The sequence below is a fragment of the Pseudomonas sp. NFACC46-3 genome (assembly GCF_900114515.1).
GTDB lineage: Bacteria > Pseudomonadota > Gammaproteobacteria > Pseudomonadales > Pseudomonadaceae > Aquipseudomonas > Aquipseudomonas fluorescens_Q.
Map to the genome: position 1 here is coordinate 363,792 of NZ_FOTH01000001.1, position 57,671 is coordinate 421,462.

At 59.4% G+C, this 57,671-nt stretch carries 46 protein-coding genes and 1 pseudogene (2 of these 47 cut by a window edge); 20 read left to right on the top strand and 27 right to left on the bottom strand.

The genetic code is table 11. The features are described from left to right. The 4 genes from BM300_RS01500 to BM300_RS01515 form a co-directional block, all read right to left on the bottom strand. Positions 1 to 985, bottom strand: partial view of an acyclic terpene utilization AtuA family protein gene (locus BM300_RS01500; RefSeq protein ID WP_092344647.1) — the 5' portion only. The gene continues 383 nt to the left of window position 1, outside the view; the window shows 985 of its 1,368 coding nt (coding positions 1-985); it begins with the start codon at positions 983 to 985; the stop codon falls past the left edge of the window. After that, positions 982 to 2,010 carry a phosphoglycerate dehydrogenase gene (locus tag BM300_RS01505; RefSeq protein ID WP_092344646.1) on the bottom strand — a complete coding sequence of 343 codons (1,029 nt, stop codon included), beginning with the start codon at positions 2,008 to 2,010 and terminating at the stop codon, positions 982 to 984. The genes BM300_RS01500 and BM300_RS01505 overlap by 4 nt, the downstream gene beginning before the upstream one ends. 28 nt (positions 2,011 to 2,038) lie before the next feature. Further along, a complete protein-coding gene (locus tag BM300_RS01510) occupies positions 2,039 to 3,436 on the bottom strand; it encodes an OprD family outer membrane porin (protein WP_092344645.1) in 1,398 nt (465 codons plus the stop codon). An 84-nt stretch (positions 3,437 to 3,520) separates the two neighbouring features. Then, positions 3,521 to 4,810, bottom strand: coding sequence for a CitMHS family transporter (locus tag BM300_RS01515; protein ID WP_170862010.1), 1,290 nt, complete (start codon positions 4,808 to 4,810; stop codon positions 3,521 to 3,523). A 259-nt stretch (positions 4,811 to 5,069) separates the two neighbouring features. Between BM300_RS01515 and BM300_RS01520 the strand changes: the two genes are divergently transcribed. Further along, entirely contained in the window at positions 5,070 to 6,275 is a 1,206-nt protein-coding gene (locus tag BM300_RS01520) for a citrate synthase (RefSeq protein ID WP_092344644.1), read from the top strand. Between the two features lie 46 nt (positions 6,276 to 6,321). Here BM300_RS01520 and BM300_RS01525 read toward each other — a convergent pair whose 3' ends face one another. The 3 genes from BM300_RS01525 to BM300_RS01535 form a co-directional block, all read right to left on the bottom strand. Further along, positions 6,322 to 7,695, bottom strand: a complete 1,374-nt coding sequence (locus BM300_RS01525) for an MmgE/PrpD family protein (RefSeq protein WP_170861995.1) — start codon at positions 7,693 to 7,695, stop codon at positions 6,322 to 6,324. Between the two features lie 79 nt (positions 7,696 to 7,774). Next, on the bottom strand, positions 7,775 to 8,083 hold the full coding sequence (locus BM300_RS01530; protein ID WP_092461789.1) for a DUF4387 domain-containing protein: 309 nt from the start codon (positions 8,081 to 8,083) through the stop codon (positions 7,775 to 7,777). Further along, complete coding sequence (locus tag BM300_RS01535) at positions 8,080 to 9,495, bottom strand: acyclic terpene utilization AtuA family protein (RefSeq protein WP_092461791.1); 1,416 nt, start codon at positions 9,493 to 9,495, stop codon at positions 8,080 to 8,082. Before BM300_RS01535 ends, BM300_RS01530 begins: the two co-directional genes overlap by 4 nt. 290 nt (positions 9,496 to 9,785) lie before the next feature. Between BM300_RS01535 and BM300_RS01540 the strand changes: the two genes are divergently transcribed. Further along, entirely contained in the window at positions 9,786 to 10,712 is a 927-nt protein-coding gene (locus BM300_RS01540; RefSeq protein WP_092461793.1) for a LysR substrate-binding domain-containing protein, read from the top strand. Between the two features lie 26 nt (positions 10,713 to 10,738). On the opposite strand, the gene leuD is transcribed toward BM300_RS01540, so the two are convergent. From leuD to BM300_RS01560, 4 genes are all read right to left on the bottom strand, one after another. Beyond that, a complete protein-coding gene (gene leuD, locus BM300_RS01545) occupies positions 10,739 to 11,347 on the bottom strand; it encodes a 3-isopropylmalate dehydratase small subunit (RefSeq protein ID WP_092344636.1) in 609 nt (202 codons plus the stop codon). A 3-nt stretch (positions 11,348 to 11,350) separates the two neighbouring features. After that, on the bottom strand, positions 11,351 to 12,772 hold the full coding sequence (gene leuC, locus BM300_RS01550) for a 3-isopropylmalate dehydratase large subunit (RefSeq protein ID WP_092461795.1): 1,422 nt from the start codon (positions 12,770 to 12,772) through the stop codon (positions 11,351 to 11,353). Between the two features lie 133 nt (positions 12,773 to 12,905). After that, complete coding sequence (locus BM300_RS01555; RefSeq protein WP_092461797.1) at positions 12,906 to 15,929, bottom strand: EAL domain-containing protein; 3,024 nt, start codon at positions 15,927 to 15,929, stop codon at positions 12,906 to 12,908. After that, the gene (locus BM300_RS01560; protein WP_092222151.1) at positions 15,917 to 16,936 is read right to left on the bottom strand and encodes a substrate-binding domain-containing protein; all 1,020 of its coding nucleotides are present in this window, start codon (positions 16,934 to 16,936) and stop codon (positions 15,917 to 15,919) included. Before BM300_RS01560 ends, BM300_RS01555 begins: the two co-directional genes overlap by 13 nt. A gap of 462 nt (positions 16,937 to 17,398) precedes the next feature. Here BM300_RS01560 and BM300_RS01565 point away from each other — a divergent pair, with 462 nt between their 5' ends. From BM300_RS01565 to BM300_RS01580, 3 genes are all read left to right on the top strand, one after another. Beyond that, on the top strand, positions 17,399 to 18,373 hold the full coding sequence (locus BM300_RS01565; protein WP_092461799.1) for a quinone oxidoreductase family protein: 975 nt from the start codon (positions 17,399 to 17,401) through the stop codon (positions 18,371 to 18,373). Positions 18,374 to 18,406: 33 nt separating this feature from the next. Beyond that, complete coding sequence (locus BM300_RS01570) at positions 18,407 to 19,330, top strand: LysR family transcriptional regulator (RefSeq protein WP_092221739.1); 924 nt, start codon at positions 18,407 to 18,409, stop codon at positions 19,328 to 19,330. A 415-nt stretch (positions 19,331 to 19,745) separates the two neighbouring features. Beyond that, positions 19,746 to 19,985 carry a hypothetical protein gene (locus BM300_RS01580; RefSeq protein WP_063321738.1) on the top strand — a complete coding sequence of 80 codons (240 nt, stop codon included), beginning with the start codon at positions 19,746 to 19,748 and terminating at the stop codon, positions 19,983 to 19,985. A 23-nt stretch (positions 19,986 to 20,008) separates the two neighbouring features. On the opposite strand, the pseudogene BM300_RS01585 reads toward BM300_RS01580, so the two are convergent. The 3 genes and pseudogenes from BM300_RS01585 to BM300_RS01595 form a co-directional block, all read right to left on the bottom strand. Beyond that, positions 20,009 to 21,754 (bottom strand): annotated as a pseudogene (locus tag BM300_RS01585) (OPT family oligopeptide transporter). A gap of 166 nt (positions 21,755 to 21,920) precedes the next feature. Beyond that, positions 21,921 to 22,328, bottom strand: coding sequence for a VOC family protein (locus BM300_RS01590; protein WP_063321740.1), 408 nt, complete (start codon positions 22,326 to 22,328; stop codon positions 21,921 to 21,923). Between the two features lie 23 nt (positions 22,329 to 22,351). Then, positions 22,352 to 22,777 carry a YciI family protein gene (locus tag BM300_RS01595; protein ID WP_063321741.1) on the bottom strand — a complete coding sequence of 142 codons (426 nt, stop codon included), beginning with the start codon at positions 22,775 to 22,777 and terminating at the stop codon, positions 22,352 to 22,354. A gap of 212 nt (positions 22,778 to 22,989) precedes the next feature. Between BM300_RS01595 and BM300_RS01600 the strand changes: the two genes are divergently transcribed. Next, positions 22,990 to 23,382, top strand: a complete 393-nt coding sequence (locus BM300_RS01600; RefSeq protein ID WP_092142208.1) for an ester cyclase — start codon at positions 22,990 to 22,992, stop codon at positions 23,380 to 23,382. Between the two features lie 179 nt (positions 23,383 to 23,561). Beyond that, positions 23,562 to 24,812 carry an MFS transporter gene (locus BM300_RS01605; RefSeq protein WP_092142211.1) on the top strand — a complete coding sequence of 417 codons (1,251 nt, stop codon included), beginning with the start codon at positions 23,562 to 23,564 and terminating at the stop codon, positions 24,810 to 24,812. A gap of 207 nt (positions 24,813 to 25,019) precedes the next feature. Here the strand turns inward: BM300_RS01605 and BM300_RS01610 are convergent, their stop codons facing one another. From BM300_RS01610 to BM300_RS01650, 9 genes are all read right to left on the bottom strand, one after another. Next, positions 25,020 to 26,438, bottom strand: coding sequence for an aldehyde dehydrogenase family protein (locus tag BM300_RS01610; protein WP_092461801.1), 1,419 nt, complete (start codon positions 26,436 to 26,438; stop codon positions 25,020 to 25,022). Positions 26,439 to 26,452: 14 nt separating this feature from the next. Then, positions 26,453 to 27,778 carry an omega-aminotransferase AptA gene (locus BM300_RS01615; RefSeq protein WP_092461803.1) on the bottom strand — a complete coding sequence of 442 codons (1,326 nt, stop codon included), beginning with the start codon at positions 27,776 to 27,778 and terminating at the stop codon, positions 26,453 to 26,455. Beyond that, positions 27,775 to 29,289 carry a serine hydrolase domain-containing protein gene (locus BM300_RS01620; RefSeq protein ID WP_092461805.1) on the bottom strand — a complete coding sequence of 505 codons (1,515 nt, stop codon included), beginning with the start codon at positions 29,287 to 29,289 and terminating at the stop codon, positions 27,775 to 27,777. The genes BM300_RS01615 and BM300_RS01620 overlap by 4 nt, the downstream gene beginning before the upstream one ends. A gap of 66 nt (positions 29,290 to 29,355) precedes the next feature. Then, entirely contained in the window at positions 29,356 to 30,636 is a 1,281-nt protein-coding gene (locus tag BM300_RS01625; protein ID WP_092461807.1) for an OprD family porin, read from the bottom strand. A 129-nt stretch (positions 30,637 to 30,765) separates the two neighbouring features. Continuing rightward, positions 30,766 to 32,397, bottom strand: a complete 1,632-nt coding sequence (locus tag BM300_RS01630) for an ABC transporter ATP-binding protein (RefSeq protein WP_092142226.1) — start codon at positions 32,395 to 32,397, stop codon at positions 30,766 to 30,768. Between the two features lie 2 nt (positions 32,398 to 32,399). Next, positions 32,400 to 33,269: an ABC transporter permease gene (locus tag BM300_RS01635; RefSeq protein WP_092221720.1), complete on the bottom strand. Its 870-nt coding sequence runs from the start codon at positions 33,267 to 33,269 to the stop codon at positions 32,400 to 32,402. Next, positions 33,266 to 34,207, bottom strand: coding sequence for an ABC transporter permease (locus BM300_RS01640; protein WP_092461809.1), 942 nt, complete (start codon positions 34,205 to 34,207; stop codon positions 33,266 to 33,268). Before BM300_RS01640 ends, BM300_RS01635 begins: the two co-directional genes overlap by 4 nt. A gap of 11 nt (positions 34,208 to 34,218) precedes the next feature. Beyond that, positions 34,219 to 35,787: an ABC transporter substrate-binding protein gene (locus BM300_RS01645; protein ID WP_092142235.1), complete on the bottom strand. Its 1,569-nt coding sequence runs from the start codon at positions 35,785 to 35,787 to the stop codon at positions 34,219 to 34,221. Between the two features lie 126 nt (positions 35,788 to 35,913). Further along, positions 35,914 to 36,780 carry an alpha/beta hydrolase family protein gene (locus tag BM300_RS01650; protein WP_092461811.1) on the bottom strand — a complete coding sequence of 289 codons (867 nt, stop codon included), beginning with the start codon at positions 36,778 to 36,780 and terminating at the stop codon, positions 35,914 to 35,916. Positions 36,781 to 36,913: 133 nt separating this feature from the next. On the opposite strand from BM300_RS01650, the gene BM300_RS01655 reads away from it, so the two are divergent. Continuing rightward, positions 36,914 to 37,792 (top strand): LysR family transcriptional regulator, encoded by an 879-nt coding sequence (locus BM300_RS01655; protein WP_092142241.1) that lies wholly within the window; start codon positions 36,914 to 36,916, stop codon positions 37,790 to 37,792. Between the two features lie 277 nt (positions 37,793 to 38,069). On the opposite strand, the gene BM300_RS01660 is transcribed toward BM300_RS01655, so the two are convergent. Beyond that, positions 38,070 to 39,236 carry an MFS transporter gene (locus BM300_RS01660; protein ID WP_092142245.1) on the bottom strand — a complete coding sequence of 389 codons (1,167 nt, stop codon included), beginning with the start codon at positions 39,234 to 39,236 and terminating at the stop codon, positions 38,070 to 38,072. A 94-nt stretch (positions 39,237 to 39,330) separates the two neighbouring features. Between BM300_RS01660 and BM300_RS01665 the strand changes: the two genes are divergently transcribed. Both BM300_RS01665 and BM300_RS01670 read left to right on the top strand, forming a co-directional pair. Beyond that, positions 39,331 to 40,224 carry a LysR family transcriptional regulator gene (locus BM300_RS01665; RefSeq protein WP_092461813.1) on the top strand — a complete coding sequence of 298 codons (894 nt, stop codon included), beginning with the start codon at positions 39,331 to 39,333 and terminating at the stop codon, positions 40,222 to 40,224. Between the two features lie 162 nt (positions 40,225 to 40,386). Then, complete coding sequence (locus BM300_RS01670) at positions 40,387 to 42,309, top strand: sigma-54-dependent Fis family transcriptional regulator (protein WP_092461815.1); 1,923 nt, start codon at positions 40,387 to 40,389, stop codon at positions 42,307 to 42,309. Between the two features lie 64 nt (positions 42,310 to 42,373). Here the strand turns inward: BM300_RS01670 and aldA are convergent, their stop codons facing one another. Then, positions 42,374 to 43,807, bottom strand: coding sequence for an aldehyde dehydrogenase (aldA, locus tag BM300_RS01675; protein WP_092461817.1), 1,434 nt, complete (start codon positions 43,805 to 43,807; stop codon positions 42,374 to 42,376). A 62-nt stretch (positions 43,808 to 43,869) separates the two neighbouring features. Beyond that, complete coding sequence (locus BM300_RS01680) at positions 43,870 to 46,050, bottom strand: PQQ-dependent dehydrogenase, methanol/ethanol family (protein WP_092142258.1); 2,181 nt, start codon at positions 46,048 to 46,050, stop codon at positions 43,870 to 43,872. Between the two features lie 284 nt (positions 46,051 to 46,334). Here BM300_RS01680 and BM300_RS01685 point away from each other — a divergent pair, with 284 nt between their 5' ends. The 6 genes from BM300_RS01685 to BM300_RS01710 all read left to right on the top strand — a co-directional run bounded on the left by BM300_RS01685 (position 46,335) and on the right by BM300_RS01710 (position 53,549). Beyond that, entirely contained in the window at positions 46,335 to 47,804 is a 1,470-nt protein-coding gene (locus tag BM300_RS01685) for an AAA family ATPase (RefSeq protein WP_092461819.1), read from the top strand. Continuing rightward, positions 47,804 to 48,781 carry a hypothetical protein gene (locus BM300_RS01690; protein ID WP_092142264.1) on the top strand — a complete coding sequence of 326 codons (978 nt, stop codon included), beginning with the start codon at positions 47,804 to 47,806 and terminating at the stop codon, positions 48,779 to 48,781. The genes BM300_RS01685 and BM300_RS01690 overlap by 1 nt, the downstream gene beginning before the upstream one ends. Positions 48,782 to 49,136: 355 nt before the next feature. Beyond that, positions 49,137 to 49,988, top strand: coding sequence for a sugar phosphate isomerase/epimerase family protein (locus BM300_RS01695; RefSeq protein ID WP_092142267.1), 852 nt, complete (start codon positions 49,137 to 49,139; stop codon positions 49,986 to 49,988). A 13-nt stretch (positions 49,989 to 50,001) separates the two neighbouring features. Continuing rightward, positions 50,002 to 51,054, top strand: a complete 1,053-nt coding sequence (locus BM300_RS01700) for an isopenicillin N synthase family dioxygenase (RefSeq protein ID WP_092221707.1) — start codon at positions 50,002 to 50,004, stop codon at positions 51,052 to 51,054. Positions 51,055 to 51,127: 73 nt separating this feature from the next. Then, positions 51,128 to 51,934 (top strand): ABC transporter substrate-binding protein, encoded by an 807-nt coding sequence (locus BM300_RS01705; protein WP_371914645.1) that lies wholly within the window; start codon positions 51,128 to 51,130, stop codon positions 51,932 to 51,934. 106 nt (positions 51,935 to 52,040) lie between these two features. Further along, a complete protein-coding gene (locus BM300_RS01710) occupies positions 52,041 to 53,549 on the top strand; it encodes an amino acid ABC transporter permease/ATP-binding protein (protein WP_092221705.1) in 1,509 nt (502 codons plus the stop codon). Positions 53,550 to 53,610: 61 nt separating this feature from the next. Here BM300_RS01710 and BM300_RS01715 read toward each other — a convergent pair whose 3' ends face one another. Further along, positions 53,611 to 54,066: a MarR family winged helix-turn-helix transcriptional regulator gene (locus BM300_RS01715; protein ID WP_060742910.1), complete on the bottom strand. Its 456-nt coding sequence runs from the start codon at positions 54,064 to 54,066 to the stop codon at positions 53,611 to 53,613. Positions 54,067 to 54,125: 59 nt separating this feature from the next. Here BM300_RS01715 and BM300_RS01720 point away from each other — a divergent pair, with 59 nt between their 5' ends. The 4 genes from BM300_RS01720 to BM300_RS01735 form a co-directional block, all read left to right on the top strand. After that, the gene (locus BM300_RS01720; RefSeq protein ID WP_092142276.1) at positions 54,126 to 54,686 is read left to right on the top strand and encodes a PaaI family thioesterase; all 561 of its coding nucleotides are present in this window, start codon (positions 54,126 to 54,128) and stop codon (positions 54,684 to 54,686) included. 102 nt (positions 54,687 to 54,788) lie between these two features. Continuing rightward, complete coding sequence (locus BM300_RS01725; RefSeq protein WP_092461821.1) at positions 54,789 to 55,793, top strand: aldo/keto reductase; 1,005 nt, start codon at positions 54,789 to 54,791, stop codon at positions 55,791 to 55,793. A gap of 282 nt (positions 55,794 to 56,075) precedes the next feature. Further along, positions 56,076 to 56,831 carry a molybdopterin cofactor-binding domain-containing protein gene (locus tag BM300_RS01730; RefSeq protein WP_092461823.1) on the top strand — a complete coding sequence of 252 codons (756 nt, stop codon included), beginning with the start codon at positions 56,076 to 56,078 and terminating at the stop codon, positions 56,829 to 56,831. Between the two features lie 135 nt (positions 56,832 to 56,966). After that, a protein-coding gene (locus BM300_RS01735) for a thiamine pyrophosphate-binding protein (RefSeq protein ID WP_092461825.1) crosses the window boundary here: on the top strand, positions 56,967 to 57,671 show its beginning. It continues 987 nt past the right edge of the window; only the first 705 of its 1,692 coding nucleotides appear in the window; the start codon lies at positions 56,967 to 56,969; its stop codon lies off the right edge, out of view.

The window sequence follows — 57,671 nt, forward strand, 5'->3', positions numbered from 1 at the left end:
GATAGGCAAGCCACTCATCGAAGCGCTCCACGTACTCCGGATCACGGACAATACTCATGACCACCGATTGAAAGCCGCACGGCGCCGCCCCCTCCAACTTGACGGTGTAGTCTTCGCTTGGCGTCCAGACCGAACCTTCGACCCGCACGGTCTGTTCGTCCAACGCGGTGTAGACCGCCCCCTCCACGTGCAGTACGCCACCGGGCTCGACGAGTACGTAGGGGTTGCTGTTTTCATACAGCATGTGGGCCATGACCGAACGTGGGGTAAGCCGGGCGTCCTCGCCGATGGCCTTGATGGTGAATCCCGTGTCGTCAATCGCGGCCATTACCACCGCGCTGGCGGGCGTCGTCGTGCAGGACGCGCCGCACTCCAGGATCTTTCCGGCATGCCACGCGGCGCCCTGATGGGCCCCGCGCAAGATCGGCAGCGAAGCCATCACCGCCGTGTCGGTGGAACGACCCGCCAGGATGATATCAGCGCCCTCTTCAAGCGCATGAATGAAAGGCTCCACACCCATCAGCGCGACAATTCGCGAGCAGCGTTCGACCAGGGCCTCGTCGATGTGATCCAGTTGCAAAGGCCTGATGCGCCCCTGCGCCAACGCTTGTTTCACGACGCTTGCCGGTTGTTCGCTGTAAAGGCTTGCGATGCGCACGGCCTGACCGAGTTCGACGGCGATTTCCTCGCACAGGCTGCGCATCAAGTCGACGCCTGCGTCGGAGCCACAGGTGCCGCAACTGCCGATGATCAGCGGGATGCCCAATTGCGCCCGCGCCTGCATGAACACGCGCAACTCGGCCCGCAGTATCGAGGCCGAAGCCTTGGTCGTGCCGGTGCCCAGGTAATGAGGACCGGAGTCGGTAGACCCCGCGTCCATCGCAATCACGTCCGGTCGTTCCAGCAGCGCCTGTTCAAACGCCGCCCGTGGGAAACCGGTGCCAATGGCGCCCGTTGGCGTCAGCACCTTAATCGGGGTATTCATGGATTCTCCTTCAAGCCTGTAGAGCGACGTCCGTCAGCGATGACGCAATGGCCAGGCGGGCTACGCCCCTCCAGAACGGCCACCGCACATAGAGCGGCAATCAGATTGGTACGATTGAGCCCCTCGACCGTGGAGGCGCCGACATGGGGCGTCACGATCACGTTGGGGAGTTGGATGAGTTGTTCGGTCACGACCGAAAGCACTGGATCCGACTCGCTTTCGAATACGTCGAGCCCTGCCCCGGCCAACTGATTTTCCCGCAGGGCCCACAGCAGATCCGCATCACGCACCAGCCCACCCCTCGCGGTATTGATCAGCACCGCGGAGGGTTTCATCCGCTTCAACGCACGGCTATCGATCAGCCCGTGAGTGTGGGGGTTGAGCGGTGCATGAAGGGTGATGAAATCGCTTTCCTCGAGCAGCGTTTCCAGATCGACAAAGCAACTTCGAGGGAGGCCGTCAACCTGTGCGCTGTCTGGATGAGGGGTGTAGATCAGCGGCTTCACTTCGAACCCGGACAAGCGCTGCAGCACGCCCCGGCCAATCCGGCCCAAGCCGACCACGCCAACGGTCTTGCGGTACAGATCGCCTCCCAAGGGAATCGACCAGTCATTGGCCGACAACCCCAACTGGCAGCGTTTGAGCTGGCGGCACACGGCGAGCATCAACGCAACGGTGTGGTCAGCGACGCTTGCATCGTTGCCGCCGATAGCGATGGTCGCCACCTTCCCCGCTGCAGCCACTGCTGCAGTATCGACCCGCTCGTAACCCACGCCACGACGGGCAATGACTTGCAGACGCGGGAGCGCGCTTAACAGGCTCGATGTGACATTCGCGTGCCCAACGATCCAACCGTCGGCGTCTGCCAGGAGATCGATCAACTGGCGTTCGCTCAGGTCTCCATCCGCTTGCCCCTGGGCCAGTTGCGCAATGACAACGTCGCAGCCATGGTTCTCTAGGAAGTGTACGGTTTCTGGATCGAAGAACCGCTGCGTAACCACTATGGTGTGGCGGGATTTAAACATCACTGGCCTCTCGATATATATCCGGCAATCAAAATGCGTAATCCAGGTACACCCGCGCTTCCGAGCCAGTCACGACGTTGTCGGGTTGAGCGGACACCAGGGCGACAAAGTCCTGGTCGATTCGGTAATCGATATAAATCAAACCCACGGAAAGGCCGGAATACTCCTTTTCGTCGAAACGATAATAGAGACGGTATTCGTTTTGCCGTTCGCGCACGTCAGTGCGTCGGCCACTGAAAGGGTCGGTAGCGTCAAACTCGCCTTGTTTGTAAATGGTCATGACTTTAAAACCGTCCAGCGAAGCCCCTAATAACGAATGCCCGCTCAAGTCATACTCGGCCCCTAGTTGCCAGGTTCGCTCGCCGTCGTTATTAAAATCGTTTCCAGAACGGGTCCAGGCATCCATCTTGCCATCGACGTTATCGCCATGATCGAAATAGGCGTATCCCAATTGCCCGTTGGTCAACTCGGCTTTTGTCTCGGAAAATGAAACGCCCAAGCGAAGTTTATCGAACAACAAACCCACATTGATGTTCAGCCACTTCGCGTCATCGTCATAAGCGGCTTGGCCGGCCTGCCAATCGCGCGTCCAGATTCGCCCGGCCTTTTCAAACTCATAATATTGAGCGTCCAATACAATGCCGGCTTTATCGCCGAGAGGTGCTTTCAGCGTCAGTCCATAACGGGTGTTCTCATTGAAGTCCCGCGATACACCATGGTCGTAACCCAGCTCGATGGCCTTCAAATCGTATTTGACGCCATAGGTGTACAGGTCCTTTATTTCCTCGCCAGACTGGCTCTGCAGGTGTTCGAAGTCTTCCCGGTCCCGAGGCGATGTGCGGTTGATGTAAGCGGTTTCAAACCCCAGCGTACCGGGAAGCGGGCCGATGCCCATCTCGGTAAAATTCAGGTGAGCCCGGCCTCCTTGATAGGATCCCGGAACGATCCGAGTGTCGAGGGTGACCAATGTCCCCGCATCGAACCGGCCCCGGCCTATTTGCGAGTCGGCGTTCCAGCCGTCGCCCTCGTAACGCAACTTGAAGTAACTCTGACCGACTTTTGCGAAGCCGCCGTTGCTACCGTCGGTGTCGTCAAACAGGTCCCGACCATTGTCTTTGGAGTCGATCATCGCCACGCCATACAACGAGGCATCGAACCCTGCGACACCGGCCCAATAACTGGAGTTATAGTCCAGGATCGCCCCCACCCCTGTCCCGCCCAACTCGGAGCCGTCCGGAAAACCACCGAAACGATCTTCGATCAAATCGTTGGATATCCGCGTATTGATATACATCGATCGAAGATAAGCATTCAACTTGCCTTCATGCTGAAACCTGTCCGGATTGCTGATGGTTGCCGAAAGACAAAGATCAGATACAAACAATGTCGACAGCAACGTCACCGCGACGGCGTTAATCGATTTCATCGACCACCTCATCTATTATTTTTATTTTGACGTGAGCAGACGCGACTTGGCGCCCGTGTAACTTCGGTGCAGTAAACTAATTGATCAGATAATTGCCCGTGTAATAACAGCCGTTACAATCAGGACAAGGCTGCTACCTATGGCCCAGAGCAGGCAGTATCGTTGCATATCACCCATATCGCGCTTGATGATCCCGCTAATGAGATAAACCGCGGCAACCAATGGGCTGAGTGCATGGACTGGCTGGCCCAGTACCGCCGCGCGGGCGATGTGCATGGGATCAATACCGTACTCGGCACCCGCCGCACCCAGCACCGGCAAGATGCCGAAGAAGAACGCGTCATTGGACAACAGGAAGTTCAGCGGCAAGGCCACCAGTGCGGTAATGATGCTGAAGTATTGTCCGCCACCGTCGGGAATCAGCTGGACAATTTTCCCTGACATGCCATCGATCATTCCGGTGCCTGACAAAATCCCTGTGAACGCACCTGACGCAAATATCAGAGCGATGACCATCAGCACACTTTCAGAGTGAGCCGCGACCCGCGCCTTCTGTTCCGACAAGCGCGGATAGTTGATCAGCAGGGCGAGGGAAAAACCCACCATCATCAGCATCGGCAAAGGTGCCAGCCCTGTCGCCATGGCGTACATAAGCCCAGCGGTGAGCGCCAGGTTGACCCAAAAAAGCTTCGGCCGCTGCGTTTCGGATTGTACGGTCGGCAAGGCGACCTCCTCCGGTGCAACGTCCCGGGTACCGGGCGTCCAGTCCAAGCGGCGCCGTTCCTTGCGGCCGATCCAGAACGCCACGACGAACGCATAGGCAAGCCCCGCGAACATGGCCGGTACCAGGCCCAGGAACATATCCGCCACATCAAGGTGAAGGGCACTGGCAGCGCGAGCGACCGGCCCTCCCCAGGGGATCAGGTTCACCACGGTATTGGTCAGCAGGAGCATCAACGCCAGAATGAGCGGGTTCATCCCGAGGCGCAGATAGAGCGGCAGGAACGCTGTCGTGACGATCAAGACCGTCGTCGCACCATCTCCGTCGAATGAGATAACAGTGGCCAACAGTGCGGTGCCCAGCACGACTCGAAGAGGATCATTGCCGACAAACCGCAGAATCCGCCGTACCGCAGGCTCAAAGAGCCCGGCGTCAAACATGATCGCGAAATACAGGATTGCAAACATCAACATCAGTGCGGTGGGCGCTACTTGCTTGACGCCGTCCATCACCATCCCACCCAGTTCCGGTCCCGCCCCATTGGCCAGCCCGAAAGCAACCGGAATGAGGATGAGTGCCGTCACAGCAGAAAGTCGTTTGCTTATGATCAGTGCCATAAACGTGACGACCATTGCGAAACCTAACCAAGCCATGCGTTTCACCTTTTCGTTTTTATTTTTATCGATGCCATCGAAAATCAATGTGAACAACTTTTGCGCAATCAAAATCTACATAGGGGGTGAAAGCCTGTAAATCTTGATTTTTTTTGTCAATATTCCCCCTCGACTGCGTCGGCCTGAACGAACAACTCAAAGCATAACTGGATGAAAATTTAATCCTTGTAGAGGTTGACGAAATTTCGGTATATCTAATAAACATGTACACATTCAAATCAACTTGACCGGAATTGTCATGCCAGAACAAGAAGACCTCTACCTTTCGGCAGAAGAGGCGGCAGCCCTACTCGGAATCAGCCTGCCGACGCTGTACGCCTACGTCAGCCGCAAAAATATCCGTTCCCTCAAGATCCCGGGTACGCCCAAACGCCGCTATTGGGCCGAAGACATCCAGCGATTGGTCAAGAGACCGACAGGTGAGAAACACGCGCCCAAGCGCTCGTCACCGTCGGACAGCGCGATTACGCTGATCACCGATGATGGCCTGTTTTATCGGGGCCATGACGTCGTCGAGCTTGCTGACCGCGCAACGGTCGAAGAAGTCGCCGAATTGATCTGGCAAGTGCCTGCGGCATTCGGCCCGTCACTGCCTCGTGCTCCGAAGGACAGCGTCAAGCTGCTGAAGATCTACGAGCACATGTCCGCCCAGGAAAAAGCCATCGCGCTTTTCCCCTTGGTGCAAAGAGAAAATCCCAAGGCCTTCGACCTTTCCACGACCAGCTACGCGCGCACCGGCGCCGATGTCGTGAGGTGGTTTGCCGCCTTGGTGGTGGGAGCGACCGAACCGAGTGCGCAACCCTTGCACGAGTTCATCACCCAGGCCTGCGGCGTCCGGCCTGAGCATGCGGACCTGATCCGCCGCCTGTTGATCCTCAGTATCGACCATGAGCTGGATCACACCACCCACAGCGTGCGCGTCGCCGCCACGACTGGCGCTACCCCCTATTACGCGGTCATCGCCGGACTTGCCGCGGCGCGGGGTCACAAAATTGCCTATGGAAGAAATGAAGCCGCCAGCAGGATGATCGAGGAAATCTGTACGGCCGCGGACCCTGCGCGACCTATTCTGCAGCGCTACAGCCAGGACGGACACATTGTCGGGTTCGGTCCCAATGTCCATTCCATCAACGATCCACGAGCCACTAATCTCATGGCGGCGTTGACCGCCGCGTTCGATGGCGATGCCGAATTTGCAAAACTGCAGAAAGCTTTTGCGGTGGCCTCGGAACTCGTTGCGTATCCGCCGGAATTCATCCTGCTGGTGAGTTTCATCGGTCAGAAGTTTGGGCTGCATGGACAGGAAATTTCATTGGCGGGCGTCGGTCGCCTGATTGGCTGGATAGCCCATGCCAGCGAGCAATACAACCAGCACCATGAAGCCCGCCCTCGCGCCCGTTACGTAGGGACCCTGCCTGCGGCAACCACGACCGGCCGCCGCTAAGCCCCGCTCACTCCTTTGGCGAAAACGCATTGGAGCGACAGACCTGCTATGGGATAGCCATCGCCGCAAACAGCGACTGGAACTCGGTTTGCTTCTCAAGGCCAGCAACGAACCCAAGCACTTTGGCCTGTGCCGATGCGTCGATATGCGGCATGGCCATGCGTCGGAATTTACGTTCAAAATCGTCATCGGTCATCGGCGTTTCGACTGACCCGGGCCCGGTGATCATCTCACTCACGACTTGCTCGCCGGACATCAGAGTCACGCTGACACGATTGGCAAGATGCCGTGGGAACAGTGCGGTCAGCGCCGGGTCCTCGACTACGTTGACCTTTTCCATCAAGGCAATCGCCGCAGGATCGGCAATCTTCTCAGGGCAATAGGAGCCCACCGTGATGTCGCCATCGAGCAAGGCCCGAGCCACGTTATAAGGCAGACTGTGGTCTGCCGTCTCCCTGGTTTTCGGCAACCATTTCTCGGGCGTATCCGCCAATACCCGACGGTTGAATTCAGACGTTTCGATCGTAATGGCGGCAATGTCTTCTACACCATCGATGCGTTTGCGAATATCAAGCGCGGCCCAGACAGCGCTATGCAGCTCACCATTGGTGGGGAATGTCTTGGTTAGGGAGCGCTGTATGGCGTAATCACCATTGTCGGGCGTACCAAAACGCTCCGTATCCAGATCGAACGGCCCGGAAACCAGCTTGAAGAACCCCATGTCACCTTCAAATACCGGCGACGGCCCCGTCATGCCATGGCGCGCCAACTGAGCGGCGAAAATGGCGTTGCGCGCGGCGTTGGCCGCAGAGCAGCCCTTCCAGTCGGACAACGTTCCACTGCGCACCTGGCGCATGGCCAAGTGACCACTCACGGCAATGTTGATCGCCTGCTCCGTCTGCGCCATGTCCAGCTTCATCAGGTTGGAAGCCGCTGCAGCCATCGCGACGTTGACGTAATTGACGTGATCCCAGCCACGCTTGTTCAAGCATGCCGCATCCTGCAAGCGCATCTGGATTTCATAGGCCAGGACGATGGCCGAAATCAGTTCAGCCCCAGTTGCATTTTCGGCTTGCGCCACGGCGAGACAGGCTGGAATGTTGTCACTCGGATGGCCCGGCTCCAGGCCCATATATCCGTCGTTATAGTCCAGGAAACGAACCATCAGGCCATTGGTGAAGGCGGCAATTTCAGGCGTCGTTTGCAGGTGTGTACCAAATACGCTGGATGATTTCGCGGTGTTGGCGGCAGCGTAACACACCGCTGCCTTTACCGGATCAGCCCCATAGGCGCCCAGCACGCACGCCAGGCTGTCGATAAAGCGCTGGCGTACAAGGTGGATGATCGCTTCGGGCAGGTGCTGTTTTCTGAATGCGTGGGCATAGCGTGCAAGCCGCACCGCAACGGTCGAGTCCGTCATAACTACCTCGGATTGAATAGGTGGGTCAGTCCTCGTCCATGAGGCGAACAGATCAAGGCGCGACTTGGCGCCCGTCGTCTCAGTCGATGACCACGTCAAGCAAGCGGACGTATTGCTGGCCGGCATGCATGTCACGCTCGACCATGCCGCCTTGTGGCGTTGCACGGGGATAAGAAATCTTGACCATCTCCAGGTCCGGCACCGCAATGCGCTTGACCCGTTCGGGATCGGTGCCGTAGAGCCTGGCGAATTGCGCCGGAGACAGAGCGGCACAATCGCAATAGCGCTCGAAGCTCTCGCGTCCGTTGAAAAAAATATCAAACGTAATCCAGAACGGCCCCGCTTGTTTCGATCGGACATGCCGACAAACATCACGCAACTTAATCATTGTGCAAGCTCCTTCATCGCCATCGACGTATCCGACAAATCAATCCATTTAAGACGTACCAACTCCATGGGATTCTCAAGTTGCACCACATGATTCAACTTGAACTCATAAATTTGGCCTCGGGGTATATCCGCAGGTGTAAAGGCGAATCCGTACGAAGGTAATTCCTTGCCCATGACACTGGGATAATGAAAGAAGTAGGGATTACAAGCATGGGCAATTGTATTGGCCATGTCCTGAGTGGCGGCAGTGGCCACAAACAACATGCCTATTTCAGTGGGTGGCGATGTTCCGACAGGCGGCTTTACCCCGGTGACACCATTCCACCCATACATCCGCAGGGAAATATGAAACTCGCCCAATTCTTCGGCTGGAATGGACTGGCGTGTTCTGGTGTAAAGCGCTTCCAGCAAACGATCGTGAAACCCATCGACATCATTGAGCACATCCGGGTCCTGAATGCCCACCAACATGATTGTTTGATATAAACCGGCGGCGGCCCCCTCCAACTTCATCGTGTAGGGCATCGTCTCCCAGCGCGAGCCTTCTACCCGAACAGCACGTCCATTCAAATCGGCATAACGCGCCTGGGCAACATTCAAGATGCCGCCAGGCTCTACCAACCGGAACGGGTCGCTGTTTTCATACAGCATATGGGCCGAGACGCTATGGGGCGTGCACTGGTTGTCCTGGCTCAAAGGCTCGACTTCGAAGCCGTTCGCATCAACACTCAGCAAAATGCCCGATCCAAGCGTAGGGTTGACGGCACACTGCACGCCGCATTCGCCCGTCTTGCCGGCATGCCAGGACGGCCCCCACGGTGCGCCTTTCCAGATGGGATAGCAGGCGATGACGGCGGTATCGGTCGCGCGGCCGGCCAATATGATATCGGCACCGCCGTCCAGGGCAGCGATAAAAGGTTCCACCCCCAGTGCCGCGACAATGTGCTCGCAACTCTCCACCGTCGCGTCTTCCAACTCGCCATGAGGCGGGAGCGGCTTGATACGACCTTCTGCATTCAGCTTCTTGATGGTGTCCTTGTCTTGCTCGCAATAGATGAGCGCAATCTTCGGCGACACGCCCAACTCCTTGGCGATTTCCAGGGCAATATCGCGCGTCCACTCCAGATTGATATCGCCACCCGCCTGCCCTGCTGTGCCAACAATTATCGGCACACCGGATCGCGCCTGCGCTTTCATCAATATCGTCAGGTCACGCTTTACCGCGCCTCGGTTGTTCTTGGACTTGCCAAGTGCAAGATACGCCGCACCACTGTCCGTTGAACCTGCGTCCGTGGCGATTACTTGCGCCCCTGCTGCCAGTCCATAAGCAATTTCTTCTTCTCGAACACCCGCCCCCAAAGAACCACAGGGCACGATCACTTTTACGCAACCGTCAAATAACTGCGCCATAACAACCTCTTCTAGACCACTCAGTACACCAATAATAATGACTGCAACTGCGCTTACAAGTGGACAGAATTTATCCATATATCATTAACAAACAAACGACGAGCCGGGCATTACAGGAATAACCCGATTAATATCGCACCAGGGCTTCTAAGCTATTTTTTATTTTCAGACAGGCGTGTTAAAAGCAGATATCAGGGGCGTGATCGATGGGCGCTTGCATTGCAATGCATGGACTTTTAGCGCATCCATTGCAAACTGACGCCGATAACATCATTGGAATAATCCGAGCCATGAGACGCAAGCCTGCACATCGAGAACAATCCTTGCTGCCGGAGGACCTGCGTGTGTTCCTCACCGTCATCCGGAAAAACGGCTTTGGCAATGCTGCCGAGGCGCTGGGATTTTCGCCGGCGTATGTCAGCAAGCGAATCTCCGTCCTTGAGGCAACGTTGGGCGCCAAGCTATTGCACCGGACAACCCGGCGTGTCGCATTGACCGATGACGGCGAACGTGTCCGCGTTTTCGCCACTCGACTCCTGGGCGATATGGATGACTTCATCAGCGAGTTGACCGACTCCCGCCAGCAATTGCAGGGGAGCCTGCAGATCTGCAGCTCTTTCGGCTTTGGCCGTAACCATGTCGCGCCCGCGGTCGCCGCGCTTTCGCAACTGTACCCTCGATTGGAGATTCGCCTGGACGTGTTTGATCGCATGGTCGATATCGTCAATGAAGGCTTCGATCTCGAAATCAGGGTGGGCTACGACCTCCCTCAACAACTTCTGGGAAAAAAACTCGTGAGTAACCGCAGGGTGCTCTGTGCAACCCCTGGGTACCTGGAGAAGCGCGGCTTGCCGACATCCCTGGATGATCTGGCCCGGCATGATTGCCTGGTGCTCAAGGAGCGGAACAACGCCTTTGGCATCTGGAACCTGACGAAGAACAGCGTTGAAGAGTCCATTCGCGTCAACGGCCCGTTGTCATCGAACAATGGCGAGATTGTGTTGCGCTGGGCCTTGAGTGGCGCAGGCATCATCCTGCGTTCCTTATGGGACGTGAAGCCCTTGCTTGAAAGCGGACAACTGGTCCACGTGCTTCCTGACTACGCCCAGAGTGCCGATGTCTGGGCCATCTACCCGACACGTGCCAGCCAGTCTGCCAAGCTTAGGGCTTGTATCGAGTTCTTCGAGGAACATTTCAAGGCGCTCGCCCTCGTTTGAGCGTTTGGCGAGCGCGCCAGGGGGGCTCAGTTCAGCCACGGATTTTCTGCGTAGTGACGCGCTTCGAAATCACGAATCTGCGCCGCCCGCTGCAAGGTAGCGCCGATAGTGTCCAACCCCGACAACAACGATTGCTTGCGCAACGCATCGATTGTGAACTCGATGACCGACCCCTCGCTTAGCCAAATCTTCTGGTTCGGCAGATCGACGCTGATCGTCGCGGTAGCCCCAGTGTTCACGACGCGAACCAATCTCTGTAGCTGCGCTTCGCAAAGCTGTATCGCAAGCACGCCGTTACGCTGACAATTGTCATAGAAGATGCCGGCAAAGCTGGTCCCGATCAGCGCACGAATCCCCAGCTGCTTGAGCCCCCATACCGCATGCTCGCGACTGGAACCACAGCCAAAGTTGGGCCCGGTCACCAGGAAACTGGCCCCGCTCCAGGCCGGTTGATTGAGGATGAAGTCTGGATTTGTCTCACCGGATTCAAGGAAGCGCAGGTCGAAGAACACCCCTTTATCCAAACCGCTTCGGTCGATCCCCTTCAAGAACTGCTTGGGCATGATGACGTCGGTATCGATGTTGGACGCGAGCAAAGGTGCGGCTTTCCCGGTCACGATCTCAAAAGGTTGCATGGCTCAAGCCTCCTCGGCCAACAGGCGAACATCCGTCAGGCGACCACGGATGGCCGCGGCGGCAACCATCGCCGGGCTCATGAGGTGGGTCCGTGCGCCCGCCCCCTGGCGACCTTCAAAATTTCGGTTGGTGCTGGACGCACAACGATCGCCCGGAGCAAGTACGTCATCATTCATGGCCAGGCACATCGAACATCCAGACTGGCGCCATTCAAAACCCGCTTCGAGGAAGATCCTGGCCAAGCCCTCCTCCTCCGCCTGGGCACGCACCTGCGTCGATCCAGGAACGATCATGGCCCGCACTGTCGGAGAAACTTTCCTACCGTTCACCACACGGGCAACATCACGCAAGTCTTCGATACGCGCATTGGTACACGAGCCGATAAACGCATGGCTGATCTGCACATCGCGCAACAACATGCCCGCCTCCAGGCCCATGTAGGTCAAGGCGCGCTGCATGCCTTGGCGCAAGATCGGATCGGTGACGGTCGCCGGGTCAGGAACACTGCCACCAACAGGCAATGCCTGGTCCGGGCTGGTTCCCCAGGTCACCATCGGCTCCAGAGCTTCCACGTCCAACAGGATTTCCCGGTCGAACACTGCGCCTTCGTCGGTGAACAGTTCGCGCCAGTTTTCTTCGGCGACACGCCAATGTTCGCCTTGAGGGGCTAGGGGCTTGGATTTGACGTAGGCAAACACCTTTTCATCAGGCGCCATGAATGCTCCCCGTGCGCCGGCCTCCACAGCCATGTTGCAAATGGTCATCCGCGCCTCAACGCTCAATGCGTTGATGACAGGACCGGCGAACTCAATGGCGTAACCGGTCGCTCCCGACGCACCGATCTTTTCGATCAAGGCCATGATGATGTCCTTTGAGGTCACGCCCATGCCCAGCTTGCCAGTGACCATGACACGCATGGTTTTCAGGCGCTTGTAGACCAACGTCTGCGTCGCCAGCAGATGCTCGATTTCTGAGGTGCCAATACCAAAACCAAACGCCCCCAGCGCCCCGTAGGTCGTGGTATGGCTGTCGCCAGCTGCCACCACCATACCGGGCAAGATAAACCCCTGCTCCGGCGCAACCACGTGCTCTATCCCCTGACGCTTGTCCAGCACATCGAAAAGCTCGATGCCGAAGTCCCGACAGTTCTCTTCGAAATACGCGACCTGCAAGGCGCCACCAGCATCGGGCATGGCCGCGATACGGCTTGGACTGGTCGGGTTGACATGGTCGACGACCGCCAGCGTTGCGCGAGGACGCCATACGCCACGCTTGGCCTCGCGAAGCCCGCTGAAGGCCTGGGGGCTGGTGTATTCGTTGGCCACCTGGCGGTCGATGTAGAGCAACACGTGCCCTTGATCGTCCAGGGTAGCGACAGTGTGGCTGTCGATGTGCTTCTGATAGAGGGTACGAGGGTTGTTCATTGCGATGCGCTCTGTTGTGCCGGGTCACGGATGACCAAGAATATTCGCAATGAAAAACCCATCAATAGCCTTCAGGTGATGGTGTGGAACACAATTCGTGAACAATCCAGGCATCAGCGATGGAAGTGAGTCATCAATGCCCAGACACTGGACCGCTCGGGCGTTTTACATCACGTTTGTTTTGCCTGGGCGTACCAGGGCTCGCAATACGGCTCGCGTGAGGCAGGCGGGGCATACGCAACAACAGACCGATCTCCTGCGCGCTGACCGCCTTGCTGAAAAAATACCCCTGGATTTCATCGCAGCCGTTATCACGCAAGAAGGTTTGCTGCTCCTCGGTTTCGACCCCTTCGGCAATGACCTTGAGATTCAGCTTGTGCCCCAACGAAATCACGGCGGTGGCGATGGCTTTGTCGTTCTCGTTGTCGGGCAGATCACGCACGAAAGACTGATCGATCTTGAGCCTCGCGATCGGGAAGCTTTTCAATGCGGCGAGGCTGGAGTAGCCGGTGCCGAAGTCGTCGATCGAAAGGCTGATCCCCATGGCTTGCAGGGCCTTCATTTTGCTGATGGCTTGCTGAAGGTCTTGCATGATCAGGCTTTCGGTCAGCTCCAGCTCAAGGTACATCGGGTCCAGTCCGGATTCCTGCAAGGCATGCATCACCCGGTCGATCAGGTCCCTTTCGATGAACTGGCGAGCCGAGATGTTCACCGACATGGTGATCGGCGGCCAGCCGGCATCCTGCCACGCCTTGTTCTGTCTGCAGGCGCTATGAATCACCCAGTCGCCGATGGGCACGATCAGCCCGGTCTCTTCGGCCTGGGGAATGAATTTGATGGGAGAGACCATGCCGAGCTCGGGATGCTGCCAGCGGATCAATGCCTCCACGCCGATGATCTGGCCTGACTGCAAATCCACTTGTGGCTGGTACAACAGCAGGAACTCATCATTGTTGAGTGCGCTTCGCAGCCCGTCTTGCATGGCGAGCTTGCCCTGGACCTTGTTATTCATCTCGCTCGTATAGAACTGGAAGCTGTTGCGCCCCAGCTCCTTGGCACGGTACATGGCGGCGTCCGCATTGCTGAGCAACGTGTCGGTGTCTGTGCCATCGGTAGGGTACGTGGCCAACCCCATGCTGCAGGTGACGTGGAGCGTATGGCCGCTGAGTTGAATCGGCCGCAGGATGGCTTCCTGGATCTTGTGCAGGACGGGCGTCACGCCGTCCAGGTCCGAGGGCTGGTCGAACAGGATGATCACAAACTCGTCGCCACCCAGTCGCACCACGGTGTCGGTACGCCGTACACATCCCAGCATGCGCTGGGCGACGGTTTTCAGCAGTTCGTCCCCGGCACTGTGCCCAAGGCTGTCATTCACCAGTTTGAATTTGTCCAGGTCGAGAAACACCACTGTCACCAGCCGGTTGTAGCGCTGGGCATATAGCATCGCCTGCTTGAGGCGGTCTTCGAGCAGCGTGCGATTCGGCAGCCCGGTCAGGGCGTCATGGTCGCCCATAAAGCGAATGCGCTTTTCGGTCAGTTGGCGTTCTATCGCAATGCCGGCAAGCGGTGTGGCCATGTCGATCAGTTGCGTCTCGGCCGCGCTGGGGCTGCGCACGGTGTTGGCATACAAGGCAAAGGTACCCAAGACCTTTCGCTCATGGGACAGGATCGGCGTCGACCAGCAGGCGCGAAACCCATAGGGCGCCACCAGTGAACGGTACGCTTCCCACAGTGGATCCTGCTCGATGTCCGTGACAATGACCGGCTCTCGTCGATACGCCGAGGTACCACATGAACCGACGTCCGGACCGATTTCAATTCCGTCGATGAGCTCGCTATAGGCTTTCGGCAAACTGGGTGCAGTCCCGTGCATCAAATGTTTGCCCTCCTCATCCAGCAGCAGGATGGAGACCTTCATGCCCTCCAGTTGGGACTCGACCAGGTGCGCCAGGCTATCGAGCACTTCTGTAAGCTCGGTGCTCCTGGCGATCAGTTCCAGGACATGACCTTGTCCGGCACGAACGATGGCCTCCTGCTCCAATCGATCGTTTTGCACGGCGAGCCGTTCTGTGGCGATACTCAGTTGGGCCGTTCTTTTCTCCAGTTGAAGTCGGTCTTCGAGAAATTGATTCACCGCCCGCGCCATGTTGCCGATCTCGTCCCTCCCATGGTCGGCCATCATCAAATGCGTTTTGTCCGTGTGTTCCTGACGCAATTGCCGGCTTATTTCATTCAGGCGCACGAGCACATGACGGCCCATGAAAACCCGGGTCACGAACCAGGCGAATACCAGGCTGGCGCCCAACATGATCAGCACCCATCGCTGGCTGCGATTCGAGGCCTCAACCAGACGCTGTACCGCTTCGCGATAGTCTTGGGTGTAGGCATTCGATTGCGTACGGGCCACCGCGACCAGGACCCCGGCCTCATTCTTGAGTTGCTCGTTGAAACGCTGCAGGACGTTGTGTTGATTGATGAGCGTCTGGCGCAGGGAGAAGAGATCCGGAATCTGCACCTCAGCGTCGGATAACGCGCCGACGGTGCGTGGCAGGCGCTCATATCGGGCCCGCAGCCGTTGCACGGCCTCACTGTCAACGGCCTGCGGCAGATCGAAAAGCAGCACCGCCAACTCCAGGCTGGCCCGGGTCTGGGCCGCCGTTAATCGAGCAGTGTGATCCGCCAGGGCCTGCTCGAAGGTGACCTCGGTTTGCAGCAGGCTTTCTCGCAGTTGCGCCACGATGTTGGCGGTATTGCGGAACATCTGACTCGACTGATGCATGTCGAGTATCGCCACGCCACTGTTTGCGGCAGTCAGTTGCTGCACCAGTTGATCGAGGGCTTCAAGCTGTTCGACGGTCGCTGCATAGCTTGAACGCAGGATGTCGGAGGAACGGGTTGTCAGAAGCTGGTCAGTCTGGCGTTCGATCAGCAAGGTGCGCTGCACCATGTCTTGGCCATTTTGCATGCGGACCAGTCGTTCATCCGTCAGTTGTCGAGTCGCGCTGTTCGAGGTGCGCAGCGCGTAGACCGCTGTAGCACCACCTGCCAGGATCAGCAGCGCCAGCGTCAGGAACGCCAGGGTGAATTGTGCGCGCAGCGATTGGGGCAATAGCTGGCGTCCAAGCCGGGAAGTCACGTCCAACATCAGGGATTCCATTGGTGGCGATAGATGTCTCGATAGCCATTGTCAGGATCGTACTGGAATTTTTTCCCGCCATCGAAGGCGATATTGTCGTTATTGACCAAGTGAATCGGCGCGACGAAGCCGCTCACTGGCTGACCTGCAAACAGCCGGTTCAACTCATCCATCACTTGCCAGCCATGCTGGTTGAGCGGCTCGGCCACCGTCACGGTCTGGTAGGTTTTTGCCTGTATGCGCAGGAAAGCCGAAGCGCTGCCGTCACCGGCAGACAACAGACTGATGCCGTCACTGGGTATGGCGGCGGCGGTCAGCGAGGCAATCGAATAGTCAAAATAGATGTCGTTGATAGCCAACGCATGGGTCCAGCGTTTGCCATAGTGCTGAAGCAATTCCTTGGTCACCGCCGGCATCCTCTCGCCACTTTCGGAGATCGCCACATCGCGCACCTCCAGCAACGTACATTCACGACAGGCCCGAATGACGTCTTCCATGGCCTTGGCTTTCGCCATGGCAATGCTGTACTTGGAGTCGGTCAGGATGACCACGCCGGCGCGTCCATTTGATTGCGCCACTGCCGCCATGGCCGTGAGACGCGCCACGTCAAGCGGGTCAGTCGTGACATTCATGGCCACCGGCGTGCCGTCAATCGGCCCCGGGCGTGCCCCGGCGTGCCAGCCAACCACCGGTATCTCCTTGTTGGCGAAGTGCAGCAGCGCGGCCTTGTTCTCAAGAGCGTCGGAGCCGCACAGGATAAGGCCGTCAGGCTTCGCGGCCAGGGCATCGGCAAAGGCTTTTGCGCGCCCGGCCGATGAGCCGGCACCATCGAATATCTTCAGCGTCCAGCCCAACGCATTGGCGGCCTCCCGGGCACCCTGCGCGACACCGACAATGCCTCCGTTACGCAAATCTTCTGCGACAAGCACGATGCTCTTGCCCCGCTGGGCTTGCGGGCCGGACACAGGGCCGCTCCAGCGCGCGGCGCCAAGGGTGGCCCTGGCAACGACCTCCTGCGCTTGCATCACCGTGACCGTGGTGTTTTCGAGCCCCGCTACGGTTGACAGGTCCTGGCTGTATGCGGAAGTTGCCGTGAAAAGGCAGGACACCGTCATTAAAGCCATCTGGAGTAACGAGGATCCTGGAAACCTGGGCCCAATCGAACAGGTTCGATCAACGCATGTGATGTCGTGTGTGGGGCCGGTGGTGCGATCGATGTCTGGCATGACGTCCCTTTTTGCCAAGAAGGCAGTGTTCCGAAAGAATAGTCGGTTCTGCTGCCACCAAGTCCTTTGTGGGTAAAAGTGCGATGCAGGTGATAAAAAACTACAGGAATCCAAGCAAAGACAGGGTCAGCCCAACCACGGATTCGAGCAAGCGGATTGCTGCATAAGGTGCAGCTATGCCATGCATATCCAAGGTATTGTCCATGCACTGATCTGCAATCATCCTCCAGTGACATCTATTTCAAACCCTGAGGAGTCGCTGAGATGGTCACTGTCGTTGGTTTTTCATCCACAGGTGGACCGGACGTTCTAGAGGTCCGACAAAACGATCATGCTGCGCCCGGCCTCGGTGAAGTGTGGGTCGAGCAGCATGCCATTGGTATCAACTACCTCGACGTCAGCCAGCGCAACGGCGCGGTTCCCGTCGCCCTGCCGTCGGGGTTGGGTCTGGAGGGGGCCGGGGTGGTCGCTGCCGTGGGGCCGGATGTCACTCAAGTCAAAGTGGGTGATCGCGTGGCTTATGCCACCGGCCCGTTGGGTGCCTACGCAAGTGGTCGATTGGTTCCGGCCGGGAAACTGGTGCCCCTTCCCGACTCGATCAGTTTCCAGGATGCCGCCGCCGTTCTGTTCAAGGGCATCACGGCCCAGTACCTGCTCAAGAGCACTTATCCGGTGGGGCCGGGAACGGTCATGGTGTTGTATGGCGTCGCCGGCGGTGTGGGCGCCATCATGGCCAAGTGGGCCAAGCACCTGGGCGCTTTCGTGATCGGTGTCGTCTCTCGTGCGCAAAGCGTCGAGAAGGCACGTGCACTGGGCTGCGATGATGTCCTGGTTTTCGATGCACAGACACTGGCGCAGGAGGTGGCTCGAATCACCGACGGCAAGAAGGCCGATGTGGTTTACGACCCGATTGGACGTCTCTCGTTCGCGGCATCGCTCGATTGCCTGCGCCCGCGCGGGCTGATGGTGTCTTTCGGCGCGTCGTCAGGCGCGCCACAAGCGGTCGAAGTGGGCCTGCTGAATGCCAAGGGTTCGCTGTTCCTCACCCGCCCTTCGATTGCCGCCCACACCAGCAGCGTCGAGGAGTATCAGGCGCGCGCCAATGACGTCCTGGCTGCACTCCAGGCCGGGATCATCGAACCCGCCGTCTGGAAAACCTACCCGCTGGAGAACGCCGCACAAGCCCACGCGGACCTGGAAAGCGGCCGCGCTTCAGGTACTCTCCTGCTCACTCCCTGAGATGTCCTTGAGAAGCCTGGAGGCCGTGGACACGTGATCACACTGGATAGCCGCCACACAGACGAATTTGCCGCGTTGCTCGCGCTCGAATCGCAAGGTTCATTTGTGGCGGCCGCTCGGCTTTTGCAGCGCCACCCCACGATCATTTCCAAGCGCCTCGCGGCGCTGGAAGCCCGGCTGGGGGTCAGGCTGCTAGAACGCAGCACCCGCCATATCCGCCTGACAGAGGCAGGAACCCTTCTGGTCAAGCGCCTGCGGTTGGCAACCGAGTTGATGGATGAAGCAGAACAAGAGGCAGCGTCAGGGGCTGCCGAGGTGCGCGGCAATCTGCGGCTGGCGGTGCCGGCCGCCCTGGGCAGGCTCTGGTTGGCGCCGATACTGCCGGAGTTCCTGGCGGCCCATCCACATTTGACGCTCACCGTGAACTACAGCGAGCGCTTGGTTGATGTGATCGCCGAAGGCTTCGATGTGGCGATACGCCTGGGGGAACTCAACGATAGCCGCCTGATTGCCAAGCGCCTCGGCGATCATCGGCGCATTCTTTGCGCGTCTCCTGGTTATATCGAACGATATGGCTGGCCAGCATCACCCACGGAGCTGACCCATCATAACTGCCTGGGGTTCACGGGGCTGGCGTCTTATCCTGAATGGAAGCTGATCAGTGCCAGTGAACAAGTGACCGTACGCCCTCAAGGCTCCCTGGTGTCCAACGACAGTGAAGCGCTTTTGAGCGCGGCCATTGCAGGTACCGGCATCCTGGGTGCGGGGGAGTGGCTGTTCAGCCGTGCGTTGGCAAACAAAGAACTGGTCAGGGTATTACCGGACTGGGAGTTGGGGGCCAAAGGAGGGATCTACCTTATCCGGCCCTCGGCGAAATTCGCCTCCTCCGCCACGCTGGCGCTGAAGGAATGGCTCGAGGCCAAGCTTGTCCAAACGGGCACTGCCAGGTCCTCATAAAACAGGCCGACGGCACAATACCAGCCAACCAAGAGAAAGCCTGTGGGAGCGAGCTCGCTCGCGAAAGCGGTGTGCCATTCAACATTGATGTTGGCTGACCCAATGCCTTCGCGAGCAAGCTCGCTCCCACAGGTTTTCGTTTCTCTGCGCCATTTCACCGCCCGGTGAAGGCCATCCCAAGCCACCTCAAGCACGTCCAATTCACCCCGGATGACGCCAACTTATTGGCACAAAATTCAACGAAATAAAAATAAATTAATACAGTGACGGTTTCCCGACGCACGGTACCCCTGTGCCATTGCTGGGGGTTCAAATCGAAGCTCATCATCCGCAGGCAACCCCCGCAAAACGTTTAGGCCACCGACCTGGACTACAGGAAGTAATTAATCGCATCTCTCAATGGAGCGACACCGAGATGATGACTGTTTATTTTGTTGTGATGACGATCTGCAGTGGCTTCGAAGGCTGTGTCGAGGAACGACAACCAGGGCCAACCTTTGCTTCCAAGGCAATGTGCATGGAGACGGCCAAAGTCATGGCGCCGCGCAAAGGGGTGAAGTTCAAGTGTCGCAAAGGACGTATGTTGGTCGTCGAGACGCCGCCAGCAGAAAACTACGGCAAAATTGTCTCCACCAAGACCGCAGGCCAGCCTTAGCCGTTGAAGTAGGCACGCCGCACCTACGAGCCGTTGGTAAGCATCTGCCACAACGACGCCCCCACCCCGGTAATGCTCTCCCCGGCAATCAACCCCGCCGCCGCGGTGATGGCGAAGCGTTCCGTGAGGCTCGGCCAGCGACAGCTCACCAGCCACGTCAGCACCGCACCAAGGGCCATCATCAGCGACACCGAGGCCGGCAAGACAAAGGCCAGGCCCAAGGCCGCCGTGCTTGGCAAGTAGCGGGCCCGATGCGCCGGCAGCAGGCTGTCGAGGATCCCCAACAACAAGCCGATCAGGCCGCCGATGAAAATCGCCCAGCGAATACTCGCTGACAACGAATCCAGACCCAGGGTCAGGGTTTGCGCCACGGCCTTCCAGGTGGCGACCGCCGGGGCCGGCCACTCTTCGGTGAGCAGCATGGTTAGCGGGTCCGGGATCAGGGCCAGGTAGGCCAACACCCCGACGATGCTACCGACGAAAATGCCGAGGGTCTGGGCGATCAGTTGTTTGCGCGGCGTGGCCCCGATCGCCCGGCCGACCTTGAAGTCGTTCATCAGGTCGGTGCACTGCCCGGCCGAACCACCGGCGGTGTTGGCGCTCATCAGATTGATCGGCACCTGCCCCGGGGCGACGATGCCGAAACTCAACTGGGACAATTGGCCGATGGCCCCGATCGGCGGAATGCCTGTGGCGCCCACCACCCGGGCGGCCACCGCCGCCAAGCAGATCGCCAAGGGGATGGTCAACAAGGCCATCCACGGATTGATGCCGAACAACAGCACTTGCAGGCTCACCACCAGGATGATCGACAGTATGAAACCGACGGCAGGCCCAGGCTTGGGTATCGTCCAGATCGCCCCGCCGCCCGCCTTGGTGGACCGGTGCAATGCCCACAAGCGAATCGCCAACGAGGCCAGGGTCGAGCAGACCATCAGGCTCACCCCCGGCCAGAGCAACCACTCCACCAGCGCCGCGAACTGCGGGCCACTGCTGCCATGCGGCAACCGCACCAGGCCCTGCCCCAGCAGCCACGGCGCCAACCCGCCCCACGCCAGCAAGGCACCGAGCAGCAGGGTCAGGCCCACGCGAATACCGATGATCCCGCCGAACCCCACTAACAACAGCGAAGGGTCGGCGGTAAACGTCAGGCGCTCCAGTTGGGCGCTCGGAGACCAGCGCGGGATGGCCCACATGAAGGTGTCGACCGCCTTGACCAACCCGGACAGTAACGCGGCGCTGAGCAGCACCTTCAAGCGCGTCGCGGCTTCGTGGCCGTGGTTATAGATATGCAGCAGGGTTTCCAGGGTCGCCATGCCCTCGGGAAATTTCAGCGCCTTGTCATTGAGCAGTGACGGGCGCAAGTACCAGGCAATCCAGATCCCCAGGAAGCTCACCGAAAAGACCCAGGCCACCATGGGGATGGCGTCCAACTGCTGGCCAGTCAGCAAGGTATAGGCCGGGATAGGAGCGACCAACCCACCGGAAATGATCGACGCAGCGGCAGAGGCCACGGTCTGGTTGATATTGCTTTCGTGCAGCGTCCAGGGCAGTCGCCCCACCGATCGACTCGCCAAGCCTTGCCAGATGCCATAGCCAACCAGCAAGGCGATGATCGACATATTGAACGACCAGCCGATCTTCAACCCGGCATAGACATTGGAAGGCGTCAGCAGGATACCGAGGACGATTCCCGTACTGACCGCACGCGGACTGAGTTAGCGTTCGACGGCAGTGATCAAGGGGAATGTGGATGAGGTTGGGTGCATGCGAAGTCCTTATCGGCACTGGAGGGCGGCCGCCAGATTCAGACTGGCCCCCTGTGGGAGCGAACTTGCTCGCTCCCACAGGACCACTTAAAACGGCACCTCAATAAGTGAACGCAGTATTGGCGCAAGGTTCACCCGAGTCGTCCATCCATGGGCTGCGCTCGACTTATTTTTCCCCCTCGCAATTGACCATCCAGGCAATCCCGAAACGGTCTTCGAACATGGCAAAGCGTTCCGCCCAAAAGGTCTTCTCCAAGGGCATGTACACGCTGCCACCTGCACTCAAGCCTTTAAACAGCCGCTCGGCCTCCTCCACACTGTCGACATTGAGGGAGACCGACACGCCTTGCGGCTTGCGAAACGGCTGGCCTGGCGGGCAATCGGAGGCCATCAGGCTGAAGGCGCCGACGGTCAGGCAAGCGTGCATGATCAGGTTGGGGTCCTTGGGCATCCCGGTTTCCTCGGGGGCCTCGGCAAAAGACATGGAAAACAGATCGCCGCCCAGTACCTCTTTATACAAAGCGAAGGCTTGCTTGCAGTTACCGTTGAAGGTCAGGTAAGGAATGATTCTCATGGTAGGGTCTCCTGTAGTCGGTTTCAGGATTGGCCAGACATCTGCACCCGCAAGCGTTCTTCCTGCTCGCGCAACTCAGGGGTTAAAGACTCGCCGAACTCCTCGAGCTCGAAGATCTGGCGGATCTCGATTTCACTGTCGCTGACCATCGGGTTGGGGCAGCGCTTGACCCAGTCGATGGCCTCCTGCAATGACTGGACCTTGAAGATCCAGAAACCGGCGATCAACTCCTTGGTTTCAGCAAAGGGCCCATCGATCACCGTCCGGTCCTTGCCGGAAAACTGCACGCGCACGCCCTCGGCACTGGGGTGCAGGCCTTCACCAGCGAGCATCACCCCGGCCTTGACCAGTTCTTCGTTGTAGGCACCCATGGCGGCCAGCAGTTCCTCGCTAGGCATTTCTCCGGCTTCCGATTCCGGACTGGCTTTGACGATCACCATAAATCGCATGCTCTGATCTCCTGAGAGTGAATGGATTAGGCCGTCCGTGTGGCGGCTCTATGGGTTAATCGAATGGCATTGGCCGAAATCGACAGATCGACGCCATTATTTTTCGATATGTCGCTGGCACACTCAATGGAGCTGCCGACGTCACGACGAGCAGGCCGAAGCTGCAGCATGACTATGCTTTTTGAACAAACACGTAGCGGAGATCGGTCCCCATGACCTCGAATCTTGCAGATATTTATAACGACTACATTGCCTGCCTGAATGCACAGGATTGGGAAAACCTGGGCCTTTTTGTGCACCAGGAGGTGGTTCACAACGCGAGACGATTAGGATTGCATGGCTATCAAAGCATGCTGGAAGCGAACTATCGGGACATTCCCGACTTGCGCTTTGAAGTCGAATTTCTGGTGATCGACCCACCCAAGCTGGCGGCTCGCCTGGCCTTCAATTGCACGCCGGTTGGGGAGTTCCTGGGGCTTGCTGTTAATGGAGCACGGATCGCCTTCACGGAAAACGTCTTCTACGCGTTCGAGGACGGCAGGATCCGTGAGGTCTGGTCGATTATCGACAAGGAAGCGATTGAAGCTCAGCTCCATTCAATGTAGCGGATGCTCCAGGGCTGTGAGTTGAACTGCCTGTGCATCGTACCCGCCGGCAGCAGCGTCCCGGAGTGACGCGAAAACCAAATCCAGGAAGCAATCGCTCGACATCCATAGTTCGACGCACCTCGAATTGAGGAACCTGTCGATCCCATAGTCTGTGAGCCACCCTGGAGGAGATGGCGATGACACACACCCGCTTTTTTGGCAAAACCGTACTGGCCTGCACGTTCATCCTGGCGATGATCGGTTGGGGGGTCGGCTTCTATGGCCCGCCGATTTATATGCAAGCGGTCATGGAGCGCACGGGTTGGCCGATCGCCCAGGTCTCGGCTGCCGTGACCTTGCACTTTCTCAGCGGCACGCTTGTCATCGCCAACCTGCCACGCCTTTACGCACGCTTCGGGATACCCGTCATCACCCTGCTGGGCAGTGTCCTCCTGGGCATCGGCGTGAACATCTGGGCTCACGCCAACCAATTATGGGTGCTGTATAGCGGCGCCCTCTGCTCGGGTATTGGCTGGGTGACATTGGGTGCCGCGGCCGTCAACACCCTGATCGCGCCGTGGTACGTCAAGGAAAGACCCAAGGCCCTGGGCAAGGCCTACAACGGCGCCAGCCTGGGTGGCGTGATCTTTTCGCCGCTGTGGGTGTTGCTGATCGAGCGTTTCGGCTTTGCCATGGCGGCGCTGGTGATCAGCATTGTCGCGGTGCTGCTCATAGGCGCCTTCGCTTTCCTGGTCTTCAACAAAAGCCCACAAAGCCTGGGGCAACATCCCGACAATGCAGACCAACCGGAACCCGTGCCGATCAGCGCCAGCGCCACGCCGTGGACCGCCAAGCAGACCCTCAGCTCGGCAAGTTTCCGCACCCTGGCAGCCGGCATGTCCTTGGGGCTGTTCGCCCAGATCGGCTTGATCGCGCACCTGTACTCGATCCTGGTGGGTCGCATGGGGGCGCATGAGGCCTCATTCGCCATGGGCCTGGCCACTGCCAGTGCGATGGGCGGGCGATACGTCGCCGCACGCTTGATGATCCAAGGCATGAACCGCCGACAACTGGCCTGCCTCGGTTATGCCATCCAGATGCTGGGCACGCTGATGCTTCTCGGCCTGGACCTTCACCCGACAGTGGCCTGGATAGCCGTGGTGTTGATCGGTTCGGGCATTGGCAATGCCACCTCCTTGCCGCCACTGATAGCCCAGACCGAGTTCAGCCGTGAACAAACCGCCAAGGTGATCGCCCTGATGGTCGCGATCAGTCAGGCCACCTACGCCTTCGCCCCGGCCTTTTTCGGCCTGGTACGCTCCGCCTTCACCGATCCGAATCACGCGATCGTCGCCGTCGTGACAGGCGCGGTCGTCGTGCAGGTGCTGGCCATTTTGTCGTTCTATCGGGGCGTATCCGCTCGCCCCTTCAAGAAAACCGTTTTCTGACTGCGGTTCTGACTCAATAAAGGGGAACGCACAACGTTCGCGTATTGCTCCAACAGCCAAGCCAAGTCTCGGTAACGGATCGCTAAATGATATGCCCCGAGCCTGGCCGGCGCTGATCGCCGGATGATGAGCATATCGAGCAATCCGCCGGCCCCCGCGCTATCTGCGCAATACCACGCTACGGCAATGACCCGGCAATCTGAAACGCTAATACCCGAACAGCGACTTGATCTCCAGGTACTCGTCAAACCCCAGCTCACCCCATTCACGTCCATTACCCGACTGCTTATAGCCACCAAACGGCGCGGCCTGGTCAGCCCGTGCGCCGTTGAGGTGGACCATGCCCGTGCGCAGTTGTCGGGCAACCTTGCGGCTGCGCTCCAGGCTTGCCGAGGTGACGTAACCCGACAAGCCGTAAGGGCTGTCGTTTGCGATGGCTATCGCCTCGGCCTCACTGTCATACGGCATGATCACCAGGACCGGGCCGAAGATTTCTTCGCGTGCCACCCACTTATCCGGCGTGATGTCGGCAAATATCGTCGGTTGCACATAGTAGCCGCGTTCAATCCCTTGTGGCCGTCCCAGCCCTCCGGCGATCAACCGCGAACCCTCGGCAATGGCCCGCGCGATCATGGCCTGTACCCGCTCGAACTGCTGGGCGTTCGCCACCGGACCGATCGCCGAGGTCGGGTTACTGTCGTCGAAGCACACCTGTGCCAGCACTTCTCTGGCGATATCGATCACCGCCTGTTGTTGCGCACGGGGCACCAGCAGGCGCGTCGGTGCATTACATGATTGGCCACTGTTGCGGATACAACCCAACACGCCGTGCCGCACCGCGTCAGGCAGGTAGGCGTCATCGAGCAGGATATTCGCGGATTTTCCGCCCAGTTCCTGGGACACACGCTTGACCGTATCGGCCGCTGCCTTGGCCACCGAGATACCGGCGCGAGTCGAGCCGGTGAAGGAAACCATATCCACATCAGCGTGACGTGCCAGTGCGGCGCCCACGCCAGGGCCGTCGCCGTTGACCAGGTTGAACACGCCTTTGGGTACTCCGGCCTCATGGAGTACCTGGGCGAGGATATGGGCTGACAACGGCGCGCGCTCGCTCGGCTTGAGTACCACGGTGCAGCCCACCGCCAAGGCGGGCGCCAGCTTGCAGGTGAGTTGATTGAGCGGCCAGTTCCAAGGCGTGATCAGGGCACTCACGCCGATGGGCTCACGCACCACCAGCGAATTGCCCAAGCGACGTTCGAAGCGGTACTCGCGCAGCACTTGCAGCGCCTGTACCAGATGGCCCAGGCCCGCCGGCACATGAGCATTGCGAGCCAGGGAAAGTGGTGCGCCCATCTCCAGGTGGACCGCTTCGATTAAAGCCTCGCTGTGGCGTTCGTAGGCCTCGATAATGCTGTGCAGCAGGTCGATACGCGACTCAAGCGAACTCGCGGCGAACGCGGGGAAAGCCTGGCGTGCCGCGCAGACGGCGCGGTCCACATCATGGGCGTCACCCAGGATGATGCGCGCAACCACCTGCTCGGTAGACGGGTCGACCACCGTTTCGAGGGTGTCGCCGTGCGGCTTGACCCAGTCGCCATCAATGTAGAACTCAAACAAATCAGACATGCGATCTACTCCCCTCAGGCAACCTGACTCAACGCACGCGCCAAGGTGTCGAACACCTGGGCGATCTCTTGCGGGCTGATGACCAACGGCGGCGAGATCACGATGGTGTCACCCGAGCCGCGCACCAGTACGCCATGCTCAAAGCACCACTGTGCGACTTCGCTGCCGCGCGCGCCGATGGCACCGGGACGCGGCTCCAGCTCCACGGCACAGAGCAAGCCGATGGCGCGAACGTCCAGCACCGGACCAACGCCCTGCAGCGTCAGCGCGGCAGACTGCCAGAGGCCGCTGACTGCATTGACGTGTTGGTTGATGCCCAATTCACGATGCACCTCGATGGTCGCCAACCCAGCCGCACACGCCAGCGGGTGCGCCGAATAGGTGTAGCCGTGCATCAGCTCGATGATGTTCGCCGGCCCGGCCATGAACGCGTCATACACCGCGCCACTGACCAACACACCGCCCATGGGCACGGCGCCGTTGGTCAGGCCTTTGGCGGTGGTGATCAGGTCCGGCGTCACGCCGAAGGCTTGGGCGGCAAAGCTGGCGCCGACGCGACCAAAGCCGGTAATCACTTCGTCGAATATCAGCAGCACGCCGTGCCGGGTGCAGATCTCGCGCAATCGTTGCAAATACCCCTGAGGCGGTGGATACACGCCGCCGGAGCCGGTTACCGGCTCGACGATGACCGCGGCCACGGTGCCCGGGTCCTGGATGTCCAGCAGTTGCGACAGTGCCTCGGCGTAAGCCACGCCCTGCTGCGGCTGCCCCACGCTGAAACGCATTCCCGCGTCGTACGGCAGCGGCAGGTGTGACACCTCTCCCAGCAATGGGCCAAAGTCACGTTTCTGCCGGCCGATACCCGACACCGAAAGGCCCCCGAACCCCATGCCGTGGTACCCCTTGGCCCGCCCGATAAACTTGGTGCGACGGCTGTCGCCCCGGGCCTGGTGATACGCCCGGGCGATCTTCAGCGCGGTGTCCACCGCCTCGGAACCCGAGTTGGTAAAGAACACCTGCTCCATGCCCGCCGGGCTGATGCCGATCAGGCGCTCGGCCATCTCCAGGGCCTGAGGGTGACTCATCTTGAACGACGAGACGAAATCCAGGCGCCCAGCCGCTTCGCGAATGGCCTCGACGATTCTGGGCTGGCCATGCCCGGCGTTGACGCACCACAACCCTGCCATTGCATCGAGTACACGCCGGCCATCGGTGGTGGTGTAGTACATACCGTCGGCGCTGGTGAACATCATCGGTTGCTGCAAGAACTGGCGCATCGGGGTAAACGGCGCCCAGAACGCGCCACGCGCGGAACCTGTCGGATGGGTAATATCGTTCATAGTGACTCCTGCAGAGCTTTACTCGGATGGCCGGTCAGCGTCGGGCGCTGCAACGGGCCTGCGTTGACATTGACGCTGCGGTCTACAGACAAGGTGCCGTGCTCAAGCCGGCAGATGACGCGATCACAAAACGCCGTTTCGACAAATTGCCAGGCCATGATCAACACCCCATCGATCCAGGCCGCCTGCGCCACGACTGGAGTGATGGGCGCCTGGTACTGGTGATGCAGGTAGTGGCCGGTCATGCTGGTGCGGCTTTCGATGGCGTCGGCGAATCCGGCGCGAATGCAGTGGGTCCCACGCGGATCCGTGAGGTAGAACTCACAGTAGCCGGCGCCGAACACCAGGCGCACCTGGCTGACCTGGTCTTCATTGGCCTCCATCTCGAACGTGCCGCTGAACTCGGCTTGGCGCGGCGAGGTCGACGCGCCAGCCAGGGGTGGCAGTTGCTGGCGCGCCAACAGTGCGGCAAGCCCTTCATCGGCCCCGCTGTCGGCCGACACGTCCAGGGCAGGAAACAGATGCTCCCACAGCAGGCCGTGCAAACGCCGCTCGCCCAAAGGCAGCCCAGCCGTAAACGCAATCACCGCCTTCTGCTTCGGCAGCACAATGCACTGCTGACCAAACACCCCGGAGGCGTAGTAGCCACCGTGCAGGGTCATCCACCATTGATAACCGTAACCCTCGCGGCGCGTGATGCCGGCGTCTCTTGATTCATCGCGCCCGAGGTAGCGCTTGCCGTCGAAGGTCCCCATCCATACATCCTCGACATGCCCGCGCGTGGCTTCGGCCACCCACTCGCTGGACAGCAATTGCTGCCCTTCCCAGCGGCCTTGCTGCAAGTGCAGCACACCGAGCTTGAGCAAATCCTCGGTGCAGCAACTCAAGCCATTACCGCCGGTGTTATAGCCCCCGGGCGCGAGGTCCCACTCGATGCGGCCCATGCCCATGGGTTGAAAGATACGTGCGTTGCACAGTTCAAAGGCTGTCTGGCCACTGACCACCGTGACAATCGCCGAGAGCATGAAACTCGACGCGCTGCTGTAGATGAAACGTTGTCCTGGCGGGTCTTCGACCGGCTCATCAAGGAACAATTTGACCCAGCTTTCACTGCGGCCGCGCCAGGCTCCCCCGGAGATGCCCTGCCGGTGACCGGTACGCATGGTCAGCAAATCGCGCACGGTCATGGCCGCCAGGTATTCGCTGATGTGAGCCGGGCAATCGGCGGCAAAAAAACCGACGACCTTGGCATCCAGCGACAGCACGCCATCGTCGACCAACAACCCGATGGCCATGGACACCCAGCTCTTGGTCGCCGAGTGCTGGACGTGGAGCCGGTCGGCACGGTAAGGCGCCCAGAATGCTTCGGCCACCACCGCGCCTTCGCGATACAGCATGAAACTGTGCAGCTCCAGGCCCGCGGCATTCACCGCATCGATGAAATCACTCACGCCACGCGCCGATACGCGTTGTTGACTGGGCGCTGCCCGCCGCAACGGCAAACTCGTCATCTGATCTATCCCCTCATTACACTGCTTGGACGCGCAACAGGCTCACCCTGCTGCGCGTCGTTACCGCTACCAGAGCGCCAGGGTGTAGCCCAGGATCACTCGGTTTTCATTGGTGTCGCGGGCGAAGTTGCTGGTGGCGTTGGCGTTCTGCCAACGCAGCGACACGTTCTTGAAAGTGCCGTTCTGCACCACATAGCCCAAGCTGAAATCACGCTCCCACTCACGCCCTTCCCCGTTGAAGCCGATGACCCTGGCGTTGTCCCCCCGGGCATAACGCGTCGAAAACAACAGCCCCGGCATGCCCAGCGTGGCGAAGTCATAGTCATAGCGGGCATGCCATACCCGTTCGCCGGTCTGGGAGAAGTTGGCCAGTTGGTATTCGGTGAACAGGTAAGTGTTGGTGCCGTCGACATAAGTGAACGGTGTCGAACCGTACTGCGCCTGGTACCCACCACTCAGGCTGTGGCCATAGAGGCCGTAGCCCACACGGGTACTCAATGCACGGTTATCGACTTTGCCGGCCAGCGCCGCGGCGTCTTCGTTGGCGTTGAAGTAACGGATGTCGGTCTTGAACGTACCAGGGCCCCACTTGAAGCTGTTTTTGAGCCCCAGGTAGTGCTGCTGGTACAGGCTCTCCAACTGCGCGAACTGGTAGGTGACCACGGTGCTGGGCGTCAGTTTGTACTCGCCGCCGACGTAGCGGAATTCATCGCTTTTGGCGCTGCTTTTGTAGGCACCGTACTGGCTGGTAAGTCCCATGTCCTCGTAGTGAGTCGAGTCACGTTGCTTGACTTGATCCAGTTGGCCCACGTTCAGCGTCAGGTTGTCGATGTCTTTGGAGACCAGCGCCGTACCACTGAAGCTCTGTGGAAAAAGACGGCTGAGGTTCGGTTGCAGGGTTGGCAAGTCCGGCACCATGTAGCCCACGCGCAGCTCGCTCTGCGCCAGGCGCGCCTTGCCGGTGATACCAAGCTTGGCGTAGTTGTCATGGGCGCGACGAGCATAGCTGGGGGAGCCCGGCTCGGCCACGCTTGAGCGTGCCAGCAACCCGGTGCCTGAGTTGTCCGGGCTGGAATCGAGTTTCACCCCCAACATGCCGACCATGTCGATACCCAAACCGACGGTACCTTCGGTGAAACCCGATTCAACGTTGAGGATAAACCCCTGTGCCCACTCCGCCCGCTTGTTCTGCCCGCTGGATTCGCGGTAGTCGCGGTTGAAGTAATAGTTTTTCAGTTCAAGCGCAGCTTTGCTGTCAGCGACGAAGTCAGCCTGGGCAAACAGGGGCATGAAACCGGCGCCCATGACACCAGCACTGATAACGACTTTGGTGATGCGGTTATTCATGTGTACGTTCCTGGCAGACAGGTTGAGTGGGTTTGTTTTTGTTTTCTTCGGCCATGGCTTCGCCGGCTCCGCAAATCACTGATTTACGAAGGGTCGGGGTTCAAACCGTGGCCTGGGGTACAGCAGTCGCTAAATCACGCTGGCACGGAGGCGATAACTGCCATCCGCACGTTTCTCCAAGGGGCTGGCCGCCGCGAGCAGCCGGCGGGTATAGGGGTGTTGTGGGGTGTCGAAGATCATGTCCCGCGAGCCCATCTCCACCACCTCGCCCTGATTCATCACCGCCACGCGATGGGCGATACGTTCCACCGCCGAGAGATCGTGGGAGATAAACAGGCAGGCAAACCCATATAGGCGTTGCAGACGCTCGAACAGTTCGAGGATCTGCTTCTGGATGGTCATATCCAATGCCGAGATCGGCTCGTCGGCGATCACCAGTTTGGGCCGCCTGACCAGCGCCCGACCAATCGCCACGCGCTGGCGTTGACCACCGGAGAGTTGATGAGCAAAGCGCTCGCGGAACTGTTCAGGCAGGCCCACGTCGACCAGGGTCTCGGTGACCCGTTGGCGTTTTTGCGCGGGTGTCAGCCCTGGCTCATGGCGCAACGGCTCGGCGATGATCTGGCCGACGGTCATGCGTGGGTCGAGGGACGAATACGGGTCCTGGAAAATCATCTGGCAGTGCAGGCGATGCGTGCGGTTGGCGGCCTTGAGTATGTCCACGCCTTGGAAGAGGATCGACCCGGCACATGGCGTGACCAATCCGACCACCGCACGGCCGAGGGTCGTCTTACCCGAGCCGCTACCACCGACCAGGGCCAGGGTCTCGCCGGGAGCGATGCTCAGGTTCACCGAGTGCACCACGCGCTTTGGCACGCTGCGCCCCCAAAAACTGCGCGGGCCGGGATGCTCGATGCACACATCCTGAACCTGCAACAGCGCGCGGTCGGCCGACGGCAATGGCACCAGCTCGCCACGGCGTGGCAGCGCTTCCAGCAACTGCCGGGTGTACTCGGCCTTTGGTGCGAACAGGATGTCTTCGATCCGGCCTTGCTCCACCGCCCTACCCGAGCGCATCACCACCACCTTGTGGGCATAACGCGCCACCAGGGACAGGTCGTGGCTGATAAACAAGATCGCAGTGCCTTGCTCACGCGTCAGTTCCAGCATCAGCTCGATCACGTCCAGTTGTGCCAGGCAATCCAGCGCGGTGGTCGGCTCATCGGCGATCAGCAGTGCCGGGCGCAGCAACATCACCGACGCGAGCATGATGCGTTGGCGCATGCCGCCGGAGAACTGGTGCGGGTAAGACGCCAGGCACTTCTCGGCGTCCTTGATGCCGATGCGCTGCAGCATGGCGATACAGCGCAGACGGATAGTCGCGGCGTCGAGCGCGGTGTGTAGCTTGAGTGCCTCACTCATCTGCCGGCCGATCGTCAAGGCCGGGTTGAGCGAAACCATCGGTTCCTGGAAGACCATGCCAATCCGTGCACCGCGCACGCTGCGCATTGCCTTGGCATTGCCGCTATCGAGTGGCTCACCCTGAAAGAGGATACGACCACCACACACCTGCATGGGCGCCGGCAGCAAGCCAATGGCAGCACGGGCGGCCATGGTCTTGCCGCTGCCCGACTCGCCCACCAACGCGACGATTTCACCGGGGGCCATGGTGAAACTGAAGTCATCGACGGCCAGCGGACCGTCCGCGCCGACACGAATCTGTAGATTTTCAACAGCCAGTAACGTAACCGGAGCGCTCATGCTCATTTCCTCATGCGCGGGTCGAGACGATCACGCAAGGCATCGCCGAACAGATTGATAGCCAACAACGTCAGGCTGATAAAGATGCCCGGGAAGATACCCAACCACGGCGCAGTCGAAATGTAGGTACGGCTGGCCGAAAGCATACTGCCCCAGGTGGCGGCGGGCGGTGGCACCCCAAGGCCAAGGAAGCTCAGCGCACTCTCCGAGAGCAAGGCCCAGCCGAACATGCTGGTGGCGAGCACGCACAGCGGCGCCAGACAGTTCGGGGTGATGTGCCGGAACATGGTGTACAACTCCGAGTTGCCAATCACTCGCGACGCCTCGATAAACTCCAGCTCCCGCAGCGACAACACGCTGCCCCGCACCACTCGCACCACCGAGGGGGTGTAAGCGATGCCCAGCGCGAGCACGATGCCGTACTGACTGGCGCCGACGATCGCCATGATGCCCAGCGCCATGAGAATGCCGGGGAACGCCAGCAGTGCATCGTTGAGCATCATCAGCACGCGATCGGTCCAACCACGCAGGTAACCGGCGAGCATGCCGATCACCGTGCCGCAGATAACCGCCACGCTTACCGAGAGCAGGCTGATCCACAGACTGGTGCGCGCACCGATGATCAAACGGCTGAATACGTCGCGGCCGAATTCGTCAGTGCCTAGCCAGTGCGTTGCATTCGGCGCATGCAGGCGCGACAACAGGTCCAGCTTGAGTGGGTCGTACGGCGTCCACACCACGCCCAGCAGAGCCAGCGATACCAGGGCGGCGAGCAACGTGCCGCCGATCAATGCATTCAGCGGCGGGTAACGCCAGGACCGCCGAGGCGGAGTAACCAGCCCGGTCGGCAAAGCAGGAGTCTTGGGATTCATAGCTTCACCCTTGGATCGAACAACGGATACAGCAGATCCACCAACAGGTTGACCACCACGTAGATGCACGTCACCAGCAGCAGGCAGCCTTGCAGCACCGGGTAGTCGCGGGAAAAAATCGCATCGACCATCAACCGGCCGATACCCGGCAAGGTGAATACGGTCTCCAGGACTGCGATACCGCCGAGCAAATTGCCGAGGATCAGACCGATCAGCGTCCAGGTCGGCGCAAACGCATTGCGCAAGGCGTGCTTCCACAGCACCGCACGCTCGGACAAACCCTTGGCCCGTGCATGGGCGATGTACTCCAGGCGGAGCACTTCAATGGTGCTGGCCCGCGCCATCCGCGCAATGGCGCCGAACTCCACGAGGGTCAAGGTGATGATCGGCAGCACCACATACGTCAGCGCCTTCACAGGGTCGCTGGCGAAGCCGACGTAGCCGATCACCGGCAACCAGCCCAACTGAATGCCGAAGACATACAGCAACAGCAACCCCAGCCAGAAACTCGGCACCGACAACAGCAACGTCGCAGTCGCCACCAGGCCCAGGTCCATCGCGCTGTTTTGCTTCCAGGCCGCGAGCAAGCCCACCGGCACCGCGAGCAGGGTCGCCAGTAACACTGCCACCAGCACCACCGTGGCGCTGACGCTGAAACGCTCGACCAGCAACTCCAGCACAGGCTGGCGACTGCTGATGGATATTCCAAGGTCGCCACTGAGCACCGACTTGAGCCAGACCAGGTACTGAGTCACCACTGAATGATCCAGCCCCAGGCTTCTACGCATATCGGCCAGGCTTTTCAGGTCGGCCATGTCGCCGAGCATCAGCAGCGCAGGGTCACCGGGGATCAGGCGGATCAAGGCAAACACAATGACCGAGATCAGCAACAGGGTCGGCACCGCCATGCCGAGCCTGTGCAATATGAATCGAAACATAGCCGTATGCCTCAGTGGGTAGTGTCGGCCAGCTTCACGCCCCACAGGCGTGGCTTGGCAACGGGCCAGGAGCGGTAACCTTCAATGCGCTTGTTCATGGCGCCGATGGCTGTACCGTTGTAGATCACCACCATCGGCACATCCTTGAGCATCAAGGCATGCAGCTTGTCGAATAGGGGCCGGCGCTTGGCGGGGTCCAACTCACGCTGGGCTTCACGCAATATCGCCAGGGCCTCAGGGTTGTCCCAGACTTTGCGTGGTTCCTTTTGTTTGTCGCCAATCACCGACTCGTAGCTTTGCGCCGCGTCGAACCGTCCCGAATAAGAGAACGACATCATCTGGTAGCTGCCGGTCTGGTAGCGCTCCAGTTGCGTGCCCCACTCCAGGGTTTCCATCTCGATATTGAGCCCCGCCGCCTGGGTCATGGCCTGGCTGAGCAAGCCCATATCGAACATCTGCGGGTAACGCTTGTTGACCAGCATGCGGATTTTTTCGCCGCCATAACCCGCCTCTTTCAACAGGCGCCGCGCTTCGTCGAGGTTGTAGGTGTAACCCTGGTGCGCAGCGGCGTCGTAATAGGGGCTGGCGGTAGGAATCACCGAGTTGTTCACCACCGACAAGCCATCGGACAATGCTGCAACCATCTGCGCGTAATCCAGGGACAGCGCCACCGCACGCCGAATACGCACGTCCTTGAGCAACGGGTCGCGGGTCTGGAACAACAAGCCGCTGATGGTCATGATCGGGCTGACCTGAATCTCCAGGTTGTTGACCTGCTTGAGTTGTGCAGCGTCCATCGCCGTCACGTCCGGCAGCAAGTCCACGCCACCAGACAGCAAGGCGGCCTTGGCCGACGCCGAATCGGGGATCACCTCGAAACGCACCTTGTCGATAAATGCCTGCTTGTTGCCGGTGTAACCGTCCGCCTCTGCCTCCGTGCGCGGGGTGTACGCCTTGAAGCGATCCAGCTCGACGTACTGGCCCTTCTGCCATTTGCCCAGGGCGAACGGGCCGGTGCCGATCGGTGTGCGCCAACTGCCATCAGCCGCCACCGAGTCCGGGTGCAGGATGCCGCTGCCGGCACAATCCGGGCGGGCCATCGCGGCCAGGAACAAGCCGTTGGCCTGGTCTAGCTGGAACACCACGGTTTTCGCATCGGGGGTGGAGACATCGACAATCCTGGCTGCGCCACGGCCATCGAACTCCGCCAGACAGCGCCACTGGGTCTTGGGATCAAGGTAGCGCTGCCAAGTCCATTGCACCTCCCTTGCCGTCATCAACTGGCCATTTTGAAAGTGCACCCCGTCGCGCAAGGTGAAGGTGTAGCGCAGGCCATCCGGCGAAATGTCGACCGTGCGGGCCAGCATTGGCGCGATGCTGGTGTCTTCGCGATACGCCACCAGCCCCTCGACGATATGCATCATCACTGCGTCGGTATTGTCGTCGCGGTTGACGCCCGGGTCGGTGCTACGGATATCACCATTGAGGCCAACCCTGATGACCTTGTCTTGCGCCACGGCCATGGACATTGTGCACGCCGATATCGCGACGACCAGCGCCGCCTTCACATAACTGTTCACGGGAGAAAGACTCCTTGAAGAAATATTCCGGTCAATGGCGAGGGCCAAGGCAGGACCGGCGTCAGGATGGTTGAATCCTTGGTTATTGTTATACGGTCTGTTCTGAGTGCATCTACCAGCGTTGTATCAGCCAAGGCTGCGTTTGTGGCGCAATACCCTGGCGAAGAAATCCTGGGCCGCCGGCATGGCCTTGATGCCCTGGTGGGCCACATTGGGTAACAGGTCGAAGTGCACCTGGACACCGGCAGCTTCGAAACTTGCCTTCAAGGTCGCCAGGCGTTCCGGGCGTGTGCGTCCGGCGGCGTTGGCGCCTGCCATGTAGTGTTTACCGTCTTCGCGATGGGTGATTTCCCACGTTTCGAGGTCCGCATCACCCACCACCATGTGCACCGGCAGTTGCTGCAAGGCTTGCAGGTTCAGTGGTTTGCCGAAGCGCGTCGCGAAGTCCCGCACCCCGACCCACCAGTCCTGGTCGGCATCCAGCAAGGTAACCGAACCCGGCGCGCCGATAGACACTGCCCAAAGTTTCTCCGGGTGCAGATAGCAGAATCGATGGGCAAATTGCCCGCCGCCCGAGTAACCGAACAGCGCGAAGGAGTCAAAGCTGCGCCCGTAGCGCTTACCCACGGCGGCAATCATGTCGAGCAGAACCTTGTCGTAGCGAATATCGCCCTCGACCAACTGCTTATAACCGTCCCCATTGCCATCACCCAGCACACCGACCGGGAACAGCGGGGACAGAACCACGCAGTCGTTCCAGCGGCCGAACTCCGCGAAGCCATTGCGATAAATCTCCATCGCACGGGTGGAACCGTGCAACGACACCACCAGGTCCACGGGTCGAGTGCTGTCCTCGATGCTCTCGGGCACATAGAGGGTGTAGGCAAAACGGCTGTCTTCCTGGTGCGAGTACACCGTCGTGACGCCGAGGTGATAGACGCTCCTGGCAGCGCGCAAGGCGGCGTCGATAGGATTGTTCTCTGGATTGCTCATGTGTGGAAAATTCGCCAAGTCAGTTCGGGTTTGAGTATTGGCCGGGCGCCACAAAAAGAAAAACTAATTAAACTTTATCGATCTTGAACAAAATATTTACAATAAGACCTGCCCACGGCTACGGGACCACCCCATGAGCAACATCCGTTTTTTCAAGACGTTTATCGCCGTTGCCGAGTACGGCAGCTTTGCCGCCGCGGCTGAACGCGTGGCCCTCACCAACGCCGCCGTCGGGCAGCAAATGCGCGCACTCGAGGAAGAGATGCGCCGGCCGCTGTTCGACCGCAGCCAGCGGCAGATCAAGCTGAATCGCGATGGCGTGTTGCTGCTGCCCAAAGCCAAGCGCTTGCTGGCGGACTACGAGCAAATGATCGCCGAAGCGCCCGATGACATGGCCATGGAGGGTGAAGTGTCCATCGGCGGCATTACCTCCGGTATGGGCTTGCTCGCCAATTGCCTGGTGCAACTGAAAAAGCTGCACCCACGGATATCGGTCAATCTGATGACCGCTCGCTCCGATGAAGTGGTCAACCTCGTACAGGCCGCAAAGCTCGACGCCGCCTTGCTGATCGAGACCACGCGGCAGAACTTCGATGGCTTGAGCTGGACCCTGCTCTACAACGAACCGATCGTCATGCTTGCCAATGCCACACAAACCGCCGGTATCGACGACGCCGTGGAATTGCTCAGGACGCAGCCGTTCATTCGCTACGACAGATCCACGGCAGTGGGCCGAAAAGTGCAGTCGATCATCAAGAGCGAATCGGTCGAGCCGTTGGAGATCCTGGAGCTCAACTCGATCATTGGCATCGCCGATCTGGTTCGCCAACAAGTCGGTGTGGCAATCGTGCCGTTGCTGAAAAACTTCGACTGGCACAAAGACCCCAGCCTGCGGGTGCTACCGCTACCGGGCGACCTGGCCGTACGTCGGGTGGGGATCTTGGAACAGGGCACCAAAAGTGCGATTACCGGAGAGATTCGCAAGCTACTGATGTCGGCCGTGGCGAAGTGATTCTTGTCTGTCACTTTTCCCGCAACGCCAGATAGCCTGGAGTCAAACCGTGGCCCGGCTTCAGGCTCTCGGGTCATGCCCGGTCTCCTCACCCGGGCTTCATGAGCCCGCTTTGGATTGGGTGCAAGCCCGGTGCGCGGCATCGCTTCCCACTGCCGGCCGTCACCCAAGCCGCCTTCGATTTTATCTCTGGCAATCCGTCAGCGGGTTTAGCCGCACGATGGCCAAGCAGGCGCGTGAGGCGAAGGGGACTAACAGTCCCCCCCTCACAGCATCGTCACGCAACCGCCGTTGCAGCCGCTCTGGAACGCCAGGCAAAAGCCAACACCATCAGCAGCCCCAGACCCGCCATCGCCGCTCCGGCCAGGGAAATCGCCGGATAACCCAACCCGGCATTGATCACCGCTCCGCCCAGCGCCGCACCTATCGCGTTGCCGAGATTGAAGGCACCGATATTCACCGCCGAGGCCAGATTGGGCGCGTCCTTGGCGGCTTCCATGACGCGCATCTGTAGCGGCGGCACCAGGGCGAAACTGGCGATACCCCATATCAGGATGGCCACGGCGGCCGGCAGTGGCCAACGCATCAGCGCGGTGAACGCCAGCAAGACGAGAATCAGCACGCTCAGCGAAACGATCAGGGTACGGTCTATCGAGCGGTCGGCGGCCTTGCCACCCCACATGTTGCCCAGCGTCAATCCCACACCGAACAGCACCAGCATGGCGGTGATGTAAGCGGTGGATGCGTGGGTCTCGTTGCTGAGGATCGGTGCGATGTAAGTGAAGACGGTAAACATTGCCCCCGAGCCGACGACGGTCAGGGCCAACGCCCCCAGCACCGGACCACGGCCCAGTACCCGAATTTCAGCCAGCACGCCGACGCCTTGCGGCATTTGCAGGTTGGGCAAGGCGAACCACAACGCGGCCATGGTCACCCCGCCGAGGCCGGTGATACCCCAGAATGCCGTGCGCCAGCCGAACAGTTCGCCAAACCAGGTGGCCAGCGGCACGCCGCCGATGGTCGCCAGGGTCAGGCCCATGAACATGGCCGCCACCGCCCCGGCACGTTTCTCCGGAGCGACCACGCTGGCGGCGACGATGGAGCCAACGCCAAAGAACGCACCGTGGTTCAGTGAGGTCACCACCCTGGCGACCATAAGGCTGTAGTAATCGGTCGCCAGGGCTGACATCAGATTACCCAGGGTAAAAATCGCCATGAGCCCGATCAGCAGATAGCGCCGGGGAATCCTGCCGGTGGTCAGGGTCATCAACGGCGCGCCGAGCAGTACGCCCAGGGCGTAGGCACTGACCAACAGACCGGCGGCGGGAATGGAAACGCCGAGGTCCGCAGCGATGCCCGGCAACATGCCCATGGGGGCGAACTCGGTCACGCCGATGCCAAAGGCACCAATGGCGAGTGCAACAAGTGGTGGATTGATACGCATGGAAGGCTCCTCATCTATGCTGCGAATGCTACGATCCCGTCTTTTCAGGCGGTAGATAGCATTTCTGGCAATCACCTTTGCGCAAGAGGCACAAATGGACTTCAACGGCAGGTCAGGTGAAATGAGCGTGTTCGCCACCGTGGCGCGGGAAGGCAGCCTGTCAGCCGCCGCGCGTGCATTAGGGCTGACACCCTCGGCGGTCAGTCGGATCATCGCGCGTACCGAACAACGCCTGGGTACCCGCCTGCTGTTGCGCACCACCCGAGCGATCACCTTCACCGCCGAGGGCGAGGCGTTCCTGCGCGGCGCCCGGCGCATCCTGGCCGACATGGACGAGGTCGAAGAAGCCATCGCCGACCAGGGCGTACCCAGGGGCCGATTGCGCGTCAGCGCCGCCCTTGGCCATGGGCGGCAGGCCATCGTTCCCTTGGTGGCAGCCTTCAGCGCCCGCTACCCGAACATCGTCGTCGACCTCACCCTGGGCGACGAAGTGGTCGACATTCTCGGCGGCCAGGCCGACGTGGCGGTGCGCTTTGGTCATCTACCCGACAGCCCGCTGACCGCGCGCAGGATCGGCGACACTGGCCAGGTCGTGGTGGCATCGCCCGACTATCTGCAGCGCCATGGCACCCCGGTGGAACCGGAGGACCTGCTACGGCACAACTGCCTACGCTTCAACTTTCGGCGCGCCGAACCCAACTGGCCATTCATCCGCGACGGACGAGAGTTCTCCCTGAAGGTCAGCGGCAACATCGAATGCAGCAGTGGTGAAGCGTTGGCACAATTCGCGCGAGTCGGTGCCGGCATTGCCCGTATCGGCGAGTTCACCGTGAGCGAGGACCTGCAGCGCGGAGACCTGATACCGCTGCTGGAAGCCTGGAACCCAGGCGACCGAGAACCGATCCATGCGGTGTTCGTGGGGGGCTCGGCAATGCCGGCGCGGGTGCGGCTGTTCGTGGATTTCCTGCTGGAACATCACCGGATGTAAGCGGTGGCGTCACTTAATCCTTCCGGGTGCTTGAGATGTGGCCTGGCATAGCGTCAACCGCGAACAGGGACTATCTTAAAGCCCTGACGGCCGTGGCTCGTCGCACCTATAACAATAACGCCGTGCCCGCCCTCTGAAGCGGCACGCTACACGGAGCCTCCCATGACTCGGCATAGCGCGCAGCCCCATCCGAGCGAACTCGCTGCCTTCGTCAACGAGCATTTCCCTGAGCGGCGAATCAGGCCGGACCGGGTGATTGCCCAGTCCTGGTATCGCAGCGTCATAAAACATCGACTCGATCCCTCCTCGTCCGCGCGCCTGGATGTTCTTTGCGCCGAAGATATCCGCCAGCATCAGCAACGACACCAACAGTACCTCGATATCGCCAGCCAGGGCGTCAGCGGTTTGGCCCGGCGCGTGGTACCGGCCGGCTTCGCGGTGTTGCTCAGCGATGAACACGGCATCACCCTCGATGCCCGCCTGCCCGACCAGCCTGTTCCTTATGTCCGCTCGGGCTTGGTGGTCGGGGCGCGCTGGGACGAGTCCATCGCCGGCACCAACGGCATTGGCACCACGTTGGCTGCGGCCGAGCCTTTGATCATCCACCGCGAGGAGCACTTCCTCACCTCGAATGCTCGCCTGAGCTGTTCCGTTGCGCCGATTTTCAACGCCCAGGGCCTGTTGCAGGGTTGCTTGAACGCTACTTGCCTGAACAGCAATGGCCCCAAGGAAAGCCAATACCTGACCCTGCAGCTGGTGATTCTGTATGCCCGCTTGATCGAGAACGCACACTTTCGCCAAAACTACCGCGATCGGCTGACCCTCTCGCTCAAGCCCATCGACGAGATTGCCGATCTCGCCAACGAGCAATTGCTGGCACTGGATGACAGTGGTCGAGTGATCGGTGCCAATCACGCGGCCTTTGTTGCCCATGACCAGGCCGATGGCCCACATCTGCTGGGCGGCCCTATCGACCAACTGCTGCCCATGGGCGTCGACGAGCTACTGCGCCTGACCAACGGCGGCGCCCGCGGCCTGCGCCTGCGTGCACGGCACGACGAAGCGCTGCTGGACCTGAGCCTGCGCATCCCCGCGAGCCATCACCGTCTGGCGCCAGCGCCGGCCAAGGCACAGCGGCCCCGCCACCCCGATCTGGAGCAACTGGCCGGTGATGACCCGACGCTACAGCAGGCCGTGCGCCGCTTGCACAAGGTCATCGACAAAGACATCGCCATCCTGATCACCGGCGAGACAGGCACTGGCAAAGAGGCTTTTGCGCGAGCCATTCACCAGGCCAGCGCGCGTCGGGACGAGCCCTTTATCGCACTCAACTGCGCGGCAATCCCCGAGAGCCTGATCGAGAGTGAACTGTTCGGCTACCGTGGCGGTAGCTTCACCGGTGCCGATAAAAAAGGCATGAAGGGCAAGCTGGAACTGGCCAATGGCGGCACGCTGTTTCTCGATGAAATCGGCGATATGCCAGCCCATCTGCAAACCCGTCTGCTACGCGTACTGGCCGAACGGGAGATCAGCCCCATCGGTGCTCCAATGCCGGTATCACTGGACATCCAGGTGATTTGCGCCACGCACCAAGACCTGCAAGGTATGTTGCGCGACAAACACTTTCGCGAGGATCTGTTCTATCGCCTCAACGGCATGAACCTCAGTCTGCCGCCCTTGCGCGAACGCAGTGACCGCGCACAACTGATCCAGCGTCTGCTCGACAGCCAAGCCGAAGCCAAGGGTGTGCAGCTCACCGCCCAGGCCCGCCAATGCCTGCTGGAGGCGTCCTGGCCCGGCAATATCCGCCAACTGATCAATGCCCTGCGCTACGCGGTGGCGATGGCCGAGGACGGCTATGTCGATGTCGACTGCCTCCCCGCCGAACTGCTGCAGGGCGACGCGTATGCCCGGCTGGCCAGCCCATCCATGGGCAGCGAACCACCCGCGTCGAATCTGCTGGAAATCTTGCGCCGGCATCGGTGGAACATCAGCGCGGCAGCCGCCGAGTTGGGGGTCGCTCGCTCGACGCTCTATCGACAGATGAAAAAACAACGCTTGGTGCAACCCAACGACCGTCTCTGATCCCCTATACAAAACGCCCAGACCGTGAATCCGGCCTGGGCGCTTTTTGATGGCGGTCGAACTGTCACGCCTGGATGTACACCACATGGGTATGGGTGTATTCGTACAGCCCGTGCTTACCATCAGCGCCGCCAATACCTGACTTGCGCGTCCCGGCGTGGAAGCCCTGCATGGCTTCGAAGTTCTCGCGGTTGATATAGGTCTCACCGAAATCCAGCGAGCGGGTTGCCTGCATGGCAGCGCTCAGGCTTGCAGTGTAGATCGACGAGGTCAGGCCGTATTCGCTGTCATTGGCCAGTGCAATCGCCTCATCGAGGTCATCGACAATCTGGATCGGAAGCACCGGACCAAAGATCTCCTTGCGCATGATTTCCATGTTCGCGGAACACCCGGCCAAAACGGTTGGCTGGTAGTGGAAACCCTGGCCTAGATCGGCCACCGCGCCGCCGGTGATAATCTGCGCACCCTGCCCGCTCGCGGTCCGGACCATTTGCGCCACCTTGTCGAGCGCCGCGCGATTGATCAGCGGCCCCATGTCCAACCCATGTTCGGCCAGAGGATCGCCATACCGGGTGGCCGCCATGGACGCCGCAATACCTTCGATAAACGCATCGGCCACCTTGCGCTCGACGTAGACTCGCTCGGCGCAGTTGCACACTTGCCCGGTATTGATCACCCGCGAGGCCGTAATGGCCCTGATCGCCAGGTCCAGGTCAGCGTCAGCCAGAACAATGGCGGGTGCCTTGCCGCCCAGTTCCAGATTGAGTTTCGTGATATTCGGTGCCGCAGCGGCCATGATCCGCGAACCGGTGCCGACGCTGCCGGTAAAGCTGATCAGGTCGATGCCCGGGTGACTGCTCAGTGCATGGCCGACCGCTGCGCCAGTGCCGCAAACCACGTTGAAGACGCCAGCGGGCAGATCCGTCTCGGCCACCAGGCGAGCGAACTCGAAGCAGTTGATCGGCGTTTCTTCACTCGGCTTGATGACGATGGTATTGCCGGTCAACAGCGCTGGCGCCATCTTGCGGGCGATCAGGAAGAACGGGAAATTCCACGGCAAAATCCCGGCGACCACGCCGAGGGGTTTGCGCAGCAAAAAGATGCTCTCGCCGGCCCGGTCGCTGCTCAGCACTTCGCCTTCCAGGCGCCGCGCCCACTCGGCCATGTAGTCGAGGTAGTCGGCCGTGAAATTCACTTCGACCCGCGCCAACTCCAGGACCTTGCCCTGTTCGGCAGTAATGGTCCGAGCCAAACGCTCGCCGTGTTCGCGCACCTTGCTGGCAATTTTGCGCAAATAGCCCGCACGTTCAATGGCCGGGCGGCCAGCCCAGGCCTTTTGGGCTTGGCGCGCGGCTGCGATGGCCTGCTCGACTTCGGCGGTGCTGCCTTGGGGCACGCGCCCAAGCAACTGGCCGTTGGCCGGGTTATGGACCTCAAGATGCTCGTCGCTGGCGATAAAGGCATTGGCGATGTAGTTCTGGTAGATGATGTCACTCATATCCGCGTCTCTCCTGTCGAGGATGTGCGACCGACCGGCAAGGCTACCGGCCGGCCGGAGGCTTATTGCTTGGCGCTGAATTTTTTCCAGGCCAGTCCTTCGTCCTGAAGGTCGTGGGCCCGCTTGATCAGGTACTGATGGATCTGGTCGACCTGCTCGGGGGTAAAGGCATCGGCAAAGGACGGCATGCCATCGGGCACACGCCCACCGAACAGGATGCCGAGGAACATCTGGTGTTTCTCCGGCGTCAGCTTGCGAAGATCCGGCAACACGCCGCCGCTGACCGCGTGGATGCCATGGCACTGCGAGCAATATCCGTCATAGAGCTTGCCGCCGGCCTCGATGGCCGCGGTGTCGGTGCTCAGCGCTGGTGGTTTCGGGGTGTCGGGACGCGGCGCCGGTTCCTGCAACTTGGCTGTGCCGCCAATCTTGTAGGTCAGCACCTGGGAAAAGGGCTGCACCCCGGCACGCAGCGACAGGGCGCCGGCAAAGGTGGAAAATGCCCCGCCCCAACCGGCCATGAACGTCACGTACTGCTCGCCATCGACGCTGTAGGTAATCGGTGCTGCCATCACCCCACTGGCCGCAGGCTGCTCCCAGAGTTTCTTACCGGTGTCGGCCGCGTAGGCGATCACCCGGCCATCGGCGCTGCCTTCGAATACCAGGTTACCGGCGGTACTCAAGGTGCCGCCATTGAAGATGGTCACGTAGGGCACTTCCCAGGCCGGCTGCTGCTTGACCGGGTCCCAGGCGATCAGCTTGCCCGACCAACCCTTGGCCATTTCCAACAGGCCGTCGACATTCTCCGGCATCATTCCGGTCCGCAGGCCCAACTGGTACATGCTCTTGAAAGGGTTGCGCTTGGGCGCCTCGGGAATGTGCTCGTAGTAGGCGGACATGATGTGGGCCGGGATATACACCAACCCGGTGTTCGGGTTGTAGGACATTGGCTGCCAGTCATGCGCGCCCCAGAAGGCCGGCGTCACCAGCTTGCGCTTGCCGTCCTTCCAATAGGCAGCGTTCTCGTCATCGACGATTGGCCGACCGGTCTTCATATCCATGCCCTTGGTCCAGCTTTGCGGCACGATGCCCTTGGCCGAAAGCAACTGGCCGGTAGCGCGATCGATCACATAGAAGAAACCGTTCTTGGGCGCCTGCATCAGCACCTTGCGCGGTTTCCCGTCAATGGGCAGTTCGGCGAGGATCATATGCTGGGTCGCGGTGTAGTCCCACGCGTCACCCGGGGTGGTCTGGTAGTGCCAGACGTACTCACCGGTATCGGCGTTGACCGCGACAATCGACGACAGGAACAGATTGTCGCCCTTGGCCTGGCTGCGCCATTTCGGGTCCCACAGCGAACCGTTGCCGACACCGATGTACAGCAGATTCAAATCCGGGTCGAAGGCAAACGAATCCCAGGCAGTCCCGCCACCGCCCTGCTCGACAAACGCGTCGCCATGCCAGGTCTTGGCGGCAATGGCCATGCCCTTGTCTTCCGGTGGTAGCTTGGGGTCGCCGGGCACGGTATAGAACCGCCAGGCCTGCTTGCCAGTCTCGGCATCGTAGGCGGTGACATAGCCGCGCACGCCAAACTCCGCGCCGCCGTTGCCGATCACCACCTTGCCGTTGACCACCCTGGGCGCGCCGGTGATGGTGTAGCTGCGCTTGTGATCGGCCCGGGTATCGACCGACCAGGCGCGTTGACCGGTCTTGGCATCGATGGCCTCCAGGCGCCCGTCAAGCACGCCCACGTAGACCTTGCCCTTCCACACGGCCACGCCACGGTTGACCGCGTCGCAGCAGGCTTCGCCCGCGCGGTTACGGTCCGATTGCGGGTCGTACTTCCAGATCAATTTACCGTTACGGGCATCCAGCGCGTACACCACCGAAAACGGCCCAGTGGTGTACATCACGCCATCGACCACGATCGGCGTGGCTTCGACACCACGATCCAGATCGAGCTTGTAGCTCCAGGCCAGCCCAAGCTGACCGACGTTCTGGTCGCTGATCCGTTTGAGCGGGCTGTAGCGCTGCTCATCATAGGTCCGCCCGGTGCTCATCCAGTTGCCGGGTTCTTTATCGGCCGCAATCAGTCGCTGACTGTCGACATTGGCTGGCGTCTCAGCAGCCAAGGCGGACGCAGTGGCCAGGCTCAACAGCAAAGCGCCGGCCAGGGATTTCAGAGGGATACCGGCGACGGTAGATCGAACACCGGAAAACGAGGCATGGCCAATCTGTCTCATGGGCGTAGTCCTTTTCTTATTAGTGGCGCGGTCATATCGATGCGCACCCGTGAAGGAGCAATGACCATGCCATTGACTTGAAATAGGGCCGACAGCTTGATTTGATGGGATTCAGGGATGGGGCGAAGCGCTATTCATCCATGAAAGACGCTACAGGTGTAGCGAGTAGCGCTACAGTGGCGGCACAGGTGTAGCGCGGTAGGCGCTATTCACGAATTGGCAATAGCCGATTCTGCCAGTTTGAGCGGCTTCTAATCGACGGCATTCGCAATGGACTCCAGCACATGATCAGGACAATATTAACCGGGCGAAAAACCCTTAACCTAAGAAGCAGCGCTCTCAACCTGTTTGACATCGATTCGATCTCTCTGCTCATTGGCAAGAATGGATCCGGCAAGACTCGAACCTTGCAAGAAATCGCTGAAGCTTTCGGCACAAGACGCAATCAATCACTGGACGAACCCTGTAAGATTATCCTCAACACCGAACGCCTGGCCACACCGGAGCAGCTAAACGATTGGGGAATCCTGTACTACACGCCCGCACAAAACAGGCCAAGCCTTCGCAGTACCAAAAACTTCATCAACGCCTCAAAGCGTCCAGTGGAAAATCTCAATAATCTAGACCGCTACTCTAACATTCTGGCTGCCTTCGGCCTCGACGTAGAGTTGACCGCTACATTGCGAGCTGAATACCGAAAAATTGCTCGACTGTTAGCTGAAGCATTGTTGAAAAACCGGCAGTTTCGTACCGCTGCCATTCTCGATGCTTTTAATTTCGCCGAACTCGAAGAGCGCAAGCGAATATTTGATAATGTCTCGGAGTTTGAAACCAGCCAGTCGGAATACAACCTTGCAGATTCCCGCTATACCGAACAATTTCAGACCCTCGTTGAGTTACTGCTACGCAAGCTACACCAAAGCGCCAGGGCGCATCAGGTTTTTGCTTGCCTTGCTGTAGTTACCCAACTACTGGAGAAGCGCCAAGCCAGTATCGTTTTGGTCATCAGCTTTCTCAAAACATATCTGGATTTTGAGTTCTTACCTTCGCCGCAAGATGATCCACGCCTGCCTGAATTGCACCGACTTGCCAAAATGACCGAATACCTGCTTAGGCATGAGCACTTCGAACCAGCACCAGGCAGTAGCAGCAATGTTCTAATCTACACTCGGCCCCTGATTACCCAAGAGCAACGTATCAGACTCGAACGATTGGAAGCGTTCAAGCTTTGTCGACTTGGGTATCCTCATATCAGCTCAGGACAATGGGCGATCATGCAACAAATCATCGCTTTGTACGAATCATTGAAGGAATTGCGAACCCGTGGGTTCCGCAAGTTACTGGTAATGATCGATGAAGGCGACGCATTTTTACATTTGGAGTGGCAACGGCAATATGTCTATCAAATCAACGACTTCTTGAGCCAATGCAAGGAGGAGCTCCAGATCGATTGCCTACAATTGATTCTGGCATCCCACTCCCCTCTACTGGCTACTGATGTGCCAAGAGAGTTCGTTGCGACTTTTGACAGTGATGAACCGCAGCCATCCTTCGGCGCCCCCATGCAATTAGTATTAAACCGCTCGTTTGGTGCCCGTTCGATGGGTGCATTTGCCATCCGAGAAATTAATAAGACTCTGCACAATGCCGCCCAAGGCCAAATGACGGAGCGAGACAGGTATGTCCGGAGCATCATCGAGGACCCTATCATCTCAAGGGAAATTGATTATCTGCTGAACAAGGAGCGCTCGTAATGCTGATCAATATATCGGACGTCTGGAAAACGGCATACGCTTCGCACAATCGTTACTTGGAAAAATGTATCAACGAAGGAATAAAGTCGCTCAAAAAAACATCTATCGAGAAACCCGCCACGCAATTTTTGAATTTCCTCAAAATCCAGTTAACCGCTAAGAGTCCGAGCGGACTGCAGTCCTCCATCCGTTATTATGAGAAACTGAAGCGAAAGATTTCTCGACACGAACGCTCCGTACTGGATTCCTTTCTAAGAAAGACATTCGATTACAAAAAATTCACTTCCAAGCGTGTACATTGCTGGTCAGCATACAAACTGTGCAAAAGCAGCACTTACAAAATATGCCCCTATTGTCATCACGCTTACATGCTCACCACAAAGGAAGCAGAGAAAGGCATCAGGCCAGACCTGGATCATTATTATCCTCAGCATCGCTACCCGTATCTTGCATTGGCTTTGCACAATCTCATTCCCAGCTGCTCGATCTGTAACTCTCGCCTGAAGGGCGCCGAGGATACAGGCGACCATTCCTATTTGCACCCTCTGTTCGACTCGGAATCCCTGCATTTTCGTTGCGAGAAGCCAGGTAGTACTATAGTCGACATTGTAAGCGACTTCGAAAACATCAAAGATCAGTTGAAAGTTCGGATCACCTATGACCCTACCTGCGCCAAGTCAGTCAATACCCTGCGAATGTTCCAGCTACACGAACGTTACGATCTGTTTTCCCAACAAGGTGCTGACTTCGTCGGTTCAAAAACCAGTATCGATGGGCTAGATGAATTGCTACAAGCCCACGCTATAGGTCCATTGCAAGAGGGTGCATTCCTGGCTCTTCCACCGAGCAAGGAAAAAGAAATGCGGCAACTTCGATTCGATCGAGAGCGATACAAACACTATTTGCACGGAAAAATGTTCGCTGATTTATATGATCAATTCGACCGGACCTCTTTACTCAGCAGACCTTATCCTTAGAGCAAAAGACTCTTCATCTTTGCAAGGGCGCATGCTATCGGTGATCCGGCTCCCCACGGCTTAATGACACGCCTGTCGTGACACAAAAATGACCTCAATCGACATCATGGGCGTGAAGACGATCAGGGTCGCGGCCATTGACCAATAGTTTAGAAATCTCTGAACTATCTTTTTGCGCTTCCCTATTCTTTCCGCCAACCGCCCCTCCCTACTATTGCGGCAACAAAGGAGCCTTTCCATAGAGATGCGGCCCGAAGCTTGCCTTTTCTGATTGTCACTGCCGTTCGTTGTGCGTTTCGGTTAGCGCCGCAACGTCGCTGTGTCAATCATGCGAAGGAACCTTTGGAGTCGATCGATGAAGCTGGAAATATTCCGAACGTTGTGGGGCTATACCGCGAGCAAGGCACAAGCGCTCGATGAGTTGCTTGAAGCCGGGTTCGATGGCATGGAAGCCCGCCTGCCCATGACCGCCAGCGAACGCGCCGAGTTCGCAGCCTTTCTACGCATCAACAAAGTCAGCTATATCAGCACCGTCTTCAGCGCCTACGACGTTCTACCGGAACAGTCGGCAACCGTCGACGAACACCTTCTGGACCTCGATAAAAAACTCGGCTGGGCGGCTGAGTTGGCACCGCGCTTCGTCAATCTGCTGGCTGGCAACGACCGCTGGCCACTGGCACAGCAAGTCGACTTCTTTGGCCGCGCGATGGACGTCGCGCGCAAGCATGGCCAGGTGTGCGCCTTTGAAACCCATCGCGCTCGCTCGTTATTCAATCCCTGGGTCACCCTCGAGCTGATTCGTCAACTGCCGGACCTGCGCTTCACCAGCGACATCAGTCATTGGGTCGTCACCTGCGAACGCCTGCTCAACGATCCGGAAGACGACCTCAGCGCCTTCGTCGAACGCGTTCACCATATCCAGGCCCGAGTCGGTTATGACCAGGGACCGCAAGTGCCTCACCCCGCCGCCCCCGAGTACAGCCAAGCGCTTGCCTTCCATCAGCAACATTGGGAGGCCATCTGGCGATCCCAGGAAAAACGCGGGTATCAGGTCAGCACGCTGACACCGGAGTTCGGCGCCGACGGCTATCTGCATCACCTGCCCTTCACCAACGTGCCGGTGGCCGATCTGTGGTCGCTGAACGTGTGGATGGCAAACACCGAGCGCGAGCATTTTCGGCGTTTCGCCTGCACCTCAACCCGATAAGGAGCGCTGCCTCATGCCTGACAAAACACCAACGACCGCCAACTTCAATCGCATTCCGGTGGTGGACATCGCCGGGCTGTACAGCGACGACATCACTCAGCGCCAGGCAGTGGCCGAAGAACTGGGTAACGCCGCCCGCGCAGTCGGTTTCCTGTACATCAAGAACCACGGCATCGAGCCGTCACTGATCGACGGCTTGCGTCAAGCGGCGAAGGACCTGTTTGCCCAATCGCTTGAGTACAAAATGCAGCATTACATCGGTACTTCACGCAGCCACAAGGGTTTTGTGCCTGAAGGTGAAGAGGTCTATGCCAAAGGCAAACCGGATCACAAGGAAGCTTTCGATATCGGTTTCGAAGTGAGCGAAGACGATCCGCTGGTCATTGCCGGCACGCCATTGATCGGGGCCAACGAATGGCCAGACTTGCCGGGCTTCCGTCCCGCCGTCGAAGCTTACTACGCCGCGGTGTTTGCATTAGGTCGTCGCTTGTTCAAGGGTTTCGCCCTCGCCTTGGGCCTGGAGGAAGACTATTTCGAGGCAATGGTGACTCGCCCCCCGTCGAAGCTGCGCCTGATCCATTACCCGTTTGACCTGGCGGCTCAAGACGCGCCCGGCATTGGTGCGCATACCGACTACGAGTGCTTCACCATCTTGCTTGCCGACAAGCCAGGCCTCGAGGTGATGAACGACCAGGGGCAATGGATTGATGCGCCGCCCATGGACGGTACTTTTGTGGTCAACATCGGCGACATGCTGGAGGTCATGACCGCAGGCACATTCGTCGCTACGGCTCACCGAGTGCGAAGCGTCAGCGAAGAGCGCTACTCGTTCCCACTCTTCTATGCGTGCGACTTCCACACGCAAATCAAGCCACTGCCGCAGTTTCTTGAAGGCGGTAAGGATTACGAGGAAATCACCATCGGTGAGCACATGTTTGGTCAAGCGTTGCAAACCTATCAATACCTGCGCCGCAAAGTCGAACGCGGCGAACTCAAGCTGTATGAGCGCGCACGCAAGCCATCGAGCTTCGGTCACTTGAAGAACCAGACGCAGGAAGCGTCCTGATGCCCCCGCCCAGTTCCAAAACAGCCCTGTTTCAAAACCAGTCCAATCCTACTTTTTCGACGTGGAGTCACCGATGATGCGCAATCCAATGAATATCGCTGTCCGCTTGTCCCTGCTGGCCTTCGCGATCCTCGGTGCGGCAGGAGCCCACGCAGCGACGACGGTGACACCCGGTGCCCTCAAGGTCGGTATGGAAATCACCTATCCGCCCTTCGAATCATACGACGAACAAAAAAATGTCGTCGGCTCCGACCCCGAACTGGCGCGGTTACTCGCCAAACATCTGGACCTCAAGGCTGACTTCGTTGACACCAAGTTTTCCAACCTGCTGCTGAGCCTGAACGCCGGTCACTATGATGCGATCATCTCGGGCATGTACATCACACCCGAACGGCAGACTCAAGCGCAAACCATCCCATACGCCAAGACCGGCGCAGCGATCATGGTGCTGAAGGACAGCCCGCTGAAACCGAAAGTACCGGAAGACCTCTGCGGCCTGAAGGTCGGCCTGGAAAAAGGCACCACTTGGGTGACGCAATTCAACAAACTCTCGACCGATTACTGCGTCCCGAATAACAAGGGCGCGATCATGGTCAGCGAATTTCCGTCCGCCCCTGAAGTGACCCAAGCGCTGCTCTCCGGCAACGTGCAGGCTCAGGTGGAGATCGACGGCGCCGCCGGCATGATCGCGGAACGCACCAAAGGCCGGGTAGTGATCAGCACCGAGCACTCGATCTATCAACAGACACTGGGTATTTACGTCAAAAAGGACAACGACGCGCTCTATCAGGCGCTGCTCAAGGCCTTTGACGCGACGAAAGCGTCAGGTGAATACGCCGCCCTGTTGAAGAAATACAACCTGGAAGAACCGACTAACTGACTCAGTGCAGCCCTGTGGGAGCGAGGCCGCTCCCACAGTCGGCGGCGTTCGCTTGACTGCCCGGCATAGGTGAAGCCTCCGTCGACGCCAGCAGTTGGAGGTACACATGCAATTTGAATGGCCCTACTTTTTTTCTCTGTTTTCGGTCTCGGACTTCTGGAAAGCCTGCATTACGGTGGTGGAACTCAGCACGCTGGCCTGGTTTATCGGCATGCTGCTGGGCTTCCTGCTGGCGTCGGCCAAGCTTTCGGCCACGCGTTGGGTCAGCGTGCCAGCGTCGGTTTACATCTGGTTCTTTCGCAGCGTGCCGCTGCTGGTACTGGTGGTGTTCGTCTATAACTTGCCGCAGATGTTCCCGATCACCCGTGGCGTACTGTCCAACCCGTTCTATTCCGGCCTGTTCGCGCTGGTGGTGACCGAGGCGGCGTACATGGCGGAAATTCATCGTGGCGGCTTGATATCCGTTGCCAAAGGCCAGAAAGAAGCCGGCCGTGCACTGGGCATCGGCCTGATCGGCCTGCAGCGCCTGATCGTGATCCCACAGGCGTTCCGCATTTCCCTGCCGACACTGATCAACGAATACATCACCGTGGTGAAACTGACCTCGCTGGTCTCGGTGATTTCCTTGACCGAACTGTTGACCGTGGGCCAGCGCCTTTACGCGCAAAACTTCCTGGTCATGGAAACCCTGTCGGCCGTGGCGGTGTATTACGTGCTGATCGTGACCGTGCTCGGCTGGCTATTTCATTGGCTGGAGCAACACCTGGAGCTCAACAACCGCAAACCACAAACGCTGGATGACATCAGCCTGCGGCGTCTGCGCGCGTCACCGGCGGCGCCCTCTCCGGCGGACGCTCGTACAGCGCCGGGGCCTGGCTCGGCACCCGCCCTGCGACTGGTCAACATTCACAAGCGCTACGGCCAGCACGCCGTGCTCAAGGGCATCGACCTTGATGTCAACGTGGGTCAGGTGATCTCCATTATCGGTCCGTCGGGATCGGGAAAAACCTCGCTGATTCGGACCGTCAACGCCTTGGAAAGCATCGACCAGGGCGAGATCATTCTGTTCGGCGAAAGCTATATCCACGCCGGTGACAACACCAACACGCAACAAGTACGCCACGGGGTACAGCGCATCGGCATGGTGTTTCAGAGCTTCAACCTGTTTCCCCATCGCACCATTCTCGACAACGTCACCCTCGCGCCGCGCTATCACGGCCGCGACAAGTCCATCAGCGAGCAGCGCGCCTACGCCCTGCTGGACAAGGTCGGGCTGCTGGCTCACGCGCAAAAGTATCCGCATCAGTTGTCGGGCGGCCAGCAACAACGCGTGGCAATCGCCCGCGCATTGGCGATGGATCCCCACATCATGCTGTTCGATGAGCCTACTTCAGCCCTTGACCCGGAACTGGTCGGCGATGTGCTCAAGGTGATCAGCGACCTGGCAAAAGAAGGCATGACCATGTTGATCGTGACCCATGAAATGGACTTCGCCATGTCAATTTCCGACAGGGTGGTTTTCATGGAGGACGGCCTGGTCAAACTGGATGCGAAGCCTGGGATGATCCGAGCTGATCAGTGCGGCGAGAGAATCAAGAAATTCATGCGGGTCTGAACTGGGTGTGATTGGATCCTCACACCCGAGATGGGGTGTATCGCTCAAGCAAGCTGGCGAGTCATTCTGATGGGGATTCATCAAGATCGTCGTCAAGGCTCGCAATGCATGCGTCGAGCAATTCGTGCAATACAGCCACGCGCTCCACGCCGAGTAGACCATTGAGCGCGCGCTGTGCCTCCTTCCAGGCCCGCTGGCCTTCGGCTTGCTTTACGCGTCCTGCCTCGGTCGCTTCGACAAGGCGACTGCGGGCATCGCCTCCTGCACCAATCTCCAACCACCCCTGAGTGGTCAGGGACTGCATGTTTCGAGTCAAGGTCGAATTATCCATCTGCATTTGCCTGGCCAGGTCACTCGGCCGAATAGGCCCCAGCCTGACGACATGCGACAACAGTGCGTACTGCGTGTTCTTGAGGCCGGACTCGGCGACGTAGCGGTCGTAGTGACGCGTCACCATGCGATTGAGCTGGCGCAGCTTCAGATTGGTGCAGCCCTGTGGCTTGATAGTATTTTTCATGGGGTATATTGTACCTGCAATATTTGTATATGCAATTGTCTGGAGAGAAGGAAATGCCGATGGAAGTCGATCAGGTCGTTGCTCACTGGAACGCGGAGGAAAAATCGGTTCGTGCGCGCTTGCTGGTCGCCGATACCGCGCCGCAGGATCAGATCGCCGGTCGAACAGGCATGGAAGTGTTCGAAGCGATCTTTGCTGGAGAACTGCCTCCCCCACCCATCGGCGACACGCTCGATTTCGTGCCGATTCACATGGAGCCCGGCATTGCCGTCTTTCAAGGTCGCCCACAGCGCAGGCACTACAACCCACTGGGCACCGTCCACGGTGGATGGTTCGCTACGCTGCTCGACTCGGCCGTAGGTTGCGCGGTGCACTCGACCTTGCCCGCAGGCAAGGGCTACACCACGCTGGAGCTGAAGGTCAACATGGTGCGCCCCCTGAACGACCAGGTCCCGTTGGTGCGTGCCGAGGGCAAGGTCATCCATGCGGGGCGTACAGTGGCGACGGCCGAGGGCCGGATCATTGGCCCCGACGGCAAACTGTACGCGCACGCGACGACCACCTGCCTGATCTTCGATCATCCCGCAGCCACACAGGGGATCTCTCATGGCCAAGGTTGAGACCGATCCTGGCGCACCCGTTACCCGCGAAACACGCGACGCCCAGGCCTTTGCGCCGGCACTGTCTGAAAATACCATCCCGACTTGATCAATGGTGAAAACATGAAATATGCATCCTTCGGCAAAACAGGACTGAGTGTGTCCCAGGTCGTGCTCGGGACAGGCAACTTTGGCACGGGCTGGGGCTACGGCGCGGATCCCGATGTCAGCACGGCAATCTTTAATGCCTACGCGGAGGCCGGCGGCAACTTCATCGATGGGGCCGATATCTACCAGTTCGGACAATCCGAGGAGCTGCTCGGGACCCTTCTGAAGGGCCGGCGCGAGAATTTCGTCCTGGCGACCAAGTACACCCGAGGCGCACAGCCCAATGCTGATCGCCTCGTCACCGGCAATAGTCGTAAAGCCATGGTGGCCTCGGTAGAGGCAAGCCTGAAGCGACTCGGAAGCGATCGCATCGATCTCTACTGGGCGCATTGGCCGGATGATGTCACGCCCACCGAAGAAATTGTCCGTGGGTTCGAGGATCTTGCCCGTGCGGGCAAGATCCTTTATGCCGGCCTCTCCAACTTCCCTGCTTGGCGGCTATCGCGTGCGGTCACCCTTGCCGAGCTCACCCACTCGGTGCCGATCGCCGCGGCGCAATTCGAGCATAGCCTGGTCCACCGCGAGCCCGAGGCTGATCTGTTCCCGGCTTCGCAGGCGTTGGGATTGGGTATCGTCACTTGGTCGCCACTCGGCGGAGGCATGCTGACCGGTAAGTACCGCAAGGGCGAGAAAGGACGCGCCGAGGGCCTCGGTGGCAAGGTGTTCCAGGCAGAGAATAGCGAGCAGCGTACACAGGTCCTAGATACGGTGATCGCCATCGCCAACGAACTGGGCGTCAGCCCCGGTCAGGTCGCCATCGCCTGGTCCGGCACGCACGGGTCGTTGCCCATCATCGGCCCGCGCTCGGTCGAGCAATTGGCCGACAACCTCGCCGCCCTGTCGGTTGAACTGTCAGCCGAACAGATTCATCGGCTCGACACCGTTAGCAGCTTGTCACCTTCGATGCCTGCAAGGACAGCGACCCCTTGGGCTCGCGCAGCAGCGCAGATCGTGGCTTGAACGTGGGCGGGTGATGCAAGCCGACGACAAGAAGGCCAGACTCAACTGTATGCATCACCTGCCCGGCCCCCTTTATTGCCTGACATGTTCCTGTCAGCCTCCCGTCACCCTGACGTCAGATCGTTGCGCCTAAAGTAATGCCAGGATTGCTCCTGCGGCGCCAGCGTGAACCTGCGGGAGCGAGCCTGCCCGCTCCCGCAGGAACCTGGCTTAACCAGAGATTCCGCACCCTTGGTTGCTTTTTGCCGGAGCTCTTGTCATCAGGCGGAAGGAGAAACGCAAATGAACCACCCTGACGGGCACGACAGCGCGCTTGATCAATTCATCTGGCCATCGCCAGGCGGTATCCTGAACCGCAAAGACCTGTTGCTTCGCCTGCGCGCCGAACAGCGATTCATGGCCGCACAGGACCCTGCATGCAGGCTCGATCAACAAGACTACCTGCTTTCCCTGATCGATTCGGTATCAACACGGGCCGACGGCGCCGCGCAACGCTCAGGTTTCGATGCCCGGCGAATGCGTAGCGTCATCACTGAAGCGGCCACGAGAAGCCATTGGGGCAAGCCCTCAGGCGGTTGCCGAACCCAGGGCATCGCCGCACACTACGATGCGCAGACTTGCATGGCCGCGGTAGTTGATGTCGAGCTGAGCGACGAGGGGCGCTTGATTGTGCATGACACGGTATTTGTCGCTGACCTGGGCGCTGTAGAAAACCCCGGTCGCCTACGCGCCCAGCTTGAAGGCGCGTGCCTGATGGGGGTCGCATTCGTGGCATCTTCTGAATTTGATATGACGGCGGCGGATCTGTGCCCGACGATCGCCCAACGCCCCCGCTGGCCACTCGTCTCATGGCTGCCAGGCCACATCGCGGTACATTTGATCAACCCTACGGGTGCGCTCCAGGCCTGCCAGCCCAGCCAGCTGAGCTACGTACCCATCGTCCGGGCCTTGTGCAATGCGATTCGCAAAACCTCGGACAAGCGTACCAGCGATTTGCCACTCAAAAGCCAATCCCTCGAAAGAATGGGCGGACGTTAAGTCACTGCCGGCTTCAAATAACCCCAGCGTCAGGGCTTTCAGCGGCGCCGCACGGGTGGTTCATTACCATTTGGCAATCCGATGGCCACAAAAGCTGGGTAAAGTATTTCTTCCAACTGAGTGAGATTTCGCGCCATGCCTTCGACTCCCGGTGTCCCGTCCAGCATCCGTGGGCAACGCGGCGCGGACCTGCTCGTGAAAGTACTGCACAGCGAAAGCGTCCGCCATGTGTTCGGCAATCCGGGAACAACGGAGTTGCCTTTGCTCGATGCGCTCTCGGGCGTCTCCGATATTCACTACGTGCTCGGCCTTCAGGAGGCCTCCGTCGTGGCGATGGCCGACGGTTATGCCCAGGCCTCCGGCCGCCCCGGTTTCGTCAACCTCCATACAGCAGGAGGCCTTGGCAATGCGATGGGCGCCATCCTGAACGCGAAGATGGCGAACACGCCGCTGGTGATCACTGCGGGCCAACAGGATACCCGCCATGGCGTGACCGACCCGCTGCTTCATGGTGATCTGGTCAGCCTGGCCCGACCGAGCGTCAAATGGGCGGAGGAAATCCAGCACCCCCAACATATCCCGATGCTGTTGCGTCGCGCTCTTCAAGATTGCCGCACAGGGCCGACCGGCCCGGTTTTCCTTTCGCTACCGATCAACGTGATGGAGCAGCACACCGATGCCGATGCTGGCCAGCCGTCGCGAATCGAACGAGGTGCGGTGACTGCGGCGATTGACCCGTTGGCTGACGCCTTATCGACGGTTACCCCCGGCCGTCTGGCGATTATCGTCGGGGAAGAGGTATTCCAGTCGAATGCCCAAGTGGAAGCGGTGAGCCTCGCC

Excerpts from the sequence above, each read along its gene's own strand:
- BM300_RS01680 (WP_092142258.1), bottom strand. The coding sequence starts at position 46,050 with ATGAGACAGATTGGCCATGCCTCGTTTTCCGGTGTTCGATCTACCGTC.
- BM300_RS01590 (WP_063321740.1), bottom strand. The coding sequence starts at position 22,328 with ATGAGAATCATTCCTTACCTGACCTTCAACGGTAACTGCAAGCAAGCC.
- BM300_RS01610 (WP_092461801.1), bottom strand. The coding sequence starts at position 26,438 with ATGTCTGATTTGTTTGAGTTCTACATTGATGGCGACTGGGTCAAGCCG.
- BM300_RS01670 (WP_092461815.1), top strand. The coding sequence starts at position 40,387 with ATGACTCGGCATAGCGCGCAGCCCCATCCGAGCGAACTCGCTGCCTTC.
- BM300_RS01505 (WP_092344646.1), bottom strand. The coding sequence starts at position 2,010 with ATGTTTAAATCCCGCCACACCATAGTGGTTACGCAGCGGTTCTTCGAT.
- BM300_RS01690 (WP_092142264.1), top strand. The coding sequence starts at position 47,804 with ATGCTGATCAATATATCGGACGTCTGGAAAACGGCATACGCTTCGCAC.
- BM300_RS01515 (WP_170862010.1), bottom strand. The coding sequence starts at position 4,810 with ATGGCTTGGTTAGGTTTCGCAATGGTCGTCACGTTTATGGCACTGATC.
- BM300_RS01665 (WP_092461813.1), top strand. The coding sequence starts at position 39,331 with ATGGACTTCAACGGCAGGTCAGGTGAAATGAGCGTGTTCGCCACCGTG.
- BM300_RS01605 (WP_092142211.1), top strand. The coding sequence starts at position 23,562 with ATGACACACACCCGCTTTTTTGGCAAAACCGTACTGGCCTGCACGTTC.
- BM300_RS01635 (WP_092221720.1), bottom strand. The coding sequence starts at position 33,269 with ATGAATCCCAAGACTCCTGCTTTGCCGACCGGGCTGGTTACTCCGCCT.
- BM300_RS01685 (WP_092461819.1), top strand. The coding sequence starts at position 46,335 with ATGATCAGGACAATATTAACCGGGCGAAAAACCCTTAACCTAAGAAGC.
- BM300_RS01510 (WP_092344645.1), bottom strand. The coding sequence starts at position 3,436 with ATGAAATCGATTAACGCCGTCGCGGTGACGTTGCTGTCGACATTGTTT.
- BM300_RS01625 (WP_092461807.1), bottom strand. The coding sequence starts at position 30,636 with ATGAATAACCGCATCACCAAAGTCGTTATCAGTGCTGGTGTCATGGGC.
- BM300_RS01705 (WP_371914645.1), top strand. The coding sequence starts at position 51,128 with ATGATGCGCAATCCAATGAATATCGCTGTCCGCTTGTCCCTGCTGGCC.
- BM300_RS01620 (WP_092461805.1), bottom strand. The coding sequence starts at position 29,289 with ATGACGAGTTTGCCGTTGCGGCGGGCAGCGCCCAGTCAACAACGCGTA.
- BM300_RS01725 (WP_092461821.1), top strand. The coding sequence starts at position 54,789 with ATGAAATATGCATCCTTCGGCAAAACAGGACTGAGTGTGTCCCAGGTC.
- BM300_RS01630 (WP_092142226.1), bottom strand. The coding sequence starts at position 32,397 with ATGAGCGCTCCGGTTACGTTACTGGCTGTTGAAAATCTACAGATTCGT.
- BM300_RS01555 (WP_092461797.1), bottom strand. The coding sequence starts at position 15,929 with ATGGAATCCCTGATGTTGGACGTGACTTCCCGGCTTGGACGCCAGCTA.
- BM300_RS01655 (WP_092142241.1), top strand. The coding sequence starts at position 36,914 with ATGAGCAACATCCGTTTTTTCAAGACGTTTATCGCCGTTGCCGAGTAC.
- BM300_RS01730 (WP_092461823.1), top strand. The coding sequence starts at position 56,076 with ATGAACCACCCTGACGGGCACGACAGCGCGCTTGATCAATTCATCTGG.
- BM300_RS01535 (WP_092461791.1), bottom strand. The coding sequence starts at position 9,495 with ATGGCGCAGTTATTTGACGGTTGCGTAAAAGTGATCGTGCCCTGTGGT.
- BM300_RS01520 (WP_092344644.1), top strand. The coding sequence starts at position 5,070 with ATGCCAGAACAAGAAGACCTCTACCTTTCGGCAGAAGAGGCGGCAGCC.
- BM300_RS01720 (WP_092142276.1), top strand. The coding sequence starts at position 54,126 with ATGGAAGTCGATCAGGTCGTTGCTCACTGGAACGCGGAGGAAAAATCG.
- aldA (WP_092461817.1), bottom strand. The coding sequence starts at position 43,807 with ATGAGTGACATCATCTACCAGAACTACATCGCCAATGCCTTTATCGCC.
- BM300_RS01525 (WP_170861995.1), bottom strand. The coding sequence starts at position 7,695 with ATGACGGACTCGACCGTTGCGGTGCGGCTTGCACGCTATGCCCACGCA.
- BM300_RS01700 (WP_092221707.1), top strand. The coding sequence starts at position 50,002 with ATGCCTGACAAAACACCAACGACCGCCAACTTCAATCGCATTCCGGTG.
- BM300_RS01660 (WP_092142245.1), bottom strand. The coding sequence starts at position 39,236 with ATGCGTATCAATCCACCACTTGTTGCACTCGCCATTGGTGCCTTTGGC.
- BM300_RS01615 (WP_092461803.1), bottom strand. The coding sequence starts at position 27,778 with ATGAACGATATTACCCATCCGACAGGTTCCGCGCGTGGCGCGTTCTGG.
- BM300_RS01595 (WP_063321741.1), bottom strand. The coding sequence starts at position 22,777 with ATGCGATTTATGGTGATCGTCAAAGCCAGTCCGGAATCGGAAGCCGGA.
- BM300_RS01540 (WP_092461793.1), top strand. The coding sequence starts at position 9,786 with ATGAGACGCAAGCCTGCACATCGAGAACAATCCTTGCTGCCGGAGGAC.
- leuC (WP_092461795.1), bottom strand. The coding sequence starts at position 12,772 with ATGAACAACCCTCGTACCCTCTATCAGAAGCACATCGACAGCCACACT.
- BM300_RS01650 (WP_092461811.1), bottom strand. The coding sequence starts at position 36,780 with ATGAGCAATCCAGAGAACAATCCTATCGACGCCGCCTTGCGCGCTGCC.
- BM300_RS01600 (WP_092142208.1), top strand. The coding sequence starts at position 22,990 with ATGACCTCGAATCTTGCAGATATTTATAACGACTACATTGCCTGCCTG.
- BM300_RS01580 (WP_063321738.1), top strand. The coding sequence starts at position 19,746 with ATGATGACTGTTTATTTTGTTGTGATGACGATCTGCAGTGGCTTCGAA.
- BM300_RS01715 (WP_060742910.1), bottom strand. The coding sequence starts at position 54,066 with ATGAAAAATACTATCAAGCCACAGGGCTGCACCAATCTGAAGCTGCGC.
- BM300_RS01565 (WP_092461799.1), top strand. The coding sequence starts at position 17,399 with ATGGTCACTGTCGTTGGTTTTTCATCCACAGGTGGACCGGACGTTCTA.
- leuD (WP_092344636.1), bottom strand. The coding sequence starts at position 11,347 with ATGCAACCTTTTGAGATCGTGACCGGGAAAGCCGCACCTTTGCTCGCG.
- BM300_RS01530 (WP_092461789.1), bottom strand. The coding sequence starts at position 8,083 with ATGATTAAGTTGCGTGATGTTTGTCGGCATGTCCGATCGAAACAAGCG.
- BM300_RS01710 (WP_092221705.1), top strand. The coding sequence starts at position 52,041 with ATGCAATTTGAATGGCCCTACTTTTTTTCTCTGTTTTCGGTCTCGGAC.
- BM300_RS01640 (WP_092461809.1), bottom strand. The coding sequence starts at position 34,207 with ATGTTTCGATTCATATTGCACAGGCTCGGCATGGCGGTGCCGACCCTG.
- BM300_RS01695 (WP_092142267.1), top strand. The coding sequence starts at position 49,137 with ATGAAGCTGGAAATATTCCGAACGTTGTGGGGCTATACCGCGAGCAAG.